Origin of the sequence: Pseudomonas sp. RW10S2 (genome assembly GCF_014268985.1) — a bacterium.
Classification (GTDB): domain Bacteria; phylum Pseudomonadota; class Gammaproteobacteria; order Pseudomonadales; family Pseudomonadaceae; genus Aquipseudomonas; species Aquipseudomonas wayambapalatensis.
Genome location: NZ_JABWRO010000001.1, coordinates 109,926 through 159,813, shown reverse-complemented (window position 1 = coordinate 159,813; position 49,888 = coordinate 109,926). Strand labels below are relative to the sequence as shown.

The window sequence follows — 49,888 nt, the reverse complement described above, 5'->3', positions numbered from 1 at the left end:
TTTTTTTCATTTGCGGCGCACCACGGTCAGCCAGTCGGTGTAGTGGGCAATCTTGATCGGCAAGCTGGCCTGCAGGTCATCGAGGGCCTGGTCGGTGTCGTCCAGGGCCAGGTCGTCGGCGACCTTCAGGTCGGCCAGCGACGGGGCATCGAACAACAGCAGGCCGCGGTGGTGTCGGGCCAGACGCTCGAGCGTTTCGTTCAGCGGTTGACCGTCGCCTGGCAGGCGCTCCAGGTACCAGGCTGCCTGGGTATCGCCGGTATCGACCTGGGTCACGGTTGCGGGCGTGATGCCATCGAAGCGCAACTGCTGGCCGCGGTTGAGCGACAGTTGGCGACCGTTGACAGACAGTTCGACCCGCCCCTCCAGCACGGTGACTTCGCTGCTGTCCTGCAGCCGCTCGACGATCAGTTTCGCGTCCAGCGGACGCAGGCTGCCCTGTGGGGTGACGATGAACAGCGGGCGGGTATCGCCCCGGGCCACTTCCAGCAGCAACTGGCCCTTGAGCAGGTCGATCCGTCGCTGAGTCCTATCGAACGCCAGGTCCACGGCCGACCCGCTGTCCAGGGTCAGCAGGCTGCCGTCCTCCAGTTGCCGGGTCAGGCGGTTCTGGCTGTCGGTGGACAGGTCGGACAGCTCGAAGCCCTGACCCATCCAGGGCGAGGCGAGCAGGATGGAGGCGCCGATCAACGCAAGGATGGCCAGGGGCAGGGCGAGACGCGGGTAGGGGAAGGCATTCATGGCGAGCGACGTATGGAGGTTATGCGGATGACCTCCAGCATAGGCTGTCAGTTCCTGTTTTCGTTCAGGCGAAGCGGATCGGTCAGACCGATACCCCGAACGTTCGGCAAAAGGCATATGCTAGCGCTTCCAACTGCCGAAGGAGTCGCCCATGGCCTGGTCCGCCACCCAGTATTCGCTCTTCGAAAACGAACGCACCCGTGCCGTGCGCGATCTGCTCGCGGCTGTGCCAGCGCGACCGGTACGCCACGCCACGGACCTTGGCTGCGGCCCTGGCAACTCCACCGAGGTCCTGCTGCAACAGCATGGCGACGCCCAGGTGCTGGCCTTGGACAGCGACCAGGACATGATCGACAAGGCGCGCGAGCGACCACGCCTGAAGGTGCCACGGGTGCGTTGCGAGGTAGCCGATATCGCCACCTGGAAAGCTGCCGAACCCCAGGACCTGATCCTCGCCAACGCCTCGTTGCAATGGGTGCCGAATCATCGCGAGCTGTACCCGCACCTGATCCGCCAGCTTTCCGAGGGGGGCAGCCTGGCGGTGCAGACCCCCGACAACCTCGATGAGCCTGCCCACAAGCGCATGCGCGAGATTGCCAGCCAAGGCCCGTGGAAAGACAAGTTCAGCGATTTTTCCTTGCCACCGCGACACAGCGGCGCGTTCTACTACGACCTGCTCAGCCCACTGTGCACACGCGTGGATGTGTGGCGCACCACCTATCACCATGTCCTCGAGGGCGGCGCGAGCGCTGTGGTGGAGTGGTTCAAGGGCTCGGGCCTGCGGCCGTACCTGGCTCGGCTGGACGAGGCCGAGCGCGAAAGCTTCCTGCAACTCTACCTGCAGGCCATGGAGCAGGATTACCCGAAAGCCACCGATGGCAAGGTGCTGCTGCCGTTCCCCCGGTTGTTCGTGATCGCTACCCGCTAGCACGCCTCCCGCGCCAGAGCACATAGCCGTAGATGCCGAGGTTGACCAGCAACACGATTAACCCGAGCAGCACCTGGACCTGTGGCGTTAGCCCGGCCGGGTAGATCAGCGGCCAGACATAGTGCTCGACGAACCCTCCCTGGTAGCCGGCCTGGCCGGCTGCCAGGCGCATGCGGTTTTCCCAGTCGGTCAGAGGGCACTGCAGGTGCAGGCATTCCACCGCCAGGCCCCAGGCCAGGGCCGGCAGATGCAGGAGCAGGGCGCGGCGCCAGCGCAGCACCAGCAGGCCGCCGAACAGCACCAGCAGGATGAAGGCCAGGTGCAGCAGAACCAGAGTGTCGGCGCTGAGGCGGTAGAGCATGGGCGGGGTCCGCTGTGGGGCGAGTCATCAGCATAGGGCAGATCACGGGGGGCCGGCATGGTCGCGGGGTGGCACCGCTGAACTCACAACGCTTCTTGCACCATCTGCAGAAACGTCGCCACCACGCGCCGCGTGCGTTGTTCGCTCAGGCACACCAGCGTCTCGGTCAGGTGGCGTTGGCAATCGACGATGGGGAGTGCACACACCCGTGAGTCGGCGCCGAACTCCGCCGCCGACACCACGCCCACGCCGATCCCCACCACCACCGCTTCACGCGCCGCTTCGCGTCCCTCGACCTGGATGGCCGGGCGGATGCGCAGGCCCGCGCGCTGCATCTCTTCTTCCAGGGTCTGGCGTGTCACCGAGCCGGGCTCACGCAAGACCAGCGGCGTGTCGTCCAGGTCGGCCAGGCTGATCGAGGCGCGGCTGGCCCAGGGGTGGTCCTGGGAGACGAAGGCCACCATCGGGTCACGCCGCATCGGCACGCAGAACAGCCGCTCGTCATCGACGTCGCGCCCGAGCAGAGCCAGGTCAGCCTGGTAGCTGAACAGGCGCGCCAGCGACTCATCGGTGTTGCCCGTCTCGATCTTGACCTGAATCCCCGGATAGCGCTGACAGAAGCGCGCAACCTGCGGCAGTACGTGCACGGGGGCATCCACTGCCAGCACCAGGCTGCCGGTGTGCAGGGCACGCGAATCCTGCAGCAGCTCCAGTGCTTCGGCCTCACAGGCGAACAGGCGTTGGCTGATGCCCAGCAGGCGCTCGCCCAGGTCGGTGAGCTGCACCGAACGCTTGTTGCGCTGGAACAGCAGCACGCCGAAGCGTTCCTCCAGCTTGCGCACCTGGTCGGACACCGCTGGCTGGGTGAGGAAGAGTTTCTCGGCGGCCCGGGTGAAGCTGCCGTGTTCGGCCACCGCGTGAAAGGCCTTCAGCTGCGCTTGCGAGACGGACATGGAGCACCTCGGAACAGGTTCTTTTAAAAGCTGGGCTTATGTGTGAAATACGATAAATCGATTTTATTTATCAGTCACCAGCTGTTTCCATGTCGCTCAACCCGGGGCAGCTTCACACGCCCTTGCACCGGGCCATGGTCCAGCCAGATGACGTCCCTCCGTCATGCAGTGCGCAACACAACAACAAGACAGGCGTTTCTTCACATTCTGCCGGCACACTCAGCAAGAGGTCAGAGTCAAATGAACCAGTCTTTCGGTGCCATCAAGCGGTGGCGCATGCAGATCTTCGCCATCACCTGGCTGGCCTACGCCGCCTTCTACTTCACCCGCAAAGCCTTCTCGGTCGCCAAGCTTGGCATTGCTGAAGATCCAGGTTTCATGCTCGACAAAGCCGCCATGGCCAACCTCGATGCGATCTACCTGGCGGCCTACGCCGTAGGCCAGTTCACCTGGGGCATGCTCGCCGACCGCTTCGGCCCGCGCGTGGTGGTACTCGGCGGGCTGCTGATCTCGGCCGCAGCAGCGGTGGTGATGGGCAGTTACGCGACCTTCCCGATCTTTGCCTCCTGCATGCTGATCCAGGGCCTGGCGCAGTCGACCGGCTGGGCAGGGCTGTGCAAGAACATCGGCAGTTTCTTCCCCGCCTCCCAGCGTGGCCGGGTACTGGGCCTGTGGAGTTCGTGCTACGCCTTTGGCGGCCTGGTGGCCTCGCCCTTTGCCGGGTGGTGGGCGTACACCCTGGTCGGCAGTTGGCACGCAGCGTTTTTCTCCAGTGCCGTGGTGGTGGCGGTGGTGGCGCTGCTGTTCTTCCTCTTTCAGCGCAACAAGCCCGAAGACGTCGGCCTGCCAGCGGTAGAGCCGGAGCCACAGAGCATGGCGCCAGGCGCGAACCTGTGCAGCGTCTGGGCGCCGCTGCGCGAAATCCTGCGCAACCGCACGGTCCTAACGCTCGGGCTGGCCTACTTCATGCTCAAGCCGGCGCGTTACGCGATCCTGCTCTGGGGGCCGGTGATCGTTTTCGAGCAGATGCCTTCGGTGGGCAAGGTTGGCGCAGCGATCATTCCCACGGCCTTCGAGCTGGCCGGGTTGCTTGGGCCGATCCTGATCGGCCTGGCCTCGGACAAGCTGTTCGGTGCACGGCGCATGCCTGCCTGCGTGATCAGTCTGCTGCTGCTGACCGTCACTCTGGCCGGCTTCATGGCGGCCATGCACAGCGGCAGCGTGCTGCTGGTGGTGGCGCTGCTGTTCGTCATGGGCCTGACCCTGTACGGCCCGGACTCGATGATCAGCGGCGCGGCCGCCATCGACTTCGGCACCGCCAAGGCCGGCGCTACCGCAGCCGGGTTCGTCAATGGCTGCGGCTCGGTAGGCGCGGTGCTGGGTGGGCTGCTGCCGGGCTACTTCGACAGCGTCACCGTGTTCATCGTGTTCGCCGGCACTGCGCTGTTCTCCGCCCTGGTGCTGCTGCCGCACTGGAACAGCCGCCCGGTCAGTGCAGACGCGGTACATGACGTGGCACCCAATACCGGCATGGCGATCAAGCCGGTACGTACCTGAAGGAAAGTGAAACGATGAGACCGTTCTGGCTGCAACAGGCCCTGGACCCGCAAAACGAAGCCGTGTGCCCGCCGCTGCAAGGCGATGTGCGCTGTGATGTCTGTATCGTCGGCGGCGGCTACACCGGCTTGTGGACCGCACTGCTGCTCAAGGAGGCGGTGCCGGCGCTGGATGTGCTGTTGATCGAGGCGGATATCTGCGGCGCCGGTGCCAGCGGGCGCAATGGGGGCTGCGCGCTGTCGTGGTCGGCCAAGTACTTCACCCTGGAGCGCTTGTTCGGTGTGGCCGAGGCGGTGCGCCTGGTCCGTGAGTCGGAGCGCAGTATCGCGGCCATCGGCACGTTCTGCGCCGAACATCACATCGACTGCGACTACCGCATGGACGGCACCTTGTACACCGCCACCAATGCCGCGCAGGTCGGCAGTACCGATGCGGTGATCGCGGCGCTGCAGCGCCAGGGCATCAACTCGTTCCAGCGTCTGGCGCTGGATGAAGTGCAGCGCCGGGCCGGCTCTGACCGCCACCGGGAAGGCTGGTTCTCGCCAGCGGCCGCCACGGTGCAGCCGGGCAAGCTGGTGCGTGGCCTGCGTCGGGTGGCCTTGCAGCGCGGCGTGCGCATCCACGAAGGCACGGCGATGACCAGTCTTGAGCACGGCACCCCGGTGCAGGTGCGCACTGCCCACGGCACCGTGCGTGCCGACCGGGTGGTGCTGGGCCTCAATGCCTGGATGGCGCGGCAGTTTGCGCAGTTCGAGCGCAGCGTGGCGATCGTCTCCAGCGACATGGTGATCACCGAGCCGTGCCCCGAGTTGTTGCGCCAGACGGGCCTGGAGACCGGCATCAGCGTGCTTGATTCGCGCATCTTCGTGCACTACTACCACAACACCCCCGACGGGCGCCTGATGCTCGGCAAGGGCGGCAACACCTTTGCCTATGGCGGGCGCATGCTGCCGGTCTTCGATCAGCCGTCGCCTTACCGAGCGCTGCTGCAACGAACCTTGGGCGAGTTCTTCCCGGCGTTGGCCGAGGTGCCGCTGGCTGCGAGCTGGAACGGGCCATCGGATCGCTCGGTGACCGGCTTGCCGTTCTTCGGCCGCCTGGACGGGCAGGGCAACGTGTTCTATGGCTTCGGTTATTCCGGCAGCGGCGTAGGGCCTTGTCACATGGGTGGGCAGATCCTTTCGTCGCTGGCCCTGGGGATGGACAACGCCTGGACGCGCTCGCCCCTGGTCAAGGGGCCGCTGGGGCAGTTTCCGCCGGAGCCGATCCGCTACCTGGGGTCGCTGATGGTGCGCGATGCCGTGCGGCGCAAGGAACGCGCCGAAGACCGAGGGCAGCGCCCGCGGCGGCTGGATGTGCGGCTGGCGAAGTTCGCGGCGGCGGCGGGGAAGGCGGACAAGGGTTGAGTCGGTGTGGGCTTTTTCGCGGGCAAGTCGGGTCGCCGCACCGCCGCTCCCACAGGTAGCCACCGCTTGCAGGAGCGGCGGTTCGCCGCTGCGGGTTGCCGGCGAATGGCTGCCACGCGATTTCTTGTCGATCCCACCCGCGAGGGCGTATAAACTCTCCCCACTTTTGGCCGGTCGCTTCCTGAACCGGCCGCTGAGACAAAGAGAGTCGAAATGGGCGCACAGTGGAAAGCCAAGCATAGAGAAACCGCCGCCAACGCCAAGGGCAAGATCATGGGCAAGTTGGCCAAGGAGATTCAGATCGCTGCCAAGTCTGGCGCCGACCCGGACATGAACCCGCGCCTGCGCTTGGCCATCGTCCAGGCCAAGAAAGCGTCGATGACCCGCGAAACCCTCGAGCGTGCGATCAAGAAAGGCGCTGGCCTGGATGGCGAGGCGGTGCAGTACCATGCCGTCAGCTACGAGGGCTTTGCACCTCACCAGGTGCCGCTGATCGTCGAATGCCTGACCGACAACGTGAACCGTACCGTCGCCCAGATCCGGGTGTTGTTCCGCAAGGGCCAGCTTGGCGCAAGCGGCTCGGTGGCCTGGGACTTCAACCATGTCGGCCTGATCGAGGCCACCCCGGAAGGTGATGCCGACCCGGAAATGGCCGCCATCGAAGCCGGCGCCCAGGATTTCGAAGACGGCGAGGAAGAGGGCTCGACCCTGTTCATCACCGACACCACCGACCTGGACGCGGTGCAGAAGGCCCTGCCCGAGCATGGTTTCACCGTCACCTCGGCGAAAATCGGCTACACCCCGAAAAACCCGGTGAGCGCCGCCAGCCTGAGTGCTGAAGCCCTGGCCGAGGTCGAAGCCTTCCTCGAGGCGATCGACGAGAACGAAGACGTGCAGAACGTCTATGTCGGTCTGACGGACTGACTTCCTGCCGGGCTGCCTCGCGGCCCGATGGGCCCCTTCATGGGGCCCTCCACCTCACCCGCGCAGGTCACCTCATGACCCCCACTTTCGCCTCACTGAGCCTGGCCCACCTGCGCACCCTCGATTGCCTCCTGCAATTGAAGAACCTCAGCCACGCCGCCGAGCGCCTGGGTTGCAGCCAGTCGGCCTTGAGCCGTCAGCTTGCCCATCTGCGCGATGCCTTCGGCGACCCGCTGCTGGTCCGCCAGGGCCGCGGCTATGTGCTCAGCGAACATGCCGAAACCTTGGTCGAACCCTTGCGCCAGGTGCTCGATGAGCTCAGCGCCCTGCGCCAGCCTGCCGCCTTCGACCCGGCACGTTGCGAGCGGCGTTTCTGCATCGCCGCCTCCGACTATGTGGCCGAGCACATCCTTCCGGACCTGGTGACGGCACTGGAGCATGAGGCGCCTGGAGTGTCCCTCGAGTACCGCACCTGGCAGGCTGGCCAATACGCCTCGCTGGCCAGTGGTGAGGTCGATCTGGCTACCACGCTGTTCGATGAGTCCCCGCCGAACCTGCATGGCCGGCTGCTCGGTGAAGACCGGGCCGTGTGCCTGATGGCGGGCGAGCATCCGCTGACTGCCTGTGCCACGATCAGCCAGGACGACTACCTTGCCTATCGCCATGTGCGGGTTTCCGGCGGCGGCGACAAGGACAGCTTCATCGACCGTCACCTGCGTGCCCAGGGGCTGCAGCGGCGCATGCAGCTCCAGGTGCCGTTCTTCAGTGCCATGGTGCGGGTGATCGGCAATGGCCAGGCGTTGGCCACGGTGCCGGAGCATATCGCCCGCCAGCTCTGCCGTTTGCATGGCCTGGCCTGGCGGCCGCTGGGTTTCATCGAGCACAGTCAGCGCTACTGGGTGGTCTGGCATCAGCGCTTGCAGGCCTCGGCCGAGCACCGCTGGTTGCGTAACCGGGTATTCGAGCTGTGGCGCCAGTCGTCGTTCGGCGTGCAGGGCGCAGATGCGCGGTTGCGATAGCAGCTATGCGCGAAACGGGGTTATTGCGCGGGGACGGGTTGCCTAGACTGGGCTGATTGCGGGGTGTCGGTGCTGACACCTCATCCCTTCGCCCAGGAGCCCGCCCAGTGACCCCCGAACAATTTCGCCAATACGGCCACCAGCTCATCGACCTGATCGCCGACTACCGCCAGACCGTCGGCGAGCGCCCGGTGATGGCCCAGGTCGAGCCCGGCTACCTCAAGGCCGCGCTGCCCGAGGCTGCGCCGCAGCAGGGCGAGCCGTTCGCCGCCATCCTCGATGATGTCTCCAGGCTGGTGATGCCCGGCCTGTCGCACTGGCAGCATCCGGACTTCTACGGCTACTTCCCCTCCAACGGCACGCTGTCGTCGGTGCTCGGCGACTTCCTCAGCACAGGGCTTGGCGTGCTCGGCCTGTCCTGGCAGTCCAGCCCGGCCCTGAGCGAGCTGGAGGAAACCACCCTCGACTGGCTGCGCCAACTGCTGGGGCTGTCGGCGCAGTGGAGCGGGGTGATCCAGGACACGGCCTCCACCAGCACCCTGGTCGCGCTGATCAGCGCACGTGAGCGCAGCACCGACTATGCCCTGGCTCGCGGCGGCCTGCAGGCCCAGGACAAGCCGCTGATCGTCTACGTCAGTGCCCATGCCCACAGCTCGGTGGACAAGGCTGCGCTGCTGGCCGGGTTTGGTCGCGACAACATTCGCCAGATCCCCACCGACGAGCGCTTCGCCATGATTCCCGAAGCGCTGCAGGCGGCCATCGAGCAGGACCTGGCGGCAGGCAACCAGCCCTGTGCGGTGGTCGCTACTACCGGCACCACCGCTACCACGGCGCTGGACCCGTTGCGCCCGGTCGGTGATATCGCCCAGGCGGCGGGGTTGTGGCTGCATGTCGATTCGGCGATGGCAGGCTCGGCGATGATCCTCCCTGAATGCCGCTGGATGTGGGACGGCATCGAGATGGCCGATTCGGTGGTGGTCAATGCGCACAAGTGGCTGGGCGTGGCCTTCGACTGTTCGATCTATTACGTGCGCGACCCGCAGCACCTGATCCGGGTGATGAGTACCAACCCCAGCTACCTGCAGTCGTCGGTGGATGGCGAGGTGAAGAACCTGCGCGACTGGGGCATACCGCTGGGGCGGCGGTTCCGTGCGCTGAAACTGTGGTTCATGCTGCGCAGCGAAGGGGTCGAGGCCTTGCAGCAGCGCCTGCGCCGAGACCTGGAAAATGCCCGCTGGCTGGCCGAGCAGGTCGAGGCTGCGCCGGGCTGGAAACTGCTGGCGCCGGTGCAGTTGCAGACCCTGTGCATTCGGCATGAACCCGAGGGGCTGGAGGGTGAGGCGCTGGATGATCACACCCGTGGCTGGGCAGATCGGCTCAATGCTTCCGGCGACGCCTACGTGACCCCGGCAACCCTGCAAGGCCGCTGGATGGTTCGGGTGTCGGTCGGCGCGCTGCCGACCGAACGGGCGGATGTGGAGCGGCTGTGGGGGAATCTGCAGGCGGTGGTCAAGGCTTGAGATTGCCGAGGCCGCTGCGCGGCCCCGACTGCCTTACTGGCTCACCACCTCGAAGCTGCTTTTGCGGCTGGCTTCATAGGCGTCCTTTTCCAGCGGTTTGGCCTGCGGGTTACCCAGGTCTTCCATGGCCAGCCGGTAGGTTTCAGGCGCCACATAGGCTGCCAGTGCGCACACGCAGGTGATGGCGAAGGCCAGGGCACCGACCACCAGCCAGATATGCTCTGAGCCAGGTGGGGCGACGGCCGCGAACAGCGCCGGCAGCATCGCAGTGAGCATGGTGCCGATGTTCTGTGCGATGGCCATGGCCGACACCCGGTAGCGGGTCTGGAACAGCTCCGGGTAGAAGCTTGGGAACACGGCGTTGTAGCCCTGGTAGACCATGCCCCACATCAGGATCGAGCCGACGAAGGCAAGTGGCACGTTCTGGATGCTAATCGCATACAGGTAGACGAACGCCAGCACACCCGATCCCAGGCACCCGGCAATCATGGTCGGACGTCGGCCGATGCGGTCCGACAGGTTGCCCACGAACGGAATCACCAGCACCGCGACGACATTGCCCACCACCGGGATCCACAGGTACACGCTCTTGTCGAAACCGATGCCATAGGCCGGCTGTACCGCATAGGCCGCGCCGAAGATGGTGGCGACCACCGGGATCACGTTCATCAGTGCCATGAACATCACCAGCACCATGTGTTTCCAGCTGTGGCGGAACGCTTCGCCGATCGGCGACTTGGCCACCTTGTCCTGTTTTTCTTCCTGAACGAATGCCGGGGTTTCATGCACCTCCTTACGGATGATGAAGCCTGCGATCAGCACCACCGCGCTCATCAGGAACGGAATACGCCAGCCCCATTCGTTGAACGCTTCGCTGGGCATGAAGTAGGCCAGTGGCAGGAACACCGCGGCGGCCATCACCTGGCCGGCCTGCACGCCTTGCAGGGTGTAGCTGGCGTAGTAGCCGCGACGCCCGAAGGGCGCGTGCTCCATGATCATGGAACTGGCGCCGGAGATCTCTCCGGCCACGGCGAAGCCTTGGACCAGGCGCAGGATCACCAGCAGGGCAGGGGCGAGGAGGCCGATGTCGTGGTAGGTGGGCAGCAGGCCTACCGCCATGGTCGAGATGCCCATCAGGAACATGCACAGCAGCAGCACGTTCTTGCGTCCTCGCGTGTCGCCCCAATGGCCGAGCACGAAGGCGCCGACCGGACGGGCCAGGTAGCCGACGCCATAGGTGGCCAGGGAGGCGATGATGGCCATCTTCGGGTCGCTGGACGGGAAGAAGATCTGCGGGAAGATCAGCGCTGCCGCCTGGGCATAGATGAAGAAGTCGTAGTACTCGAGGGCCGAGCCGATCCACCCGCTGGCGGTGGCTTTCTTGGCCTGTGAAGAGTGGGCCATGGTGTCTCCGTTGTTCTTGTTGGTTGTCGGATGGCGGTCGCACTCGGGCAGGCATGAGCCCGGATGGCGGCGACTGAATCCATGGTCGTCCAGGGTTCTGCGCTGAATCAATTCGTCTTGCTGGCTTCTGTTCGGTTATCGAACACAAACTAACCATTTCGTACAAAGTGCATTGCCGCCACGACTTTACCTGCGAATAATCGATCCTGCCATCGTCGAGAACAAGCAGGTTCACAGGTCAGACGAACCTGCCCCTGTACAAACAACAAGGAACTCCACATGCAGCGTTCGATCGCCACCGTCTCACTCAGCGGTACTCTGCCCGAAAAGCTCGAGGCCATCGCCGCCGCAGGCTTTGATGGCGTCGAGATCTTCGAGAACGACCTGCTCCATTACGCCGGCGCCCCGCGTGAGATTCGTCAGCGGTGTGCGGACCTGGGGCTGGCCATCACGTTGTTCCAGCCGTTTCGCGACTTCGAGGGCTGCCGCCGTGATCGTCTGCACAAGAACCTCGATCGCGCGGCGCGCAAGTTCGACCTGATGCAAGAGCTGGGCACCGACCTGGTGCTGGTGTGCAGCAATGTGCAGCCCGATGCGCTGGGCGATGAGCAACTGCTGGTCGATGACCTGCGCCTGTTGGCCAAGCATGCCGGTGACCGAGGCCTGCGCATCGGTTACGAAGCGTTGGCCTGGGGGCGTCACGTCAACACTTGGCAGCAGGTGTGGCACCTGGTGCGTGAGGCTGATCATCCGGCGCTGGGGGTGATTCTCGACAGCTTCCACACGCTTTCGCTCAAGGGGGATCCCCGTGGGATCCGCGATATTCCCGGCGAGAAGATTTTCTTCGTGCAGATGGCCGATGCGCCGATCCTGGCCATGGATGTGCTGGAGTGGAGCCGGCATTTTCGCTGCTTCCCCGGCCAGGGTGAGATGGACCTCGCAGGTTTCCTGGCGCCGATCATCGCCAGTGGGTATCGCGGCCCACTGTCGCTGGAAGTCTTCAACGATGGTTTTCGCGCCGCGCCTTCGCGTCAGAATGCCGCCGATGGCCTGCGCTCGTTGCTGTACCTGGAGGAAAAGGCCCGTGTGCGCCTGGCCGAGCAGTCGGTCGCGGTGGAACCCGGCGTGCTGTTCACACCGCCTGCGGCGAGCCGCTATGACGGGGTGGAGTTCGTCGAGTTCGCCGTGGATGACGCGGTCGGTGCGCGGCTGGGTGGGTGGTTGAAGCGCCTGGGGTTCGCCGAGGCTGGGCGGCACCGCAGCAAGGCGGTCAGGCTGCTGCGCCAGGGAGATATCAATATCGTGCTCAACGCCGAACCCTATTCCTTTGCCCACAACTTCTTCGAGGCCCATGGTCCATCGCTGTGCGCTGCAGCCTTGCGTGTGGATGACGCCCAGGCCGCGCTGCAACGAGCCGTGGCCTATCGCGGTCAGCCATTCCGTGGTCTGGTCGGCCCCAACGAGCGGGAAGTCCCGGCGGTGCGCGCGCCGGATGGCAGCCTGATCTACCTGGTGGAGCGGGCTGGGGCAGGGCAGAGCATCTACGACAGCGACTTCTGCCTTGATCCGTCGGCTTCTACCGATGGCGGGCTGCAGCGCATCGACCACATGGCCTTGGCCTTGCCGGCCGAGGGTCTGGACAGTTGGGTGCTGTTCTACAAGAGCCTGTTCGACTTCACCGCCGACGACGAAGTGGTGCTGCCTGACCCTTATGGCCTGGTCAAGAGCCGCGCCCTGCGCAGCCAGTGCGCAACGTTGCGCCTGCCGCTGAACATCTCCGAGAACCGCAACACCGCCATCGCCCACGCCCTGTCGAGCTACCGTGGTTCGGGCGTGCACCATATCGCCTTCGACTGTGCCGACATCTTTGCCGAGGTCACGCGGGCCAAGGAGGCTGGCGTGCCGTTGCTGGAGATCCCGTTGAACTACTACGACGATCTGGCGGCACGCTTCGAGTTCGACGATGAGTTCCTCAGCGAGCTTGCGTACTACAACGTGCTGTACGACCGCGATGCGCAGGGCGGCGAGCTGTTCCATGTGTACACCGAGCCGTTCGAGGGGCGTTTCTTCTTCGAGATCCTCCAGCGCAAGGGGGACTACGCGGGGTATGGCGCGGCGAACATGGCCGTGCGCCTGGCGGCGATGGCCAAGCTGCGCGCGAGCCCGGGCAGCTAGCACGTTCCACATCCACCCTTGCGCTTCCCTGCACCGCCCGGCTCACGGATAATCCCCGCACATTCCAAACAACAGCCTGTGAGTCGGTATGAGTGATCCGCAAGTCAGCCTCGGTCAGTCCGAGGCCGGGGCGCGCAAGTCGCGCAAGAACAACCCGGAGAAAACCCGCGAGGACATCCTCCAGGCTGCGATCCACGAATTCGTCCAGCAAGGCCTGGCTGGCGCGCGGGTCGATGCGATCGCCGAACGCACCGCCACCTCCAAGCGCATGATCTACTACTACTTCGGCAGCAAGGAACAGCTGTACCTGGAATGCCTGGTCAAGCTCTATGGCGACATCCGCAAGACCGAGCACAGCCTGGACCTGGAGTCGTTGCCGGTCGAGCAGGCGATCCGCCGGCTGGTGGAGTTCACTTTCGATCACCACGACCACAATGTCGACTTCGTACGCATCGTCTGTACCGAAAACATCCATTACGGTGAGTTCGTCAAGCAGGCGCCGGTGATCCGCGAAATGAGCAGCCTGGTGCTCGAGTCACTGGCGCGCACCCTGCAGCGCGGGGTCGAGGAAGGCATGTTCCGTGCGGGCATCGAGGTCATCGACCTGCATATGCTGATGAGTTCGTTCTGCTTCTATCGGGTCTCGAACCGGCACACCTTCGGCGAAATCTTCCAGATCGACCTGGCGGACGAGGCGATCAAGCTGCGGCACAAGCAGATGATCTGCGAGGCCGTGCTCAGCTACATCCGCGCCTGATCGCCAGGCGCAGCATCACTCGCCGAGCCGCTGCTCGCGTGAGGGCGGGTAGCCGAAATACGCTGCGTAGCACTTGCTGAAGTGCGACACCGAAACGAACCCGCAAGCCACCGCCACTTCCATTACCGACAGGTCCGAGTACTGCAGCAGCCGCCGGCTCTTGGTGATGCGCAGCTCCATGTAGTAGCGCCGCGGCGAGGTGCCGAGCTGGGCCTGGAACAAGCGGTCGATCTGCCGACGCGAGCGGCCGCTGTAGGCGGCCAGCTGATCGAGGCTGAGGGTCTCCTCCAGGTTGTTTTCCATCAGCTCGACAATGGTGCGCAGTTGCAGGCTCATGGACTTCTTCGCCCCTGGCCCGACCTGGCGATAACGGGCACCTGAGAACGACAGGATCTCTTCGACACCTTCGGCCAAGGCATCGCCATACAGCCGGCGTACCAGGCCCAGCATCAGTTCCATGGCGCCATTGGGGCTGGCGGCGGTCAGGCGATCTCGATCGAGGGTGAAGCTGGCCGGCGTGATGCGCGTCTGCGGGCTGCGTTCGGCGAGGCTGGCGCGCTGTTCGGGGTGGATGCTGCAACCGTAGTCGCCCAGCACCCCGGCGCGGCCGAGGAACCATGCACCGCTCCACAAGCCCCCCAGGGCCATGCCGTGGACCGCGCAGTCGCCCAGCAGGCGGTCGAGTTCGGGATATTTGAGCGGGGTGCGCAGGCCGGCGCAGATGACCAGGAGGTCGGGCTCCTTGAGCTTGCGCGGGTCCAGCTCGCTGGCCACCAGTTCCAGGCCCAGGTCACTGAGCACCCGGTCACCTTCGAGTGACAGCGGAGTGAAGCGGAAACTCTCGGCTCGCAGCAGGTTGGCGGTGACCAGCACGTCCATCGCCACGGTGAAACTTGCCATGGAAAAATGCTCGAGCAGAACGAAGTCGACGCGGTACGGCACCTGTTCGTCGCTGGCGCCGGATTTGAGCCGCAACATGTTACTGGTGCTAGTCTTCTTGCTGAACTGGCGAGGCGTGGGCACAGCGGACTCCGTTTCCTTCGAGGGCGCAGGAAGTGTGCTGGGAGTTGCGGGGAAAGACAATCACTGGCCGGATAATGCCGCGAGCCCTGGCACTGGCGGTAGGCGGATTGGAATGAACCCTTGGCGCCTGGCGTGAACAAATGCAGTACATGCTCACAGGAGAACGCTCATGGAAATCGGAACGGTCTGGATCCTCGTCGCAGTGCTGGTGATTCTTCTGCAGACCTGGGCGATATGGCACATCATCGGCAGCGAGCGCCGTGCCGAGCGCAAGATGTTGTGGGTCGTGTTCGTGGTCTGGGCGCCGTTCCCCGGCCTGTTGTTCTGGGCCTGGCGCGGGCCGCGGGCGGTGAAGGGCAGGGCCGTGCTGGAAGAGAAATGAGCCTTGCCTGGCGCCTGTCGCAAGGACAGGCGCCACGGACTTGGATCGAGGTGCCGATCCCTGGAAAAACCTGTCTGGGCGGGTAGAATTGGCGCTCCTGCCTTCAGCGAGTCCGCCCCATGTCAGCGCCGACATTCGAGCTGTTCCCAACCGGCGCTGAACACGCCGACGTCATCCGCAATCTGTACCAGTTCTATGCCTACGAGTCCTCCGATTGGGAGCAGGAGGACGTCGAGGCGGACGGGCGTTTCTACCTGCATGAGGCGCATATGGCGCGCTACTGGCAATCGCCTGGGTGGTGCGCCAGCCTGGTGCTGGTCGACGGTTTCATCGCCGGTTTCGTGCTGGTCGAGCGCAGCGAACTGCCAGGCGTCGAGGCCCTGGAACTGGCCGACCTGTTCATCCTCAAGCGCTACCGTCGCCAGGGCATCGGCCGGGCGGTAGCGTCCCAGGTGCTTTGCAGTGGCGCCCACGACTGGCTGCTGCGCTGCTTTCGGCAGGATGAAGTGTCCATGGCTTTTTGCACCCGCATCGTTGCCGAGTTGCCGCGCGCCGTGCAGGTGATCGCGCTGGAAGATGATCCGCAACTGCATTCCTGGCGCGTCATGGCGGTGCGCCACTGAAGTGCCGCACGCGCGAATTTTTGTGAACCACTTCACAAAATCCTGTCGCTCAGCGGCATAATGCCAGTATCTTGAAAAACGGCCCCGCAGGTTCAGGAAGAATGCCATGTCGCTAGTCGCGAGCCCCGACGTCATGTACCGGTTGTTGATCCAGAGTGTGGTGGACTATGCCATCTACCTGCTGACCCCGGAGGGGATTGTCGCCAACTGGAACCCGGGGGCGCAGCGCGCCAAGGGCTATGAGGCCAGCGAGATCGTCGGGCAGCACTACTCGCTGTTCTACAGCGAGGCGGACCGCGCTGCCGGACTGCCGCAAGCCAACCTCGAGCAGGCACGCCGCAGCGGTCGTTTCGAGGAGCATGGCTGGCGCCTGCGCAAGGATGGCAGCCTGCTGCGCGCCCATGTGGTGATCGAGGCGGTGCATGACGACGACGGGCAACTGGTAGGATTCGCCAAGATCACCCGTGACTGCACCGAGCAGTACCATGCACAGATGGCCCAACGCGAGCAGGAGCGACATTTCCGCCTGCTGGTGCAGGGCGTGCGTGACTATGCCATCTACATGCTCGACAGCGCCGGTCATGTGATCAACTGGAACGCCGGTGCCGAGCGAGCCAAGGGCTACAGGGCCGATGAGATCGTCGGCCAGCATTTCTCGGTGTTCTACACCCACGAAGACCGCGTCCGCGGCCTGCCCGAGCATGGGCTGGAGACGGCACGGCGGGAAGGGCGCTTCCAGGCCGAAGGTGTCCGTCAGCGCAAGGACGGCTCGCATTTCTGGACCAGCGTGGTGATCGAGGCCATCCATGACGAGGACAGCGGCCAACTGATCGGTTTCGCCAAGGTGACCCGTGACATCTCCGAGCGTCGCCGCTACGAGCTGGAGCTTCTGCAGGCCAAGGAACTGGCCGAGCAGTACAGCCAGGAGATGAGCACCCTGTCGCAGTTTCTCGATTCGGTGATCGCCAATATTCCGGCCTGTGTCATCGTCCAGGACCTGGCCAGCCAGCGCATCCTGTTGGCCAACCAGCAGGCTGAGCGTTTGTTTGGTGGCCAGGGGGCGAGCCTGATCGGTACGCTGCCCGCCGAGTGCGTGGTGCCGGCTGCCGCCGAGTTTCTCGAGCAGCAGTTGGCGCGCGGCGCACGCAGTGCCAAGGGCTACGCCGCTGAAACCCGTGTCGAAACCCTCGCAGGTGCCCGCACCTTGCGCAGCCGCGCGCTGCTCAGCCAGAACCGCGACAACCAGGCCGATTACGTGCTGTTCATCGCCGAGGACGCCACTGAGGAGCTGGCAGCCCACGCGCAGATCCACCACATGGCCCATCACGATGCACTGACCGGCCTGCCCAATCGCACGCTGTTCCACGAGCGTCTCAAGCAGGCGCTGGCGCGCGGCGAGGACAGTGGCAAGCTGACCGCCACCTTGTGCCTGGACCTGGACAACTTCAAGAACATCAACGACTCCCTCGGCCATGCCTTCGGCGACAAACTGCTGCGTGCCCTGGGCAAGCGCCTGCGTCGAGAGCTGCGCGAGCACGACACCCTGGCCCGGCTAGGCGGCGATGAGTTCGCCGTGGTTCTAGCCGGGCTGGACAACCGCGAGGCGGCCTGCAATACCGCCCGGCGCCTGATCGATGCGATCTGCCCGCCATTCCAGATCGAAGGGCACCAGTTCACTGTCGGCGTAAGCATCGGGATTGCCTTTGCGCCTGAGGACCAGGACAACGCCGAGCTGCTGCTGGGTTACGCCGACATGGCCCTGTACGAAGCCAAGCGCAATGGCCGCAACCGCTACGAATGCTTCCATGTCGAACTTGACGTTGCCGCACGCCAGCGCCGCCTGGTGGAGACCGACCTGCGCACGGCCCTGCACCTGGGGCAACTGCAATTGCACTACCAGCCGGTGGTGGACCAGCAGAGCAACAGCGTCACCGGCTACGAGGCGCTGCTGCGCTGGGAACACCCCAGTCGTGGCATGATCATGCCCATGGACTTCATCCCCATAGCCGAGGAAACCGGGCTGATCCACGAGATTGGTGCCCGCGTGCTGAACCTCGCCTGCCAGGAGGCGGCAACCTGGGAAGGGCAGGAGGTGGTGTCGGTCAACCTGTCGCCGGTGCAGTTCAAGAATACCGGGCTGGTGCATACCGTTTCCCTGGCACTGTCGGACTCAGGGCTTGACCCGCAGCGCCTGGAGCTGGAGATCACCGAGTCGGTGCTGCTGGGCAACAGCGAGGAGAACGTGCGCATCCTGCGGGAGCTGAAAGACCTGGGCGTGTCGATCTCGCTGGATGATTTCGGCACAGGTTATTCGTCGCTGGGTTACCTGCGCTCGTTCCCGTTCGACCGGATCAAGATCGACAAGTCTTTCGTCCACGACATGTGCGACAGCCGCGAGGCGATGTCGATCATCCGCGCGATTACCGAGCTGTCCAACAGCCTGATGATCAAGACCACGGCCGAGGGCGTGGAGTCGGTCGAGCAGATGGAGCGTCTGGCCGCAGAAGGGTGTTCGCACTTCCAGGGCTACTTCTATGGACGACCGGCACCGGCCAGCGAGCGCTTGAAGCAGATTGTCAGGGATTGACGGGCTGGCAAAAACACTTGCCACCCGACGCCCCATCTCTTCTAAACTCGCAGGGTTCGCCTCACCCAGAGATCCGCATGACCACCCGTACCCCGCTGTCCGGCGTCAACCACCCCTTGCGCGGCATCGCCCTGGTGGTGGCCGCGACGTTCCTGTTCGCCAGCCACGACGGGCTGTCGAAGTTCCTCGGTGGGATCTACCCGGTGATCATGGTGGTCTGGGCCCGCTATGTGGTGCATACGCTGCTGATGGCCGGCATCTTCATGCCCCAGGCTGGGCTGAGCGTGCTGCGCACCCGACGCCCGTTGCTGCAGACCTTGCGTGCCTTGAGCCTGCTCAGCACCAGCCTGCTGTTCACGGCGGGGCTTCAGTACTTGCCGCTGGCCGAGGCCACGTCGGTCAACTTTCTCGCCCCGGTGCTGGTCACTGCGCTGTCGGCTCCGCTGCTCAAGGAGCGGGTCACGCCGGGCCAGTGGCTGGCGGTGGTGATGGGCTTCATCGGGGTGCTGGTGGTGGTGCATCCGGGCGGGGCGATGTTCACCCCGGCGATTCTGTTTCCCTTCGGTTCTGCCCTGGGCTTCTGCTTCTATCAGCTGCTGACGCGGATTCTGGCCGCCCACGACAGCCCAACCACCAGCAATTTCTACGCAGGGCTGTGCAACACCCTGATCATGAGTGTGCTGGTGCCGTTCTTCTGGCAGACGCCGCAATGGCAGCACGTGCTGCTGATGCTCGCGCTCGGCGGTTGCGGCATGACTGCTCACCTGCTGCTGACCAAGGCCTTCCGCCACGCAGCGCCGGCGCTGCTGGCGCCGTTCAGTTACTGCCAGATCGTCTTTGCGGGGGTGCTGGGCCTGGTGGTGTTCGGCCAGGTGCCGGACACCACCAGCATCGTGGGCATCGCCATCATCTGCTTGAGCGGCCTTGGCGCCGCCTGGATGCAGCGGCGCAAGTGACCGTCAGCCGTTGACCAGCGCCTTGAGCGAGGCGTCGAAGCTGCGCAGGGCATCGGCCTGCACGTTCTGCTCGACCTGCAACTGGTGGGCAAGATTCGTCATGTCACTGGGCAACGCTTCACGGGCCTGACCTTCGGCGCGGCCGATGTAGGTCAGTTGGTCATCGTAGAAGCGTGCGACCACCTGGGTTTCGATGTCTGGGCTGGTGGCGCTGGCGAGGCGGCTCTGGGCATCGAGCAGCACGATCACGTCGGGGTGGTCGGCGAGCAGGGTATCCAGATCGTCGTAGAAGGTGACCTCGGCGAAGGTCTGTGCCAGCGACTGGGCCAGCCAGCTGTAGGCCTGGCTGCCACCGTTGAGCGTGGCCACTTGCACGGCACGCGAGGCGCCAGGCACTGAAGGCGGGGCTTCGCGATGGCGCTGCAGGTAGTCCAGGGTGGCGCAGGCATTGCGGCCCAACAGCACGGCGACATGCTGGCCCGGTGTCAGCGACATGCTGGACAGCTCGGTGGCCGAATAGAAGTGGCCGTAGGGTTGCGCCACCTGCGAGGTGGCCGAGGCGGCACAGCCACCCAGGGCGGCCAGCAGGGCCAGGATCGCGGCGAGCATGCCGCCTTTGCTGATCGATGCCATGATCGTTGCCTCATCGAAGGTTCAATGAAGCCATCTTCCGCCTCCGGTTCTCGCGGTGGAACTTGAAGATATTCATGGTCGCTATCGACGATGTCGATGGGCGGCGCTGCCAAAGCCCGGCCTGACAGACCCAGCCTATCGCCTTTCAATAGTCGCTCTATTAGACCTCTGCCCATGCTGGGCTAGTCTTTCCCGTGGCCTCCCGATTTGCGCGTGCAGCGCCGCGGCCCCGCGTCGGCAAAAGACCGACCACCACCTGATGAAGAGAAGGCCCGAGCCTTGCGGCTCGGGCTGCAGAACACCTGGCATAGACCGGAAATCTGGACAACCGACCCATAAGGTACCCGCAGATGTCGAACGAATCGAAATGCCCGTTCCATCAAACCGCAGGCGGCGGCACCACCAACCGTGACTGGTGGCCCGACCAGCTCAACCTCAGGATTCTCCACCAGCATGGCAGCCAGTCCGATCCGATGGACCCGGCATTCGACTATGCCAAGGCGTTCAAGAGCCTTGATTTCCAAGCCCTGAAAAAAGACCTCACAGCGCTGATGACCGACTCCCAGGATTGGTGGCCTGCGGACTTCGGCCACTATGGACCGTTGTTCATCCGCATGGCCTGGCACAGCGCAGGCACTTACCGCATCGCCGACGGCCGTGGTGGCGCGGGCTCCGGCCAGCAGCGCTTCGCCCCGCTCAACAGCTGGCCGGACAACGTCAGCCTGGATAAGGCCCGGCGGCTGCTGTGGCCGATCAAGCAGAAATACGGCAACAAGATTTCCTGGGCCGACCTGATCGTGCTCACCGGCAATGTCGCGCTGGAGTCGATGGGCTTCAAGACCTTCGGCTTCTCCGGTGGCCGCGCCGATGTCTGGGAGCCGGACGAAGATGTGTACTGGGGCTCGGAGAAGGTCTGGCTGGGTGGCGACACCCGCTACGGCAAGGCCCAGCCACCTGGCAAGGGTGATCTGGTGGCCGAGCCTGGCAAGCATGCGCAGGAGCAAAGCCGCACCGAGCCTGCGGGACGCAATCTGGAGAACCCGCTGGCTGCCGTGCAGATGGGCCTGATCTACGTGAACCCCGAAGGCCCGGAGGGCAATCCTGACCCGGTCGCTTCGGGCAAGGATATTCGCGAGACCTTCGGCCGCATGGCGATGAATGATGAAGAGACCGTGGCCCTGATCGCCGGCGGCCACGCCTTCGGCAAGACCCACGGTGCAGGCCCTGCGGACAACGTCGGCCCCGAACCTGAAGCCGCCGGGCTCGAGCTGCAAGGGCTGGGCTGGGCCAACAAGCTCGGCAGCGGCAAGGGTGGCGATACCATCACCAGCGGCCTGGAAGTGACCTGGACCTCGACCCCGACCCGCTGGAGCAACGAGTACCTGAACAACCTGTTCAACTTCGAGTGGGAACTGACCAAGAGCCCGGCGGGCGCCCATCAATGGCGTCCCAAGGATGGCAAGGGTGCCGACAGCGTGCCCGATGCCCACGACCCGGCCAAACGCCATTCACCGATGATGCTCACCTCCGACCTGGCCTTGCGCTTCGACCCGATCTACGAGCCGATCGCCCGGCGTTTCAAAGAACATCCCGAGCAACTGGCCGACGCCTTCGCCCGTGCCTGGTACAAGCTGATCCACCGTGACATGGGCCCGCTGGCCCGTTATCTGGGCCCGGAAAACCCACAGGAAGAACTGCTCTGGCAGGACCCGATCCCCAAGGTCGATCACCCGCTGGTCGGCGAGCAGGACATCGCGGCGCTCAAGGCCAAGGTGCTGGCATCGGGTCTGAGCGTTGCCGAACTGGTGTCCACCGCCTGGGCGGCAGCCTCGACCTTCCGTGGCTCGGACAAGCGCGGGGGGGCCAACGGCGGGCGTCTGCGCCTGGAGCCTCAGCGTTCCTGGGCTGCTAACCAGCCTCAGCAGTTGGACAAGGTGCTCAAGGCGCTGGAGAACATCCAGGGCGAGTTCAACAGCGGCGGCAAGAAGATTTCGCTGGCCGACCTGATCGTGCTGGCTGGCTCCGCTGCGGTCGAGAAGGCTGCCAAGGACGCTGGGCACACGGTCAGCGTGCCGTTCCGGCCGGGTCGTACCGACGCCTCCCAGGCGCAGACGGATGTCGAGTCGTTCGCCGTGCTGGAGCCGCTGGCCGACGGCCTGCGCAACTTCACCAAGGCCAGGTACAGCGTCAAGGCCGAGAAGCTGCTGCTGGACAAGGCCCAGTTGCTGACCCTCACCGCGCCGGAACTGACCGTGCTGGTCGGCGGCCTGCGGGTGTTGGGCGCCAACCATGGCGGCAGCCAGCATGGGGTGTTCACCGACAAGCCTGGCACCTTGAGCAACGATTTCTTCCGCAACCTGCTGGACATGGGCGTGGAATGGAAGCCGACCTCGGCCGACAACGAGACCTTCGAAGGCCGTGATCGCAAGACCGGGCAGGTGAAATGGACTGGCACCCGGGTCGACCTGGTGTTTGGTTCTCACGCCCAGTTGCGGGCGTTGAGCGAGGTTTACGGCAGCAGCGATGCCGAGGAGAAATTCGTCAAGGACTTCGTGGCGGCCTGGGTGAAGGTGATGGAGCTGGATCGGTTCGATTTGTAGAAGCGGGACCGTGGGGCGCTTTTTCGCGGGTAAACCACTCCCTCAGGTGTTGCGCAAGCCTTGAAGGTTTGCCGAGACCTGTTGGAGTGGTTTATCCGCGAAAACAGCACCGCAGTGGTCAAGACTCAGGCGACAGCCTTCTGCACCTCGGCCACCTTGGGTTTGGCCGGCTTGAGCCGCGATACCCCCAGCAACACCAGCACCAGACCGGCAATCTGATACCCCGAGATCGCCTCGCTGAGGATGGCCCAGGACGCCAGCATGGTCAGCACCGGCCCCAGGTTGCCGACCGCCGCAGTGTGCGTCGGCCCCAGGCGCTGGATCGCCAGGGCTACCCAGTAGATCGGCAATACCGTGGAAAACAGCGCCATCATCGCTGCATTGGCCCACACCGCAGCGGGCAATTGCGCCAACTGGGTGACATCCGCCACCAGCAGGTAGTGCGCCAGCACCATCAGCGACGATGCCGAACCACACAGCCCGGCCATGCGCATCGAGTCCATGCGCTTGAGCATCATCCCGGTACCGGAGTAATACAGCGCGTAGGTCACTGCGCTGGCGAACACCCACAGCGACCCCACCAGCACTGCGTGCCCGCCGCCGGCGGCGCCCAGGTCGTGCACGAAGGCGATGCCCAGCCCCAGGTAGCACAAGCCCATCGCCAGCAGGGTGCGCGGGGTAGGGCGCTCACGCATCGCGATGGCCTGGAATACCAGCACCAGGGTCGGGTAGGTGAACAGGATCAGGCGCTCCAGCCCCGCGCTGATGAACTGCAAACCATAGAAATCGAACAGGCTCGACAGGTAGTAGCCCAACAGGCCGAGCACTGCCACGCGAAACCCGTCGCCCAGGGTCAGCGGGATGCTCGCCGGGCGACGGCTGGCCCACACCAGCCAGGCGAACAGCGGCAGCGACAGGCCCATGCGCAGCGCCAGCAAGGTCACTGCATCCACAGCCCCCGCAGCGTAGGCAAGCTTGACGAAGATCGCCTTGAAGCTGAAACCCAGGGCGGCCAGGACTGCATAGAGGCTGCCGTTTTGCAGGTGTCGTTCAAGAGAGGTACGCAGGCTGCTCATGCTGAATCCGCAACAAAATAAGTCAGAGGCTTATTCTGAATAGAAGGCCCGAAAGCTAGAATCGCTTTTTCTGGAACATGGCGTTCGCTTTTGGAGAAACCCCATGCACTTCGATCTTCAAGACCTGCGCTTGTTGGCTGCCATCGCTGCGACCGGTAGCCTGAGCAAGGCCGCAGCCGGTTTTCCGGTGGCGGTGTCGGCGGCAAGCACGCGCTTGCGCCTGTTCGAGGAGCGTAGCGGTCTGACCCTGTTCACCCGCAAGGCCGACGGTATGCAGTTGACCCCTGCCGGGCGGCTGGTGCTGGAGTCGGCCCGTGGGGTGCTGGGCGAGGCGCAGAAACTGCAGGACACGCTCAAGGAGCTGGCGGGCCAGCGGCGCATCAACTTGCGCCTGGCGGCTTCGACGGTCACCAACAGCACCTTGCTGCCAGCGGTACTCGGGCCTTTCCTGGCCGACTACCCCGAAGTCGACCTGCTGCTGGTCGAGCACAAGAGTGTCGATGTACTGCGCGTGGTGCTGGCCGGGGAGTGCGAGATCGGCGTGTTCGACGGCAACCTGGTCAACGATGGCCTGGTATCGCTGCCGTTTCGCACCGAGCGCCTGGTGCTGCTGGTGCCCGCCGATCACGAGCTGGCCGGGCGTGAGCAATTGCGGCTGATCGATGCGCTGGATCATGCCTTCGTCTGCCTGCCGGCAGAGCGCGCCATGCAGCGATTCGTCGAGGAGTTGGCGATGAACCTGGCCATGCCGCTGAAGATCCGCGTGCGTGCGCCCAGTTTCGAGGCCATTGCCCAGTTGGTCGCCCAGCGTGCCGGGCTGGCGATTGTCCCGGAGATCGCTGCCGTGCGTGCCGAGCAGGAGCTCGCAGTGCGCCGGGTGGCACTGGAGGAGCGTTGGGCCACCCTTGAGCTGCGCATCTGTTTTCGCAGTTGGGAAGGTCTCAGCTCCCATGCCAGGCAACTGGTCACCTTCCTTTCCGGGCAGTAATCCGATGAGGTGGCACTCTGCAATCCTGCCGGGAGCGCTTACAATCACCGCCTTTGCACTCCAAGACAGGCACGCCGGTCAATGACGCTCGACCCCCCAACCCTCCTGGCCCTGACCGTTGCCCTCGCGGCAGCGGCGGCGCTTTACCTGACGATCGAATGGCGCAGTGTGCGCGAGTCGTCGTTGCTCTACTGGAGTGCCGGTTTCGCCACCATCACCGTTGGCTCCACCCTCGCGCTGCTGCGCATGAACGGTTTCCTGCTGATTGGTATCTGGTTCGCCAACGGTCTGCTGGTGTTCGCGCATTTCTGCTTCCTGCTGGGCGTTGCCCGTTTCACCGAAGTGCGATTGTCACGGGGCTGGCTGCTGGTCGTGCTGCTGTGGGTGAGCCTGCTGCTGCTGCCGGAAGGGCCGTCGTGGTCCAAGATCATGCTGGTGGTCAATTCGCTGCTGGTGGCGCTGGTGTCGCTGCGTGCCAGTTTCCTGCTGCGGCCGCACGGTGCGTCGCTGAGTGTGGGGGCGGTGCAACTGCGCTACGTGATGCTGATCCACGGGCTGTTCTACGTGATCAAGGCCCTGACCGTGGTGATTCCGGGAGCCTTGCTCGATCTTGCGGCCTTTCGCGGGGAAATCATCCAGATCTCGCTGATCGAAGGGGCGATGGCGATCATGCTGATCGCCCTGTCGATGACTGGCACCGAGCGTTACCGTCGCGAGGAACGCATCGCGCTTCTGGCCGCGCGTGATCCGCTCACGGCGTTGTTCAACCGCCGCGCCCTGGAAGTGCGCGCGCCGGTGCTGCTGCAGGCGACCAGCCACGAGCGCCCTGGCGCCGTGCTGTTGATCGATATCGACAACTTCAAGCTGGTCAATGACCTGTACGGTCACACCGCCGGTGACCGGCTGCTGGTGGCGCTGAGCGAAACCATTCGCGGCCTGCTGCCGGCCAATGCCCTGGCCGCGCGACTGGGTGGCGATGAGTTCGTCATTCTGCTGGGCAATGCGCGCCGCGACGAAGTCGAGGTGCTGGGCGCGATACTTCGTGAGCGCTTCCAGGACATCGCCGCACAATCCTTCGTCACCCCGATGGCGGTGACCTTGAGCATCGGTGCCAACCTGTTCGATCATCCGCCGGCCAGCCTCACGGCGCTGATCGAACACAGCGATGCCGCGCTGTATCAGTCCAAGCGCAGTGGACGCGACAGCATGCGCCTGGTGGACGTGACCTTGACGGGCAATTGAGCCTGTGTCGGGTTTTCACTTGTTGTTGATGCATTCGGACTGCACCGAATAACGCACGGTACGCAAGGTGCCCTGGCTGTCCTCGAAGGTCATCAGGCGCGGTACCACCTCGCAGGTGCGCGGGTCGCCCGACTGGCGCACCAGGCGCGCAACATCCAGTGGCATGCCGTAGCGGTAGTCGACGATCTCCGGCATGGGTTTGTCGCGCTTGATGGCGTAGGCGGCCACGGCTTGCTGGTGGGCCTGCAGCAACTGCTCGCTGCGCTGAGCGGAAAAGCCGGTGGCCTGGACGCCGAAGGCCAGCAGGAACAGGGCGATCGCTGTGCTCAGTCGTTTCATGAGGTGTCTCCGGACGGGCTGTGGTTTCCGGATCACGCTAGCGAGCAGCAGCCAACAGGGACATGACGACAGCCTTACAGTTGTGAAAGGTCCGCACGCATGACGCGATTGTAATGTGCCGATCACCTTCCCGTTATCCACCTGCGGCGAGCATCGATGCTGGCCGCGAACGCACCTGCGCAACGGCCTGACAAGAACAACAGCCGTTATCGAAGGAGCATCGCATGAGATACCGTCCAGGACTTTCCCTGGCCGCGCTGGTGGCGCTGGCCGGTCCTTCGGCGTGGGCCGAGGACGCTGCGAAGGAAGGGTTCATAGAGGGCAGCCGCCTGAGCGTGCTGAACCGCAACTTCTACTTCAACCGTGACAACCGCGACGGGGTGGCGCCGACCTACAACCGGGCCAAGGCGCCCGACAATGGCTATTCCGAAGCCTGGGCGCATGCCGTCATCACCCGCTTCGAGTCCGGCTTCACCGAGGGAACCGTGGGGGTAGGGGTCGATGCCTTTGCCATGCTCGGGCTCAAGCTCGACAGCGGAGGTGGACGCAACGGTGGACGCAGCTCGTTCGATGTACTGCCGGTGGATCGCGACGGCCAGGCGCGTGACGAATACAGCAAGCTCGGCGGCGCGGCCAAGGTGCGAATGTTCGACACGGTGCTGCGGGTGGGCGATGTGTTTCCGGCCAACCCGGTGGTCGCCGCAGGGGATTCGCGCCTGTTGCCGGAGAGCTTTCGCGGCGTGACCGTCGAAAACACCAGCCTGGCGGGCCTGAACCTGCAGGCCGGGCGCCTGCATGCCATGAGCCAGCCGATGTCCAGCGACATGCGCGAGTCTTTCGCGACCTTCTACGGCGGGCCTGTGGACTCGCCATGGATCGCCTATGGCGGCGGCGACTATGCCGTCAACGAACAGGTCAGCGTCAGCCTGTTCGGCAGCCGCCTGAAGGATGTGTGGAACCAGTACTACGCCGGTACCAGCGTTACCTGGCCGTTGAGCGATGAGCTGGCGCTGATCGGTGGCTTCAACTTCTACAACGCCAAGGACGAAGGGCGCAAACGCCTGGGCACCTTCGACAACGACATCTGGAGCGCCAAGGTGGGTGTGCGTTACGGCGCCCACACCCTCGCGTTGACCCACCAACGCAACAATGGCGACGACGATTTCGATTATCTGCGCCAGTCCGACTCGATCTTTCTCGACAACTCCATCCAGTACAGCGACTTCAACTCGCCCAAGGAGCGCTCATGGATGCTGCGCTATGACCTGAACATGGCCGGGTACGGGATTCCCGGGCTGTCGTTCATGACCCGTTATGGGCGCGGCAGTGATGCGGATTACTCGAACGCCAACGCCTACTACATGCGTCGCGACGGCAATGGCGATCCGCTGACCGACCAGAAGCGCTGGGAGCGCGACATCGAGGTCAAGTACGTGGTGCAGACCGGCGCGGCCAAGGATCTCTCGCTGCGCGTGCGCCAGGCGACCACCCGGGCGACGGCGTTCGAGTCCGACCTGGATGAGGTGCGGGTGATCGTCGAGTATCCGTTGTCGATTCTTTGAGCTTGAGCCCATTCACCTTCAGAAGCCTTGCGCTCCTTTGGTTGCAGGTGAATGTCTTGGCGCCTCGATGAGGCGCCTTTTTTACGCCTGCCATTTCGGCAGCGCACATCACCCTTTGTCGGCGGACGGCAGGATGCGATTGATGACCGTGCTGCCGTTGTCGTTACGGGTCAGGTAGATCGGCAGGACCTTGGGCAGGTTGTCCACCAGGCGGCTGACCTCACGGGTGTCGTAGATGCCGCTGATGCGGATGTTACCGACACTGCTGTCGGCCAGCAGCAGGGGTTTGTCCAGGTAGCGGTTGATCACCGGCAATGCCTGGGAGAGGCTGAGGTTGTCGAGTACCAGGCGACCGCTGCGCCAGGCCAGGCTGTTGGCATAGTCGTCGCTCTGTGCCAGTTGCGGCTCGAAGTCACCGATGCGGTAGCTGGCCTGCATGCCGGGGCCGAGGCGGTAGCCGCCTTCGCCACCATTGCTGGAAACCAGCACTGAGCCTTCGACCAGCGTCACCTTGGCCTGGTCTTCGTACTTCCACACGTTGAACTGCGTGCCGGTGACCCGCGTCTGGCCGTGACCGGCGCGCACGATGAAGGGGTGCTCGCTGTCGTGGGTCACCTTGAAGAAGGCTTCGCCCTGGATCAGGTCGACCTGGCGCCGGTCCTTGTAGTTGAGGTAGCGCAGCTCGCTGTTCAGGTTGAGTTCGACCTGGCTGCCGTCGTGCAATTGCACTGTACGCACCTGCTGGTCGCTGTCGAAATGCTGGTAGCGATTGGGTAGCCAGCCTTGCTCCCAGCCAATCCAGCCGGCCAGGGGTAGGGCGAGCAGGGTGATCACCGCGGCTGACGCCAGTGGGCGCCAGTTGCGTTGGCGGGGTCTGGCCGCAGGCAGTTCGATCACGTTGGCGGCACGCGGCAGCATGTCGGCGGTCTGCCAGATCTCCAGCATCGCCTGGTATTCCTCGGCATGCCGGGTGTCGGCGGCCAGCCACTGAGCAAACGCCTCACGCTCGTCGGCCGAGCAGTCCTCGGCGTGCAGGCGCATGCACCAATGCGCAGCGGCATCGGTGATGGCATCGTCGTCGAGGGGGGTGAAGCGGTCTTGGTTCATTGCGGCTCCCGGTTTTGCGCATTCTACCTTCCAGAAGGGCTCCGCGAGAACCGAGATAATGGCGAATGACTATCAGTTGCGATTTTTTTCGTCGGTTTTCCGGCGCAAGCGCATGGAGACAACCGAGAGGGCTGGCGGAACAATGACTTAGATAGCCTGCTAATAAAAGCTTTGACATTAACTGCCTAGGCAGTAATATTTTCTAACATCTTTGTTGAGCGATGCCGATGGCCCATTTCACCCCGGAAAATTTCCAGACCTGCGCCATTGGCATGTTGCTCGGCCGCGCCTCGTTATTGAAGGACCGCATTCTCGACTGGCACCTGGAAGCTGATGGCGTTACCGCTGCGCAGTTCAAGGTGCTGATCATCGTGACCCAGTACCAGGTGGATACCCCGGCCGAGCTGTGCCGCTGCCTGGGGCTGGACAGCGGTTCGATGACGCGCATGCTCGACCGCCTCGAGCAGAAGGGCCTGATCCTGCGCAACCGCTGCCCCGACGACCGTCGCCAGGTGCGGCTGGTGCTGACCGAAGACGGTCAACGCTTGGCTGACCGCCTGCCGGAGATCGGGGCAATGGCGATGAACGAGCTGGTCGGTTCACTCGAAGCCGACGAGCTCAAGACCCTCGAGACGCTGCTGGCAAAGATTCTCTTGGCCGCCAGCGACCCGTTGACGATTGCCCGTTTCGGCGATCGCACCCCTGATCCGACTTGATTCAAAGGTACTCTCATGGCCACACCCTCGGATGCACCCACTCCCGCTGAAGCGCCCGACGCCACGCGCAAGCGCAAGACCTGGCTGCTGGCCCTGCTGCTGGTATTGATATTGGCCGGCGCTGCCGGCTGGGCCTGGTACACGTTGATCGGGCGCTGGCACGAAAGCACCGACGATGCCTACGTCAACGGTAATGTGGTGGAGATCACGCCGCTGGTGACGGGAACCGTCACCAGCATCGGCGCCGACGATGGCGACCTGGTGCATGCCGGCCAGGTGCTGTTGCGCTTCGACCCCAGTGACAGCGAGGTGGCCCTGCAGGCCAGCGAGGCCAAGCTTGCGCGCACGGTGCGCCAGGTGCGCGGCTTGTACAGCAACGTCGATGCGCTCAAGGCCCAGGTGCAGACGCGCCAGGCCGAACTGAAGAAGGCCCGCGAGAACTACGACCGCCGTAAGGTCCTGGCTGACAGCGGGGCGATCGCCGCAGAAGAACTGTCGCACTCACGCGACGACCTGACCGCCGCGCAGAGCGCCCTGGACAACGCCCGCCAGCAACTCAACACCAGCACTGCGCTGATCGACGACACCGTGGTGTCCTCGCACCCGGAGGTGATGGCGGCCGCTTCCGACCTGCGCCAGGCCTACCTGGACAACGCTCGCACGACGTTGGTGGCGCCGGTGACCGGCTACGTCGCCAAGCGCACCGTGCAATTGGGGCAGCGCCTGCAACCAGGCACCGCGACCATGGCGGTGATTCCGCTCGACCAGGTCTGGATCGACGCCAACTTCAAGGAAACCCAACTGCGTGACATGCGTATCGGCCAGCCGGTGGAGATCACCGCAGACCTGTACGGCAGCGAAGTCAAGTACAGCGGCACGGTCGACAGCCTGGGCGCGGGCACCGGCAGTGCCTTCGCTCTGCTGCCCGCGCAGAACGCCACGGGCAACTGGATCAAGATCGTCCAGCGTGTGCCGGTGCGCGTGCACCTGAACCCCGAGCAGCTCAAGGATCATCCGCTGCGCATCGGCCTGTCCACCGTGGTCGAGGTCGACCTGCACGACCAGAGTGGCCCGGCCCTGGCCCAACAGCCACCGCAGCAGGCCAGCTACACCACCCAGGTGTATGACCGCCAACTGGCCGAGGCCGATCGTCTGATCGCCCAGCTGATCCATGACAACAGCGCCGCCAGTGGCAAGACGGCGCAGCGATGAGCAACGGCGCATCCGCCCAGTTCACCCCGCCGAGCCTGCTGCTGACCACCATCGGGTTGTCGCTGGCAACCTTCATGCAGGTGCTTGACACCACCATCGCCAACGTGGCGTTGCCAACCATTTCCGGCAATCTGGGGGTGAGCTACGAGCAGGGCACCTGGGTCATCACCTCGTTTGCGGTAAGCAATGCCATTGCCCTGCCGCTGACGGGCTGGCTGAGCCGCCGCTTTGGCGAGGTGAAGCTGTTCATCTGGGCCACCTTGCTGTTCGTGCTGGCGTCGTTCCTCTGTGGTATCGCCCAGTCGATGCCCGAGCTTGTGGGCTTTCGCGTGCTCCAGGGCGTTGTTGCCGGCCCGTTGTACCCGATGACCCAGACCTTGCTGATTGCTGTCTACCCGCCTGCCAAACGGGGGATGGCCTTGGCGTTGCTGGCAATGGTGACGGTGGTGGCGCCGATTGCCGGGCCCATCCTCGGCGGCTGGATAACCGACAGCTACAGCTGGCCGTGGATTTTCTTCATCAACGTACCGATCGGTCTGTTCGCGGCCGCCGTGGTGCGCCAGCAGATGCGCACACGTCCGGTGACCACCAGCCGCCAGCCCATGGATTACATCGGCCTGCTGACGCTGATCGTCGGTGTCGGCGCGTTGCAGGTGGTGCTCGACAAGGGTAACGACCTGGATTGGTTCGAGTCCTCGTTCATCGTGGTGGGTAGCCTGATTTCCGCGGTCTTCCTGGCCATCTTCGTGATCTGGGAGCTCACCGATCGGCACCCGGTGGTGAACCTGCGGCTGTTCGTGCACCGTAATTTCCGCATCGGCACCCTGGTGTTGGTGGGCGGGTATGCGGGCTTTTTCGGCATCAACCTGATCCTGCCCCAGTGGCTGCAGACGCAGATGGGCTATACGGCGACCTGGGCGGGGCTTGCGGTAGCACCGATCGGCCTGCTGCCGGTGATCATGTCGCCCTTCGTCGGCAAGTATGCGCATCGCTTCGACCTGCGCCTGCTGGCAGGGATCGCCTTCCTGGCCATTGGTGCAAGCTGCTACATGCGTGCGGGCTTCACCAGCGAGGTCGACTTCCTGCACATCGCCCTGGTGCAGTTGTTCATGGGGATCGGGGTGGCGCTGTTCTTCATGCCGACCCTGACCATCCTGCTCTCGGACCTGCCGCCGCATCAGATTGCCGACGGCTCGGGCCTGGCCACGTTCCTGCGGACACTGGGCGGCAGTTTCGCCGCCTCGCTGACCACCTGGATCTGGATCCGCCGGGCCGACCAGCACCATGCCTACCTGAGCGAGCACATCAGTCAGTACGACCCGGCAACGCGTCACACCCTAGAGCAACTCGGTGGGGCGAGTCCGCAGAGCTATGCGCAGCTTGAGCAGATCCTCAACAGCCAGGCCTACATGATGTCGACGGTGGACTACTTCACCTTGCTGACCTGGGTGTTCGGCGCCTTGATTTTGCTGGTGTGGCTGGCTCGCCCGCCCTTCACGGCCAAGGCAGGGCCGGCTTCGGCGGGGCACTGAGGTGTACTTGCGGCACGGCTGCGTGCAGCCGTTGCTGCGATCGGGGCTTTTCCCCTAACCTTGTAGGTCTATTCCCTCGACAGTGGCAGTTTCATGGACAAGGTCATTCTCATCACTGGCGCCAGCCGCGGTATCGGTGCCGCGACCGCGCGGTTGGCGGCGCAACAGGGCTATCGCATCTGCATCAATTACCACGCCGACGATCACGCTGCCGAACGCATCCTGGACGAGGTTCGGGCGCTGGGCGCCCAGGCCATCGCCGTGCGAGCCGATGCCAGCGTCGAGGATGAGGTGATCCAGGTGTTCCAGCGGATCGACCAGGAGCTCGGCACTGTCACGGCGTTGGTCAATAACGCCGGGACCATCGCGACCCAAAGCCGGGTCGACGAGATGTCCGAGTTCCGCCTGCTCAAGCTGATGAAAACCAACGTGGTCGGCCCGATGCTCTGCGCCAAGCATGCCTTGCTGCGCATGTCGCGCCGCCATGGCGGGCAGGGTGGTGCGATCGTCAACGTGTCGTCGGTGGCTGCACGCCTGGGTTCGCCCAACGAGTACGTAGACTATGCCGCCTCCAAGGGCGCGCTGGATACCTTCACCCTTGGGCTCGCCAAGGAAGTGGCGGGCGAGGGTGTGCGGGTCAACGGCGTGCGTCCTGGCTACATCCATACCGACTTTCACGCCCTGAGCGGTGATGCCCAGCGGGTCAGCAAGCTCGAACCTGGCCTGCCCATGGGACGTGGCGGGCAGCCGGAGGAGGTGGCGGAGGCTATCCTCTGGTTGCTGTCGGACAAGGCGTCCTATTCCACCGGCAGTTTCCTTGATCTGGGGGGCGGGCGCTGAGCCTCAAGCCAGGATGTTCGTCACCCGTTCGAGCAGTGTTTTCAACTCGAACGGGTTGGAAATGACTTCGGTGTTCGCGGGCAGACCGTCATGGGCTGCCTGTGTTTGCGTGGCATAGCCGTTGATGAGCAAGGTCGTGCAGCCAGGCGTCAAGGCCACATTCATTTCTATCAGTTGCTGGCCCTTCGGGCTGTCCGACAAGGCGGTGCCACCGACCAGCAGGTGCGGGCGCAGCCCCTTGCGCAGGGCGGCAAGCGCTCGATCGGGGCTGGCAAAGGCGTGTACGTCATAGCCTGCCTCGCTCAACAGCTCGCTGATGACCAGCCTCATCGCCGCTTGATCTTCGACCAGCAGGATCGACTGCGCATTTGGCGGGGGCGACAGGCGCTGCGGTTCGTGGGCTTGCAGGGTTTCAGCCCTGGGCAGGTAAAGGTGGACGCAGGTGCCGCTGCCCGGGATCGAATCGAGGTGCATCTGCCCACCTGACTGACGCACGAATCCGTACACCATGGACAGCCCAAGGCCGGTGCCCTGGCCCAGTGGCTTGGTGGTGTAGAAGGGTTCGATGGCCCGTTGCGCGACATCCGCAGGCATGCCCTGGCCGTCGTCCTCGACACGCAAGTGCAGGTATTGGCCCGCAGCGAGCCCCAGGCGCTGCGCTTGCGCCGGGGCCATCTCCAGGTTTTCGCAATGGATCTGCAGGGTGCCACCGTGGGGCATGGCTTCGCGGGCGTTGAGGCACAGGTTCAGCAGCGCGCTTTCCAGTTGCGAGGGGTCGATGCAGGTTGGCCACAACTGTGAGGCTGTGCGGTCGATGAGCTGGATGTCCGAGCGCAGCGAGCTCTGCAGCAGCGCAAGCATGTCGCCGACCAGTTGCTGGATGTCGGTGGCGCGGGGCAGCAGTGTCTGTCGGCGCGAGAAGGCCAGCAGACGCTGCACCAATGACGCGGCCTTGGATGCATTTTGTTCGATGATGTCGAACAGGCGGCTCACCTCATCGTTATGCGGCCCGCCCAAGCGTGGCTTGGCGAGCTCCAGAGCACCGAAAATGCCGCCCAGCAGGTTATTGAAGTCGTGGGCGATGCCGCCGGTGAGCTGGCCAACCGCTTCCATTTTCTGCGCCTGGCGCAACGCCTGCTCGGCTTCGTACAGGCGCTCCTGTTCGAGCGTGCGCTCGGTGATGTCGTAGGCGAACAGACAGGCGCACAGTAGTGGGTTGTCGTCGCTGCGTAGCGGGGTGATCCGTAGCTCGTAGTAGCGCCGATAGGGTGGCCCGTCGAAGGCGACGCTCTCGATCAGGGTTTCACCCGCCAGCGCTCGGGTAACCAGCGGCAGCAGGCAGTGGAGCGGTTGTTCCAGGCCTGCGAGTGACTCGTCGATGCGATCGCCAATCCTCGGGCAGAAGCCATGCAGGCGTTGGAATGTCTGGCGGGCGGTACGGTTGATCGCTTGCAGGCGCAGGTCCGGAGCGATGACGAAGACATTGGCCAGGCTGTGATCGACCAGCTCGATGAACAGCCGGCGTTCGGCCAGGGTCTGGTCGAAGCGCTGCTCCAGTTGCTCGTGCACCCGGCGCATCAGGACGTTGTTCAAGGGCGACATTTCGGCTTGCTGCGCCAGCCTGTTTTCCAGCTCGCCGTTGCGCTGCTGCAAGGCCAGGATCTGTTGGCGCAGTTGGGTGGGATCGTCCATCGCATGCTCATCCTTGGGCAGATTAGCCTCACTATAGCGGCTGATCGTTCAAAACGAGCGTACGATACGCCCCAGTGTCTCCATTGCAGTCTCCGTGGCGTCGTTCCACGGGCTGCCGTAGTTCAGCCTGATGCAGTTACCGAAGCGCCGGGTCGGCGAGAAGATAGGCCCTGGTGCGATGCTGATGCCTTGCGCCAGGGCCATGTGGAAGAGCTTGAGCGCATCCATCTGCTCGGGCAGTTCCAGCCACAGGAAGTAGCCGCCGGCGGGCTGGCTGACCCGTGTCTGCGCCGGGAAGTGGCGGGCGATGGCGGCGAGCATGCTGGCCTGCTGGCCTTCCAGGGCATAGCGCAGCTTGCGCAGGTGGCGGTCGTAGCCGCCATGTTGCAGGTAGTCGGCGATGGCGGCCTGGGCCGGCATCGAGGCGCACAGCGATGTCATCAGCTTGAGCCGCTCGATCTTCTGCGCAAAACGCCCGGCGGCGACCCAGCCCACTCGGTAGCCGGGCGCCAGGCTCTTGGAGAACGAGCCGCAGTGCATTACCAGCCCGTCGCGGTCGAAGGCCTTGGCCGGCTTGGGCGCTTGCTGGGCGTAATACAGCTCGGCGTAGACGTCGTCCTCGATCAGTGGCACCTGGTGGCGGTGCAAGAGTTCGACCAGTGCCTGCTTTTTCGCCTCGGGCATGCTCGCACCGACCGGGTTCTGGAAGTTGGTCATCGACCATACGGCCTTGACCGGGTGCTTCTCCAGGGTTTGTGCTAGTACCCCCAGGTCCATGCCTTCACGTGGGTGCACGGGAATTTCCACGGCCTTGAGCTTCAGGCGTTCGAGTACCTGCAGGCACACATAGAAGGCCGGGGCTTCGATGGCAACCAGGTCGCCAGGCTCCGTGACGGCCTGCAGGCACAGGTTGAGGGCCTCCAGCGCGCCATTGGTGATCAGCAGCTCTTCCATCGGCAGCATCAGGCCGCCAACCATGTAGCGCAGGGCGATCTGGCGGCGCAACTGCGGGTTGCCCGGTGACAGGTCGGTGACCACCACGCGTGGGTCCATGGCGCGGCTGGCGCTGGCCAGCGAGCGGGCCAGGCGCTGCAGCGGGAACAGGGTGGGGCTGGGGAAGGCCGAGCCGAAGGGGACGGTATGGGGGTCCTTGATCGAATCAAGGATGGAAAACACCAGGGCACTGACGTCGACATCGGTGGATTCACTGACCGGTGCCTGTGCCTGTGGTTCGCTGAACTGGCGAGGTGCGTGGATATTGACGAAGTAACCCGAACGCGGCCGGGCACGAATCAGCCCGCGGCGCTCGAGCAGGTAGTAGGCCTGGAACACCGTGGAGGGGCTGACCCCGTGGGTCTGGCTGGCGTAGCGTACCGAGGGTACACGCTGTCCGGGGCCAAGCACCCCGGAGCGGATCAGTTCGGCGATATCGTCGGCGAATCGTTCGTAACGTTTCATCGTTGTGCTTTTTTCGGCCTGGCAGGCAAGGTTGAAGGCAGTGTAAGGGATCAGCGGTTCAGTGGCGCGACGAAACGGCTGCGTGCACGGCTATACACCTGCGGCTGGTCGCTGTCCTGTACTTCGAACGTGAGGTCTACCGAGCTGCTCGTCGGGCGATCGGCGAGCATCGCCACCGATACCGGCAGCTCGCTCATTTCTCCGGCGGGAATGAACACCGCTTGCTTGCCGTGCAGCACGAAGCCTTCGGCGTCGACCAGACGCAGTTGATAGTGCTGGGGCTGCTGGGTCTTGTTGATGATCTTTAGCAGGTAGATGTTCTCGATCTGGCCCTGGGCGTTCTCGCGGAACAGGCCGCGGTCCTTGATGACGTCCAGCGACACCATGGGGCGCATCTGCAAGGCAATCACCAAGGCACCGATCATGACCACCAAGGCCGTGGCGTAACCCAGCAGGCGCGGTCTCAGCCAGTGGGTGCGGCCGCCTTGCAGGTTGTGTTCGGACTTGTAGCCGATCAGCCCGCGGGGGTAGCCCATCTTGTCCATGACCCCGTCGCAGGCGTCGATGCACGCGGCGCAGCCGATACATTCGATCTGCAGGCCGTCGCGGATGTCGATGCCGGTGGGGCAGACCTGCACGCACAGGGTGCAGTCGATGCAGTCGCCCAGGTGCTGTGCCTGGCGATCGCTGCCTTTCTTGCGTGGGCCACGGGTTTCACCACGACGTGGATCGTAGGCCACGGCCAGGGTGTCCTTGTCGAACATCACGCTCTGAAAGCGCGCATAGGGGCACATGTGCATGCACACCGCTTCGCGCAGCCAACCGGCGTTCAGGTAGGTGGCGACAGTGAAGAAAACCACCCAGAACAACGCGACGCCGCCCAATTGCAGGGTCAGCAACTCCTGGGCCAGCGGGCGGATGGGGGTGAAGTAGCCGACGAAGGTGAGGCCGGTGATCACGCCGATGGCCAGCCACAACCCGTGCTTGAGGCTGCGGCGGACGAGCTTGTCGAGGCTCCAGGGCGCGGCGGCCAGGCGGATGCGCTGGTTGCGGTCGCCTTCGGTGACTTTTTCGCACCACATGAACAGCCAGGTCCAGACGCTCTGCGGGCAACTGTAGCCGCACCACACCCGCCCGGCGAAGACGGTGATGGCGAACAAGCCGAACGCGCAGATGATCAGCAGTGCCGACAACAGGATGAAGTCTTGCGGCCAGAAGGTCGCGGCAAAGATATGGAACCTGCTGTCGGCAAGGTCCCAGAGCACGGCCTGGCGGCCGTTCCAGTTCAGCCAGGCCGTGCCGAAGAACAATACGAACAGCAGGCCGGCGAAGCCAATTCGCAGATTGCGGTACAGGCCTGTGAAGCTGCGGGTGTGGATGCGCCCGTTTGCTTGGCGCTTGGGGCTGTTGGCCGCAGGCTCGATCTGGATGATTCGGAAGGGGATTCTCTCGCTCATGGTGGTTCGCTCATCAGGCCTCGATCAGGCCCGGGCACTATGGCCCCCGATCTGTTTACAGCACAGGCTCAGGTGGAGTGATAAAAACCATATCAGATGAGCGAGAGATCCCTTGCAGGCCTCAGATTACAGAGCCTGGGGCACTGCTCTTGAGATGTCTGCGACTATCCACCGCACCGATCACGGTCAGGGCGTCGGCTTCGGCTTCGGTGATCGGTATGCGTTCTCCAGCAAGCACCGCCACCGACATGCGCAAGTGCTCATCGGTGAAGATCTCGATCTCCGGCCCCAGGCCTTCGATGCGCAATGTGTCGCCGATCAGTGTGCAGCGTTGGTTGCTTTCGTCGATTTCTACCGGCATGGCGGGACCCTCCGCAGGTGGTTACTGGTGGGACCACAGCGGTCATCGGGTTGCTGCATCGTTCCGCCGGGCGGATGCCGCCGCACTCCGGGCAACTGTCGCGGTCCACCTTTCAATACGCCACGAGGCGCTGGTGTGGAGAAGCCCATGGATTCCTGGTGGCAGAACGTCTGGCAAGCGATACGGGTAGAGTTCACCGACATCACCGATGAAGGCGAGGTGACGCGGATTCTTGTGCGTCTGCTGATGGCGGCGGTGCTTGGCGCGGTGTTGGGTTTCGAGCGCGAGCACAAGGGCAAGTCGGCCGGGGTGCGGACACACATGCTGGTGTCCATGGGTGCAGCCCTGTTTGTGCTGGCACCGAGCATGGCCGGTGCCGATGCACAGGCGCTGGGCCGGGTGATACAGGGGATCGTCGCTGGGATCGGTTTTCTCGGCGCGGGCACCATTCTCAAGGGCCATGCCCAGGACACCAATCACGTCAAGGGGCTGACGACGGCGGCAGGCCTGTGGATGACGGCGGCGATCGGCACGGCGGCGGGCATGGGGCGCGAGGCGACGGCGTTGGTCAGCACGGTGCTGGCGTTGCTGGTGTTGAGCAGCATGCCGGTGCTGGTGGAGAAGGTCGAGGGGGAGGGTGGTGAGGCGAATAATGAGGAAAACACAAAGCACTGAGGGGAGCCGAAGCTCCCCTCAAAGCGTTGTTGCCTGCTCTTTTTATTATTGAAAACCGGCCTGTTGTTGTTTTTGTCAGCCTGTTTCGGTGTAACCGGGCCCCTATCCGGGGCCAAGAGCAAACGTATTTTTTTGGGCGCTGACCTGCCTTCATCATTGCTGATCCGATCCTGACAGTCGCTACCTCAAGGTAGTTTTGTTGTTCTGCGTCAGGTCGCGGGGACGAACCCCGGAACGCGTGTCTACTCCAAAAAAATCTGCTTGCTGCGCCTCTGCCGTGTTGTTCTTGTTATGTCAGAGCCGGTGCATGTTGTTTTTATTGGGGTGTCACGTTTTTTTATTTTTGTTGTGCCAGAGATAAAGCAGATGCCGTGCCAACTTTTCAATATCCATTAAAATCAATGGCTTAGAGATTTGAGGCGATTTTTCACGACCTGAAAATCTCTCGAATTGTTTCCGTGTTACCCGACTTTTTGCTGGGTGGACGGGGCCGGGTAACACTTTTGACACAGTCGTGTGGTCGGGCGCGGCTTACCCCTGTGCGAATGCCTTCAGGCGCTCGCCATCCAGGCGATAACGTACCCATTCATCTTGCGCTTCTGCGCCCAGCGCCTGGTAAAAACCGATAGCCGGTTCATTCCAGTCCAGTACGCTCCATTCCAGGCGCCCGCACCCTCTGGCTACGGCCTCGCGAGCGATGTGCCGCAGTACCTGGCGACCAGCACCGCCGCCGCGTTGTTCGGGGGTGATGTACAGGTCTTCGAGGTAAATGCCGTTGCGGCCCAGCCAGGTTGAGTAGCTATAGAAGTACACGGCAAAGCCGATGGCCGTGCCGTCGCGCTCGCACATCAGGCTGTGCACGGTGCTGCCTTCATCGAACAGGCTGTGCTCGATATCAGCCAGGGTCGCTACCACTTCGTGGCGGGCGCGCTCGTAGTCGGCAAGCTCGGTGATGAAGGCGAGGATCTGGGCGGCGTCGGTGCGGCGGGCAGGGCGAATGGTCAGACTCATGAAGGCTTCCTTGTGGTTGGCGGGCACCATGGTAATGGGCCAGGGCCGGCTTGCCGAGATGTAAAGCAAGCTTGACATTGTGCGCGGCCTCGCCCTCAATGTAAAACACACTTTACATCCGAGGCTGTTGGCATGCTGCACAAACGTCATGTGATTTCATTCGTCCTGTTCCTCGTCGCCTATATGGCCTGTGTGCTGGTCAGCAGCCATTTCCTCGCGTCCATGGCGCCAGGGGTTGCCAAGACCCTGGTGGCGCTGGTGCCGGTGCCGGCCATGATCGGTATGGCCTGGGCTGTGGTGCAGCAACTGCGCAGCCTCGATGAAATGGTCCGGCGCATCCAACTGGAGGCGTTGGGGCTGGCATTCGTCGCGACGGCGCTGTTGACCTTCAGCTACGGTTTTCTGGAGACCGCAGGCTTCCCACGTTTGTCGATGTTCATGGTCTGGAGCCTGATGGGGCCGTTGTGGGCGCTGGGGACCTTCATCGGGGTGAGGCGTTACCGTTGAACAACCGCATCCGTGAATTGCGAAGTGGGCGTGGCTGGTCGCAGGCCGAACTGGCCGAGCGACTCGGTGTTTCGCGCCAGACTGTCAATGCCATCGAGACCGGCCGCTACGATCCCAGCCTGCCGCTGGCCTTCAGCATTGCCGGCGTTTTCGAGTTGAGTATCGAAGAGATCTTCGATCCCTCTGCGGCGGTACAGTGATGTGTATAGGTGTAATTTAAGGTAACTGTACCGGTCTGCGCGAGAGGGGTTCCGCTAGTGTGGCAGGACACGATAATCAGTACCTTACGGAAGTCCCTGCCATGCTCGGCTCATACGATCTGCTCACCGCATTCATCCTGTTTGCCTTCGTTTCTTCGATCACCCCAGGGCCGAACAACACCATGTTGCTAGCGTCCGGCGTCAACTTCGGTGTGCGCCGTTCGATCCCCCATGCGATGGGCATCAGCATCGGCTTCATGCTGATGGTGCTGGGCGTGGGGTTCGGGCTGGGCGAACTGTTCAAGGCCTGGCCGCCGCTGTACAGCATCCTGCGCTACGTGGGGGCTGCCTACCTGCTGTACCTGGCATGGAAGATCGCCACTTCCGGGCCGGTCTCCGGGGACGCCGCAGGGACGCGCAAGCCCCTGAGCTTCTGGGGCGCGGCTGCTTTCCAGTGGGTCAATCCGAAGGCCTGGGTCATGGCGGTCGGTGCGATCACGACCTACACCCCAGCCCAGGGCTATGTGCTCAACGTCATCGTCATCGCCGCGCTGTTCGCCCTGGTCAACCTGCCGAGCGTGGGGATCTGGGTCATGTTTGGCAGCGCCTTGCGCAACCTTCTGCAAAATCCTCGCTGGCTGATGCTGTTCAATGTCCTGATGGCCTTGCTGCTGGTGATTTCGTTGTATCCGCTGCTGTTTGTAGAATCGTCGTTTTCCTAGTTCGATGAGTGCGGTACACGATGCAGCTGATTCCCTGGTCCCATGATTGCTCGGAAGGTTTCACGCTACGCGGCTGGCATTCCGAGCCGAGCGGCAAGCCGTTGCTGCATTTCTTGCACGGCAACGGTTTCTGCTGCCTGGCGTACGAGCCCATGCTGATGCGCCTGGGGGAGCACTTCGACCTGTGGTTGTGCGACGTCCAGGGGCACGGCGACAGCGATCACGGCGGCGCCTTTCGTGGCTGGAACCGCACTGCGGAGTTGGTCTTGGAAGCATTCGAGGCGGGACGCCAGGTGTTTGGCGATGTGCCGCGCCATGCGCTCGGACACAGTTTTGGTGGGGTGCTGACCGGGCTGATTCTCGCCAGCAGGCCTGGGTTGTTCGAGCGTGCAGTACTGCTCGACCCGGTGTTGTTCAGTCGCCGCATGATCGGGGTGATGGGCGCAGCGGCACTGGTGGGCCTGCACCAGCGCCATGCCCTGGCGCGCAAGGCCGCAACCCGGCGCAGCTATTGGCCGGACCGCGAGGCGGCGCTGGCGTCGCTGCAGGGGCGGGGCATCTTCAAGGGGTGGAGTGATGCGGCGCTTCACGCATATATCGGCCATGCCATCGGCGATTGCGGCGAAGGTTTGGTGCTCAAGTGCCGGCCCAGCCGCGAGGTGGAGATCTTCAGTTCGTTCCCGGCGCGGATGTGGCCAAGCCTGCAGCGCATCACCACCCCGACGCTGATCCTGCATGGTGAAACCACCTACCCGTTCGTGCCGCATTCGGTGCGGCGCCTGGTGGGGCTCAATGCCAATGTCAGCGAGCGGCAGGTGGCGGGTGGGCATTGCTTCATGCAGGAAGACCCGGTGAGCGCCGCGCAGGCGGTCGAGGCGTTCCTGCGCGGTTGAGCCTGGTCAGGCCAGTTCCAGCCAGATGGGGGCGTGGTCCGAAGGTTTCTCCATCGCCCGCAGTTCGTAGTCCACGCCTGCCGCCTTCAGGCGTGGAAGCAGTGCCTGCGACGCCATGATCAGGTCGATGCGCAGGCCGCGCTTGGGTTCGTCCTCGAAACCGCGGCTGCGGTAGTCGAACCAGCTGAAACGGTCTGCCACTTCCGGGTGCAGGTGACGGAAGCTGTCCACCAGGCCCCAGCCCTTGAGGCGTTCCATCCACTCACGCTCTTCGGGCAGGAAGCTGCACTTGCCGGTCTTGAGCCAGCGCTTGGCGTTGTCGGCGCCGATGCCGATGTCGCAATCCTGGGGCGAGATGTTCACATCGCCCATCACCACCAATGGCTGGTCATTGCGGAACTGGTCTTCGAGCAGGGCCTGCAGGTCGCTGTAGAAGCGTTGCTTGGCCGGGAACTTGGTAGGGTGGTCGCGGCTTTCGCCCTGGGGAAAGTAGCCGTTCATGATGGTGATCGGCGTGCCGTCGGCATCGGCGAAGGTGCCCCAGATGAAGCGGCGTTGGGCGTCCTCTTCATCGGTACTGAAGCCCTTGACCAGCGACAGTGGCGCCTGGCGCGAGAGCAGGGCAACCCCGTAGTGACCCTTCTGGCCATGGAAATGTACGTGATAGCCCAAGGCCTGTACTTCGGCCAGCGGGAACTGATCGTCACTGACCTTGGTTTCCTGCAGGCCGATAACGTCTGGCTGGTGCTTCTCGATCAGCGCAGCCAGCTGGTGCGGGCGGGCGCGCAGGCCATTGATGTTGAACGAGACGATCTTCATGGAAAGCCGATCCTGGTAAAAGCTTCGGATGCTAGCTGACATCGGCCGTCATCACCAGCGTGGCAGCGCGGGGGGCGCGCTGCTAACGTGCTGGTGGGGGAACGATGTGCGGCAGGACACCTCCAAGGCTCTGATACGTACATTCCAGGAGGATCATCGCAATGTCCGACGCCCCGGCGCATATCAGCCTGCTCGACGATGGCTACAGCCGCGAAGTGCGTTCGCTGCTCTACCATGCCTATCGCCACGAGCCGACCTTTGCCTACCTGTTCGATGCACAGCGCAGGGGTTATGAGCGACGCTTGCGAGTGATGGTGCGCGAATGGGTGCGCCAGCATTTCTACCTGCAGTTGCCGGCAATCGGTGTGCTGGTCGACGATCGCCTGGTCGGTGCGGCGCTGATCGTGCCGCCGCAACGTCGCCTGGGGGTGGCCGACAGTTGGGCCTGGCGCCTGCGCATGCTGTTGGGCGCGGGCAGGCGCTGCACGCGTCGTTACCTCGAGTACCAAGCGGCACTGGCCGCGTGCATGCCGAGCCAGCAGGTCCACGTGCTGCCTCTGCTGGGGGTGCACCCGCAGTTCCAGGGGCGGCATTATGGTGAGCAATTGTTACAGGCAGTACACGACTGGTGCGCCGACGATCCGGATACCCAGGGCGTGATACTGGACACTGGCAATGTCCATTACCTAGCGTTTTACGAGCGCCAGGGCTATCAGGAGATTGGCGAGGTCGCGATCGGACCAATCCGCGAGAGGGTATTCTTTCATCCGAATCCGCTGTCCTCTAATCCAGCAATTGCTTGATCGCAACTACCCGCAGCTTACGCTGCCGCTTCGCTCTGGTAGCATGCCCCGCATGACGTATTCAGGAAGACTCGGTTGGGGCGTGCTGTTGCTCGCCGCCAGCTGCACAGCATGGGGCCAGAGCGAACTGCTGGTACGGGTCAAACCGTCCAACAAGGCGCTGCAGGCCAATATCGAAGGCTACATCGGCAGCCTGGGCGATCGCGACGAGGAGGCCTTGCTGCGGTTCAGCCGGGGCGCCGAGGAGCAGGCGCGCAAGGCGGCCCAGGCGCTGGGCTACTACCAGGCGCAGATCGACACGCAGGTCAAGCCGCCGAGCAAGGCCGATCAACCCGTACAACTGATCATTCGGGTCGACCCGGGCGAGCCGGTGCGCCTGCGCAATGTGACCGTGCGCATCGAAGGCCCGGCGAGCGAGATGAAGGCCTTTCGCATTCCCGACAGCAAGGCATTGCGCCAGGGCGAACAGCTCAACCATGGTGTCTACGAGGACGCCAAGCGGCTGATCCAGAACCAGGCTTCGCGCTATGGCTTTTTCGACGGGCGTTTTTCCCGTCAGCGCCTGGCGGTAGACCCGCAAGCGGGCGTCGCGGATATCGAACTGGTGTACCAGAGTGGTCCGCGTTATCGCCTGGGCAAGGTGACCTTCGGCGGCGACGCACCACTGGACGACGACCTGCTGCAACGCATGGTCGGCTTCAAGCCAGGAACGCCCTACGACTCCGAGCTGGTGGCCGAGCTGAACAACGACCTGCAGTCCAGCGGCTATTTCGACGGGGTACGGGTCGATGCGGCGCCGACCGCGGCGGTCGATGACGTCGTGCCAGTGGACGTGCGCCTGGACACCCGCAAGCCGCGAACGCTGGGGCTGGGCCTGGGCTTCTCGACCGACGTGGGGCCACGGGGCAAGGCCAACTGGACGCGGCACTGGGTCAACCCCCAGGGCCACAGTTATGGTTGGGAGACCGAGCTCTCGGCGCCTCGGCAGAACGTCGGCCTGTGGTATGACATCCCCCTGGACCCTCCGCTGACCGACAAGCTGCGTTTTGCCGGTGGTTACCAGAACGAAGAGATCTCCGGCACCGACACCCTCAGCAAACTGCTGACCGTCGGCCCCGAATGGCACAGCAAATTGCCCAGCGGCTGGCAGCGGGTGATCTCGCTGAAGTACCAGCGCGAGGAGTACCGCCTGGGTGACGATTCCGGGCTGAGCAACCTGCTGATGCCTGGCGTGAGTTTTTCCTACTTGCGCAGTGACAACCGCATCGACCCGCACAATGGCTATCGCCTGCAGTTCGACCTGCAGGCAGCCAAGGAAGGGCTGGGCTCGGACACCAACCTGGTGCATGGCAATGTCCTGCTCAAGGGCCTCACCACCCTGGGGCAAAACCATCGCTTCCTCGGGCGCGTGCAGTTCGGTGGCAGCGCTACCAACGGCTACCAGCAGAACGTCCCGCCCTCACTACGCTTCTTCGCCGGTGGCGACCAGAGCGTAAGGGGCTATGACTACCAGACGCTGTCGCCGAAGAACAACAAGGGCGACCGTATCGGTGGCCGCTACCTGGTGGCCGGCAGTGCCGAGTACCAGTATTCGCTCACGGAGAAATGGCGCGTGGCGACCTTCATCGACCAGGGCAACTCGTTCAATTCGCTGGAACTGCCCAGCCTCAAGACTGGCGTCGGCATCGGCGTGCGCTGGGTTTCGCCGGTCGGGCCGCTGCGCGTGGACCTGGCGCGCGCGCTGGATGATGACGGTGGTATCCGGCTGCATTTCTCCATGGGGCCTGAACTGTGATGCGTCTGCTCAAACCTGCGTTGTCGATCGTATTGGGCTTGTTGCTGCTGGTGGGGCTTTGCGCAACGCTGGTACTGGGAACGCAAGCGGGCAGCCGCTGGGTTCTGGGCCTGGTACCGGGGCTTGAGGTCGAGGACTTCCAGGGCCGACTGGGAGGCCAGTGGCAGGCTGCTCACCTGGTCTGGGCCCAGGATGGCAGTCGGGTCGAGCTGCAGGCACCGCAACTGCAATGGTCGCCGTCGTGCCTGTTGCGCGCCACGCTGTGCGTGCAGCGGTTGCAGGCCGAACGTATCGACATGGCGTTCGCTGCGAGTGAGTCGCAGCCGGACACCGGGCCGTTGCAACTGCCTGAGTTGCGTTTGCCGATCGCCATCGAGCTGGGTGAGGTCAAGGTCGGTCAATTACGCCTGGATGGCAGCGACCTGCTCGGCGACCTGCAACTGGCCGCCCACTGGACGACCGAAGGCCTGCGTATCGACGCCCTGCAATTGCAGCGTGACGACCTGCACCTGAGCCTGCAGGGCAGCCTGCTGCCCCAGGGAGATTGGCCGCTTCAGGCCGATGCCACGCTGCAGTTGCCGGCAGTGGATGGTCAGGCCTGGCAATTGGTGCTCAATGCCAAAGGCGACCTGCAGAAGACCTTGACCCTCGAGGGCACCAGCACGGGTTACCTTGAGGCTCAGCTCGAGGGTGAGCTGCAGGCGCTGGCCGATCACCTGCCCGCGACACTGCAGATCCGCGCGCAAGCGTTCCGTCCATCTGCCTCGTTACCTGATCCGCTGCAACTGAACCAGGTCAACCTTCAGGCCAAGGGTGACCTGCTCAAGGGATACCTGCTCAAGGGCACGGCCAGCCTTCCGGCCGAGCAGGGGCCAATTGCCCTGGCCCTGAATGGCAAGGTCGATGCCAAGGGTGCCCGGCTCGAGACACTGGATCTCACGGCCAGTGAGACACAGCGACTCGCGCTGCAGGCCAGTGCCGACTGGCAGCAAGGGCTGACGGCCGATGCCAGGATCGACTGGCTCGACTTTCCCTGGCTGCGCCTGTACCCGATGGACGAAGCACCGCAAGTTACGCTCAAGCGTTTCAATGCCCAGGTGCACTATCGTGACGGCACCTACAACGGTGATTTCAAGGGAGATCTCGATGGCCCGGCCGGTGCGTTCAGCCTGGCCAGTCCGTTCGCTGGCGACCTGACCCAGGTGCGCCTGCCACAGCTGGCACTGCTTGCTGGCCAGGGCAAGGCGTCGGGAGCCGTGACGCTGGGCTTTGCCGACGCGATTACCTGGGATGTCGATCTGCAATTGTCGGCGCTCGACCCCGCCTATTGGCTGGCGGAGCTGCCGGGCACTTTGGCAGGTCCCTTGCGCAGCAAGGGCGAATTGAAGCGCGAGCGTCTGCAGCTCGAGGCCCAACTTGACCTCAAGGGGCGCCTGCGTGGCCAGCCGGCGGTGCTTAAGGCTGATGCCAAAGGTGCAGGTGAGGCGTGGACGCTCGGTGCGCTGGCGATCCAGTTGGGCGACAACCGGATCAACGGCAGTGGCAGCCTGCAGCAGCGCCTGGCCGGTCGCATCGACCTCGACCTGCCGCGCCTCGGCCAGCTCTGGCCGCGTTTGCAGGGGCAGGTCAAAGGCCGCCTCGACCTTGCTGGCACGCTGGCCGCGCCGCAGGGTGTCTTTAGTCTTCAGGGGCAACAGCTGGCCCAGGCTGACAACCGCATACAGCGTCTGGATCTCGACGCACGCCTGGACAGCGCTCAGCGTGGGCTGATCACCCTCAAGGTGGGCAATATCCGCCTGGGTGAAACCGCCTTGGGCAATCTTGATGCCACGGGCAAAGGTGATATCCGTCAGCAGGCGCTGACAGTGGCGCTGAATGGACCCCAGCTCAAGCTCGACCTTGCACTGGATGGCACGCTCGGTAAAGGTGATTGGCGTGGCCGCCTGGCCAGCGGGCGTATCCAGGCGGGCGGTCAGGACTGGCAATTGCAAGCCCCCGCACGCCTGCAACGCCTGGCCAACGGCCAGCTCGACTTCGGTGCACATTGCTGGCGCTCTGGCGCTGCCAGCCTGTGTGGCGAGGATCAGCGCCTGGCGCCGGATCCACGCTTGCGCTACCACCTCAAGCAGTTCCCGATCGACAGCCTGGCCCAGTGGCTGCCGAAGGATTTCGCCTGGCAAGGCATGCTCAATGCCGACATCAACCTGGATATGCCGGCCAGCGGCCCCAAAGGCACGGTGCGCATCGACGCCAGCGGCGGCACGCTGCGGGTCCGCGATAAAGGGCGCTGGATCGACTTCCCCTACCAGACGCTCCGCCTGGACAGTACCTTGGCTCCGCGGCGGGTTGACACGTCGCTGGCGTTTCGTGGCGACCGGTTGGGTGAGTTGAACCTGTCGACACGCATCGATCCCTTGGGCCGGGACAAACCGCTTTCTGGCGAGTTTCGCCTTTCCGGGCTGGATCTGTCGATCGCCCGGCCTTTCGTGCCAATGGTCGAGCGCCTGGCTGGGCAACTCAACGGAGACGGGCGCTTGTCAGGTACCTTGCTGGCGCCACAGATCAACGGCAACCTGGTGCTTAGCGGCGGGCATGTCAGTGGCGCCGAGTTGCCGGTCAGCCTGGAAGACCTGTCGCTGCGTGCGCTCGTCGCCGGGGAGCAGGTACGGATCAGCGGTGATTGGCGAAGTGGCGAGGTCGGTCGCGGGCAATTGACCGGCGAGTTGGCCTGGGGGCAGGCGTTGGCTGTCGACTTGCGTTTGCAGGGCCAGCAGCTTCCGGTCAACGTTGAACCCTATGCCGCTCTGGAGATTGCGCCGGATCTCAACATTCGTCTGTCCGGCGACAAGCTGGCAGTGACCGGCAAGGTGCAGGTACCCAAGGGCAAGATCACCGTCCGCGAGCTGCCGCCTTCGACGGTGAAGGTCTCCGACGACACGGTAATTGTCGGCCACCAGACCGAACAGGGCACGCCGCCGATGGCGGTCGCGATGGACATCGATGTCGAAGTCGGTCGTGACAAGTTGTCGTTCAGCGGCTTCGGCCTGACCGCCAATCTGCTGGGCCATGTGCACATCGGTGACAACCTGGATACGCGTGGTGAGCTGAGCCTGGCCGACGGTCGCTATCGGGCCTATGGCCAGCGCCTGACCATTCGCCGTGCGCGCCTGCTGTTCGCAGGCCCCCTCGATCAGCCATACCTGGACATCGAAGCGATTCGCAAGGTCGACGACGTCATCGCGGGTATTCGCCTGAGCGGCAGTGCCGAGCAGCCGACCACCCAAGTGTTCTCGGAGCCGGCCATGAGCCAGGAGCAGGCGTTGTCGTATCTCGTGCTGGGACGTCCCCTGGGCAACTCGGGCGAGGATAACAACATGCTGGCTGAAGCGGCCTTGGGCCTGGGCCTTGCCGGGAGCGCCGGGATTACCGGCAGCCTGGCCTCGAGCCTGGGGATCGATGATTTCCAACTCGATACCGAAGGTTCGGGCAACAAGACCAACGTGGTGGCCAGCGGCAACCTGACCGAGCGCCTCAGCCTGCGTTATGGGGTCGGTGTGTTCGAGCCGGCCAACACCATTGCACTGCGGTACAAACTGAGCAAGAAGGTCTATCTGGAGGCCGCCAGCGGGCTGGCGAGCTCGCTGGACATCTTCTACAAACGCGACTTCTGACCCGCTCGGCGGACAGTGGCGGCTTCTATGAACTGGTTGCTGTCCGCGCCCGGCTCCGGGGTGGGTTTGGGCGGTGTGCGCAGAGGCAGGATCAGGTTGGTGTACTCCTCGATCAGCCGGTTGATCGCTTCGGGCGGCTCGCAGGCCTGGAACTGCATGCGGATCTGTACTTCGTCGGGGTCGCGTCCTTCGCCACGGCGCGCCTGGGCGCCCACGGTGACTTTGAAGTGCGAGCACGAAGTGGTCTCGTTCGCCTGCTGCAGCACTTCCTGGCGGGCCTGTGCGTTCTTCACGTGAACCGACAGGTCGACCTGCATGCGCTCCAGGGCCAGGCCCTTGGCAGACACCAGGGCAATCAGTGGGATGCGCAGGGTGTGCGTGTCGTCCATCGCCACTTCGACCATCTTGGCACGCATCGGCATGCCGGGCTGCTCGGCGTCCACGTCGAAGAACTGATCGAAGAGTCTGAGGTACTGTTGGGCAATCAGAGTATTGGTTGCCGCGGCGGCTTCCTGGAGTCCGCGCGTGATGTCGCGCAGGTCGGTGGAAGTCATGGGCGTCGGTTGAGGGTGTTCGCAGGGCTGATCCAATCATCGGTCTCCAGTGCTGATGCCGCAGGTGTCCGGGCGGAGACCTGCGGCAGGTGGGGACGGGGCACGGC

General features: G+C 64.0%; 44 protein-coding genes. 28 read left to right on the top strand and 16 right to left on the bottom strand.

Annotated elements, in window-relative coordinates; translation table 11 throughout:
* Positions 1–6: 6 nt before the first annotated feature.
* Positions 7–741: a FecR domain-containing protein gene (locus HU729_RS00795; RefSeq protein WP_186707879.1), complete on the bottom strand. Its 735-nt coding sequence runs from the start codon at positions 739–741 to the stop codon at positions 7–9.
* A gap of 151 nt (positions 742–892) precedes the next feature.
* Here HU729_RS00795 and tam point away from each other — a divergent pair, with 151 nt between their 5' ends.
* Positions 893–1,669, top strand: coding sequence for a trans-aconitate 2-methyltransferase (gene tam / locus HU729_RS00790; RefSeq protein ID WP_186663905.1), 777 nt, complete (start codon positions 893–895; stop codon positions 1,667–1,669).
* Here the strand turns inward: tam and HU729_RS00785 are convergent.
* Together HU729_RS00785 and HU729_RS00780 are read right to left on the bottom strand one after the other, a co-directional pair.
* Complete coding sequence (locus HU729_RS00785) at positions 1,659–2,030, bottom strand: DUF2784 domain-containing protein (RefSeq protein ID WP_186707877.1); 372 nt, start codon at positions 2,028–2,030, stop codon at positions 1,659–1,661. The genes tam and HU729_RS00785 overlap by 11 nt on opposite strands.
* Positions 2,031–2,113: 83 nt before the next feature.
* A complete protein-coding gene (locus HU729_RS00780) occupies positions 2,114–2,983 on the bottom strand; it encodes a LysR substrate-binding domain-containing protein (protein WP_186707875.1) in 870 nt (289 codons plus the stop codon).
* 240 nt (positions 2,984–3,223) lie between these two features.
* Between HU729_RS00780 and HU729_RS00775 the strand changes: the two genes are divergently transcribed.
* The 5 genes from HU729_RS00775 to HU729_RS00755 all read left to right on the top strand — a co-directional run bounded on the left by HU729_RS00775 (position 3,224) and on the right by HU729_RS00755 (position 9,409).
* Entirely contained in the window at positions 3,224–4,540 is a 1,317-nt protein-coding gene (locus HU729_RS00775; RefSeq protein ID WP_186707872.1) for an MFS transporter, read from the top strand.
* A gap of 14 nt (positions 4,541–4,554) precedes the next feature.
* On the top strand, positions 4,555–5,946 hold the full coding sequence (locus tag HU729_RS00770) for an FAD-dependent oxidoreductase (protein WP_186663913.1): 1,392 nt from the start codon (positions 4,555–4,557) through the stop codon (positions 5,944–5,946).
* A gap of 213 nt (positions 5,947–6,159) precedes the next feature.
* Positions 6,160–6,870 (top strand): YebC/PmpR family DNA-binding transcriptional regulator, encoded by a 711-nt coding sequence (locus HU729_RS00765; RefSeq protein ID WP_023631852.1) that lies wholly within the window; start codon positions 6,160–6,162, stop codon positions 6,868–6,870.
* A 74-nt stretch (positions 6,871–6,944) separates the two neighbouring features.
* Complete coding sequence (locus tag HU729_RS00760; protein ID WP_186663914.1) at positions 6,945–7,889, top strand: LysR family transcriptional regulator; 945 nt, start codon at positions 6,945–6,947, stop codon at positions 7,887–7,889.
* A 107-nt stretch (positions 7,890–7,996) separates the two neighbouring features.
* Complete coding sequence (locus HU729_RS00755) at positions 7,997–9,409, top strand: DOPA decarboxylase (RefSeq protein WP_186707870.1); 1,413 nt, start codon at positions 7,997–7,999, stop codon at positions 9,407–9,409.
* A 33-nt stretch (positions 9,410–9,442) separates the two neighbouring features.
* Here the strand turns inward: HU729_RS00755 and HU729_RS00750 are convergent, their stop codons facing one another.
* A complete protein-coding gene (locus HU729_RS00750) occupies positions 9,443–10,813 on the bottom strand; it encodes an MFS transporter (protein WP_186707868.1) in 1,371 nt (456 codons plus the stop codon).
* A gap of 279 nt (positions 10,814–11,092) precedes the next feature.
* Between HU729_RS00750 and quiC the strand changes: the two genes are divergently transcribed.
* Positions 11,093–12,988, top strand: coding sequence for a 3-dehydroshikimate dehydratase QuiC (gene quiC, locus HU729_RS00745; RefSeq protein ID WP_186707866.1), 1,896 nt, complete (start codon positions 11,093–11,095; stop codon positions 12,986–12,988).
* An 88-nt stretch (positions 12,989–13,076) separates the two neighbouring features.
* A complete protein-coding gene (locus HU729_RS00740) occupies positions 13,077–13,745 on the top strand; it encodes a TetR/AcrR family transcriptional regulator (RefSeq protein ID WP_186663922.1) in 669 nt (222 codons plus the stop codon).
* A gap of 15 nt (positions 13,746–13,760) precedes the next feature.
* Here HU729_RS00740 and HU729_RS00735 read toward each other — a convergent pair whose 3' ends face one another.
* Positions 13,761–14,768 (bottom strand): GlxA family transcriptional regulator, encoded by a 1,008-nt coding sequence (locus HU729_RS00735; protein ID WP_186707864.1) that lies wholly within the window; start codon positions 14,766–14,768, stop codon positions 13,761–13,763.
* 169 nt (positions 14,769–14,937) lie between these two features.
* Between HU729_RS00735 and HU729_RS00730 the strand changes: the two genes are divergently transcribed.
* From HU729_RS00730 to HU729_RS00715, 4 genes are all read left to right on the top strand, one after another.
* Positions 14,938–15,150 (top strand): PLDc N-terminal domain-containing protein, encoded by a 213-nt coding sequence (locus HU729_RS00730; RefSeq protein ID WP_186707863.1) that lies wholly within the window; start codon positions 14,938–14,940, stop codon positions 15,148–15,150.
* Between the two features lie 119 nt (positions 15,151–15,269).
* Complete coding sequence (locus tag HU729_RS00725) at positions 15,270–15,773, top strand: GNAT family N-acetyltransferase (RefSeq protein ID WP_186707860.1); 504 nt, start codon at positions 15,270–15,272, stop codon at positions 15,771–15,773.
* Between the two features lie 106 nt (positions 15,774–15,879).
* The gene (locus HU729_RS00720; protein WP_186663928.1) at positions 15,880–18,360 is read left to right on the top strand and encodes an EAL domain-containing protein; all 2,481 of its coding nucleotides are present in this window, start codon (positions 15,880–15,882) and stop codon (positions 18,358–18,360) included.
* Positions 18,361–18,437: 77 nt separating this feature from the next.
* Complete coding sequence (locus tag HU729_RS00715; protein WP_186663930.1) at positions 18,438–19,316, top strand: DMT family transporter; 879 nt, start codon at positions 18,438–18,440, stop codon at positions 19,314–19,316.
* Positions 19,317–19,319: 3 nt separating this feature from the next.
* Here the strand turns inward: HU729_RS00715 and HU729_RS00710 are convergent, their stop codons facing one another.
* Positions 19,320–19,949, bottom strand: coding sequence for an ATPase (locus HU729_RS00710; RefSeq protein WP_186707858.1), 630 nt, complete (start codon positions 19,947–19,949; stop codon positions 19,320–19,322).
* 350 nt (positions 19,950–20,299) lie between these two features.
* Between HU729_RS00710 and katG the strand changes: the two genes are divergently transcribed.
* Positions 20,300–22,549 carry a catalase/peroxidase HPI gene (katG, locus tag HU729_RS00705; RefSeq protein ID WP_186707856.1) on the top strand — a complete coding sequence of 750 codons (2,250 nt, stop codon included), beginning with the start codon at positions 20,300–20,302 and terminating at the stop codon, positions 22,547–22,549.
* Between the two features lie 125 nt (positions 22,550–22,674).
* Here katG and HU729_RS00700 read toward each other — a convergent pair whose 3' ends face one another.
* Positions 22,675–23,625 carry a DMT family transporter gene (locus HU729_RS00700; RefSeq protein WP_186707854.1) on the bottom strand — a complete coding sequence of 317 codons (951 nt, stop codon included), beginning with the start codon at positions 23,623–23,625 and terminating at the stop codon, positions 22,675–22,677.
* Between the two features lie 103 nt (positions 23,626–23,728).
* Between HU729_RS00700 and HU729_RS00695 the strand changes: the two genes are divergently transcribed.
* Together HU729_RS00695 and HU729_RS00690 are read left to right on the top strand one after the other, a co-directional pair.
* Positions 23,729–24,613, top strand: coding sequence for a LysR substrate-binding domain-containing protein (locus HU729_RS00695; protein ID WP_186663942.1), 885 nt, complete (start codon positions 23,729–23,731; stop codon positions 24,611–24,613).
* Positions 24,614–24,694: 81 nt separating this feature from the next.
* Positions 24,695–25,855 carry a GGDEF domain-containing protein gene (locus tag HU729_RS00690; protein ID WP_186707852.1) on the top strand — a complete coding sequence of 387 codons (1,161 nt, stop codon included), beginning with the start codon at positions 24,695–24,697 and terminating at the stop codon, positions 25,853–25,855.
* A 15-nt stretch (positions 25,856–25,870) separates the two neighbouring features.
* Here HU729_RS00690 and HU729_RS00685 read toward each other — a convergent pair whose 3' ends face one another.
* A complete protein-coding gene (locus HU729_RS00685) occupies positions 25,871–26,194 on the bottom strand; it encodes a DUF2790 domain-containing protein (RefSeq protein ID WP_186707850.1) in 324 nt (107 codons plus the stop codon).
* Between the two features lie 224 nt (positions 26,195–26,418).
* Between HU729_RS00685 and HU729_RS00680 the strand changes: the two genes are divergently transcribed.
* Positions 26,419–27,756 (top strand): OprD family porin, encoded by a 1,338-nt coding sequence (locus HU729_RS00680; RefSeq protein ID WP_186663947.1) that lies wholly within the window; start codon positions 26,419–26,421, stop codon positions 27,754–27,756.
* A gap of 108 nt (positions 27,757–27,864) precedes the next feature.
* Here the strand turns inward: HU729_RS00680 and HU729_RS00675 are convergent, their stop codons facing one another.
* Positions 27,865–28,863 (bottom strand): FecR family protein, encoded by a 999-nt coding sequence (locus HU729_RS00675; RefSeq protein ID WP_186707848.1) that lies wholly within the window; start codon positions 28,861–28,863, stop codon positions 27,865–27,867.
* A 227-nt stretch (positions 28,864–29,090) separates the two neighbouring features.
* On the opposite strand from HU729_RS00675, the gene HU729_RS00670 reads away from it, so the two are divergent.
* The 4 genes from HU729_RS00670 to HU729_RS00655 all read left to right on the top strand — a co-directional run bounded on the left by HU729_RS00670 (position 29,091) and on the right by HU729_RS00655 (position 33,163).
* Positions 29,091–29,579: a MarR family transcriptional regulator gene (locus HU729_RS00670; protein ID WP_186707846.1), complete on the top strand. Its 489-nt coding sequence runs from the start codon at positions 29,091–29,093 to the stop codon at positions 29,577–29,579.
* Positions 29,580–29,594: 15 nt separating this feature from the next.
* Positions 29,595–30,791, top strand: a complete 1,197-nt coding sequence (locus tag HU729_RS00665) for an HlyD family efflux transporter periplasmic adaptor subunit (RefSeq protein ID WP_186707844.1) — start codon at positions 29,595–29,597, stop codon at positions 30,789–30,791.
* The gene (locus tag HU729_RS00660; RefSeq protein WP_054891541.1) at positions 30,788–32,323 is read left to right on the top strand and encodes a DHA2 family efflux MFS transporter permease subunit; all 1,536 of its coding nucleotides are present in this window, start codon (positions 30,788–30,790) and stop codon (positions 32,321–32,323) included. The genes HU729_RS00665 and HU729_RS00660 overlap by 4 nt, the downstream gene beginning before the upstream one ends.
* Before the next feature lie 93 nt (positions 32,324–32,416).
* On the top strand, positions 32,417–33,163 hold the full coding sequence (locus HU729_RS00655; protein ID WP_186707842.1) for an SDR family oxidoreductase: 747 nt from the start codon (positions 32,417–32,419) through the stop codon (positions 33,161–33,163).
* Positions 33,164–33,166: 3 nt separating this feature from the next.
* Here HU729_RS00655 and HU729_RS00650 read toward each other — a convergent pair whose 3' ends face one another.
* The 4 genes from HU729_RS00650 to HU729_RS00635 form a co-directional block, all read right to left on the bottom strand.
* A complete protein-coding gene (locus HU729_RS00650; RefSeq protein ID WP_186707840.1) occupies positions 33,167–34,855 on the bottom strand; it encodes an ATP-binding protein in 1,689 nt (562 codons plus the stop codon).
* Positions 34,856–34,903: 48 nt separating this feature from the next.
* Positions 34,904–36,313 carry a GntR family transcriptional regulator MpaR gene (gene mapR / locus HU729_RS00645; RefSeq protein ID WP_186707838.1) on the bottom strand — a complete coding sequence of 470 codons (1,410 nt, stop codon included), beginning with the start codon at positions 36,311–36,313 and terminating at the stop codon, positions 34,904–34,906.
* 50 nt (positions 36,314–36,363) lie between these two features.
* A complete protein-coding gene (gene ccoG / locus HU729_RS00640) occupies positions 36,364–37,770 on the bottom strand; it encodes a cytochrome c oxidase accessory protein CcoG (RefSeq protein WP_186707836.1) in 1,407 nt (468 codons plus the stop codon).
* Positions 37,771–37,891: 121 nt separating this feature from the next.
* On the bottom strand, positions 37,892–38,131 hold the full coding sequence (locus tag HU729_RS00635; protein WP_186707834.1) for a DUF3203 family protein: 240 nt from the start codon (positions 38,129–38,131) through the stop codon (positions 37,892–37,894).
* Positions 38,132–38,278: 147 nt separating this feature from the next.
* Between HU729_RS00635 and HU729_RS00630 the strand changes: the two genes are divergently transcribed.
* Positions 38,279–38,806 carry an MgtC/SapB family protein gene (locus HU729_RS00630; RefSeq protein WP_186707833.1) on the top strand — a complete coding sequence of 176 codons (528 nt, stop codon included), beginning with the start codon at positions 38,279–38,281 and terminating at the stop codon, positions 38,804–38,806.
* 531 nt (positions 38,807–39,337) lie between these two features.
* Here the strand turns inward: HU729_RS00630 and HU729_RS00625 are convergent.
* Positions 39,338–39,817 (bottom strand): GNAT family N-acetyltransferase, encoded by a 480-nt coding sequence (locus HU729_RS00625; RefSeq protein WP_186663981.1) that lies wholly within the window; start codon positions 39,815–39,817, stop codon positions 39,338–39,340.
* Between the two features lie 132 nt (positions 39,818–39,949).
* Here HU729_RS00625 and HU729_RS00620 point away from each other — a divergent pair, with 132 nt between their 5' ends.
* The 4 genes from HU729_RS00620 (at position 39,950) to HU729_RS00605 (ending at position 42,139) form a co-directional block, all read left to right on the top strand.
* A complete protein-coding gene (locus HU729_RS00620) occupies positions 39,950–40,324 on the top strand; it encodes a hypothetical protein (protein ID WP_153772723.1) in 375 nt (124 codons plus the stop codon).
* Positions 40,321–40,524 carry a helix-turn-helix transcriptional regulator gene (locus HU729_RS00615; protein ID WP_054891534.1) on the top strand — a complete coding sequence of 68 codons (204 nt, stop codon included), beginning with the start codon at positions 40,321–40,323 and terminating at the stop codon, positions 40,522–40,524. Before HU729_RS00620 ends, HU729_RS00615 begins: the two co-directional genes overlap by 4 nt.
* Before the next feature lie 101 nt (positions 40,525–40,625).
* Complete coding sequence (locus tag HU729_RS00610) at positions 40,626–41,246, top strand: LysE family translocator (protein ID WP_186663983.1); 621 nt, start codon at positions 40,626–40,628, stop codon at positions 41,244–41,246.
* A 20-nt stretch (positions 41,247–41,266) separates the two neighbouring features.
* Complete coding sequence (locus tag HU729_RS00605; protein ID WP_186707831.1) at positions 41,267–42,139, top strand: alpha/beta hydrolase; 873 nt, start codon at positions 41,267–41,269, stop codon at positions 42,137–42,139.
* Positions 42,140–42,145: 6 nt separating this feature from the next.
* Here HU729_RS00605 and xthA read toward each other — a convergent pair whose 3' ends face one another.
* Positions 42,146–42,958 (bottom strand): exodeoxyribonuclease III, encoded by an 813-nt coding sequence (gene xthA, locus HU729_RS00600; RefSeq protein WP_186663987.1) that lies wholly within the window; start codon positions 42,956–42,958, stop codon positions 42,146–42,148.
* 161 nt (positions 42,959–43,119) lie between these two features.
* Here xthA and HU729_RS00595 point away from each other — a divergent pair, with 161 nt between their 5' ends.
* Genes HU729_RS00595 through HU729_RS00585 form a run of 3 tightly spaced genes read left to right on the top strand, consistent with a single transcriptional unit; the run spans position 43,120 to position 49,227 of the window.
* Positions 43,120–43,761 carry a GNAT family N-acetyltransferase gene (locus HU729_RS00595; RefSeq protein WP_186663989.1) on the top strand — a complete coding sequence of 214 codons (642 nt, stop codon included), beginning with the start codon at positions 43,120–43,122 and terminating at the stop codon, positions 43,759–43,761.
* A 52-nt stretch (positions 43,762–43,813) separates the two neighbouring features.
* Positions 43,814–45,556 (top strand): autotransporter assembly complex family protein, encoded by a 1,743-nt coding sequence (locus HU729_RS00590; protein WP_186707829.1) that lies wholly within the window; start codon positions 43,814–43,816, stop codon positions 45,554–45,556.
* Complete coding sequence (locus HU729_RS00585) at positions 45,556–49,227, top strand: translocation/assembly module TamB domain-containing protein (protein ID WP_186707827.1); 3,672 nt, start codon at positions 45,556–45,558, stop codon at positions 49,225–49,227. The genes HU729_RS00590 and HU729_RS00585 overlap by 1 nt, the downstream gene beginning before the upstream one ends.
* Here HU729_RS00585 and HU729_RS00580 read toward each other — a convergent pair.
* Positions 49,209–49,781 (bottom strand): DUF2589 domain-containing protein, encoded by a 573-nt coding sequence (locus HU729_RS00580; RefSeq protein ID WP_186663995.1) that lies wholly within the window; start codon positions 49,779–49,781, stop codon positions 49,209–49,211. The genes HU729_RS00585 and HU729_RS00580 overlap by 19 nt on opposite strands.
* Positions 49,782–49,888: the final 107 nt, after the last annotated feature.

What these genes read in the sequence shown, in the direction of transcription:
- HU729_RS00795 (WP_186707879.1), bottom strand. Translation starts at nt 741, where the DNA reads ATGAATGCCTTCCCCTACCCGCGTCTCGCCCTGCCCCTGGCCATCCTT.
- tam (WP_186663905.1), top strand. Translation starts at nt 893, where the DNA reads ATGGCCTGGTCCGCCACCCAGTATTCGCTCTTCGAAAACGAACGCACC.
- HU729_RS00785 (WP_186707877.1), bottom strand. Translation starts at nt 2,030, where the DNA reads ATGCTCTACCGCCTCAGCGCCGACACTCTGGTTCTGCTGCACCTGGCC.
- HU729_RS00780 (WP_186707875.1), bottom strand. Translation starts at nt 2,983, where the DNA reads ATGTCCGTCTCGCAAGCGCAGCTGAAGGCCTTTCACGCGGTGGCCGAA.
- HU729_RS00775 (WP_186707872.1), top strand. Translation starts at nt 3,224, where the DNA reads ATGAACCAGTCTTTCGGTGCCATCAAGCGGTGGCGCATGCAGATCTTC.
- HU729_RS00770 (WP_186663913.1), top strand. Translation starts at nt 4,555, where the DNA reads ATGAGACCGTTCTGGCTGCAACAGGCCCTGGACCCGCAAAACGAAGCC.
- HU729_RS00765 (WP_023631852.1), top strand. Translation starts at nt 6,160, where the DNA reads ATGGGCGCACAGTGGAAAGCCAAGCATAGAGAAACCGCCGCCAACGCC.
- HU729_RS00760 (WP_186663914.1), top strand. Translation starts at nt 6,945, where the DNA reads ATGACCCCCACTTTCGCCTCACTGAGCCTGGCCCACCTGCGCACCCTC.
- HU729_RS00750 (WP_186707868.1), bottom strand. Translation starts at nt 10,813, where the DNA reads ATGGCCCACTCTTCACAGGCCAAGAAAGCCACCGCCAGCGGGTGGATC.
- quiC (WP_186707866.1), top strand. Translation starts at nt 11,093, where the DNA reads ATGCAGCGTTCGATCGCCACCGTCTCACTCAGCGGTACTCTGCCCGAA.
- HU729_RS00740 (WP_186663922.1), top strand. Translation starts at nt 13,077, where the DNA reads ATGAGTGATCCGCAAGTCAGCCTCGGTCAGTCCGAGGCCGGGGCGCGC.
- HU729_RS00730 (WP_186707863.1), top strand. Translation starts at nt 14,938, where the DNA reads ATGGAAATCGGAACGGTCTGGATCCTCGTCGCAGTGCTGGTGATTCTT.
- HU729_RS00725 (WP_186707860.1), top strand. Translation starts at nt 15,270, where the DNA reads ATGTCAGCGCCGACATTCGAGCTGTTCCCAACCGGCGCTGAACACGCC.
- HU729_RS00720 (WP_186663928.1), top strand. Translation starts at nt 15,880, where the DNA reads ATGTCGCTAGTCGCGAGCCCCGACGTCATGTACCGGTTGTTGATCCAG.
- HU729_RS00715 (WP_186663930.1), top strand. Translation starts at nt 18,438, where the DNA reads ATGACCACCCGTACCCCGCTGTCCGGCGTCAACCACCCCTTGCGCGGC.
- HU729_RS00710 (WP_186707858.1), bottom strand. Translation starts at nt 19,949, where the DNA reads ATGGCATCGATCAGCAAAGGCGGCATGCTCGCCGCGATCCTGGCCCTG.
- katG (WP_186707856.1), top strand. Translation starts at nt 20,300, where the DNA reads ATGTCGAACGAATCGAAATGCCCGTTCCATCAAACCGCAGGCGGCGGC.
- HU729_RS00700 (WP_186707854.1), bottom strand. Translation starts at nt 23,625, where the DNA reads ATGAGCAGCCTGCGTACCTCTCTTGAACGACACCTGCAAAACGGCAGC.
- HU729_RS00695 (WP_186663942.1), top strand. Translation starts at nt 23,729, where the DNA reads ATGCACTTCGATCTTCAAGACCTGCGCTTGTTGGCTGCCATCGCTGCG.
- HU729_RS00690 (WP_186707852.1), top strand. Translation starts at nt 24,695, where the DNA reads ATGACGCTCGACCCCCCAACCCTCCTGGCCCTGACCGTTGCCCTCGCG.
- HU729_RS00685 (WP_186707850.1), bottom strand. Translation starts at nt 26,194, where the DNA reads ATGAAACGACTGAGCACAGCGATCGCCCTGTTCCTGCTGGCCTTCGGC.
- HU729_RS00680 (WP_186663947.1), top strand. Translation starts at nt 26,419, where the DNA reads ATGAGATACCGTCCAGGACTTTCCCTGGCCGCGCTGGTGGCGCTGGCC.
- HU729_RS00675 (WP_186707848.1), bottom strand. Translation starts at nt 28,863, where the DNA reads ATGAACCAAGACCGCTTCACCCCCCTCGACGACGATGCCATCACCGAT.
- HU729_RS00670 (WP_186707846.1), top strand. Translation starts at nt 29,091, where the DNA reads ATGGCCCATTTCACCCCGGAAAATTTCCAGACCTGCGCCATTGGCATG.
- HU729_RS00665 (WP_186707844.1), top strand. Translation starts at nt 29,595, where the DNA reads ATGGCCACACCCTCGGATGCACCCACTCCCGCTGAAGCGCCCGACGCC.
- HU729_RS00660 (WP_054891541.1), top strand. Translation starts at nt 30,788, where the DNA reads ATGAGCAACGGCGCATCCGCCCAGTTCACCCCGCCGAGCCTGCTGCTG.
- HU729_RS00655 (WP_186707842.1), top strand. Translation starts at nt 32,417, where the DNA reads ATGGACAAGGTCATTCTCATCACTGGCGCCAGCCGCGGTATCGGTGCC.
- HU729_RS00650 (WP_186707840.1), bottom strand. Translation starts at nt 34,855, where the DNA reads ATGGACGATCCCACCCAACTGCGCCAACAGATCCTGGCCTTGCAGCAG.
- mapR (WP_186707838.1), bottom strand. Translation starts at nt 36,313, where the DNA reads ATGAAACGTTACGAACGATTCGCCGACGATATCGCCGAACTGATCCGC.
- ccoG (WP_186707836.1), bottom strand. Translation starts at nt 37,770, where the DNA reads ATGAGCGAGAGAATCCCCTTCCGAATCATCCAGATCGAGCCTGCGGCC.
- HU729_RS00635 (WP_186707834.1), bottom strand. Translation starts at nt 38,131, where the DNA reads ATGCCGGTAGAAATCGACGAAAGCAACCAACGCTGCACACTGATCGGC.
- HU729_RS00630 (WP_186707833.1), top strand. Translation starts at nt 38,279, where the DNA reads ATGGATTCCTGGTGGCAGAACGTCTGGCAAGCGATACGGGTAGAGTTC.
- HU729_RS00625 (WP_186663981.1), bottom strand. Translation starts at nt 39,817, where the DNA reads ATGAGTCTGACCATTCGCCCTGCCCGCCGCACCGACGCCGCCCAGATC.
- HU729_RS00620 (WP_153772723.1), top strand. Translation starts at nt 39,950, where the DNA reads ATGCTGCACAAACGTCATGTGATTTCATTCGTCCTGTTCCTCGTCGCC.
- HU729_RS00610 (WP_186663983.1), top strand. Translation starts at nt 40,626, where the DNA reads ATGCTCGGCTCATACGATCTGCTCACCGCATTCATCCTGTTTGCCTTC.
- HU729_RS00605 (WP_186707831.1), top strand. Translation starts at nt 41,267, where the DNA reads ATGCAGCTGATTCCCTGGTCCCATGATTGCTCGGAAGGTTTCACGCTA.
- xthA (WP_186663987.1), bottom strand. Translation starts at nt 42,958, where the DNA reads ATGAAGATCGTCTCGTTCAACATCAATGGCCTGCGCGCCCGCCCGCAC.
- HU729_RS00595 (WP_186663989.1), top strand. Translation starts at nt 43,120, where the DNA reads ATGTCCGACGCCCCGGCGCATATCAGCCTGCTCGACGATGGCTACAGC.
- HU729_RS00590 (WP_186707829.1), top strand. Translation starts at nt 43,814, where the DNA reads ATGACGTATTCAGGAAGACTCGGTTGGGGCGTGCTGTTGCTCGCCGCC.
- HU729_RS00585 (WP_186707827.1), top strand. Translation starts at nt 45,556, where the DNA reads ATGCGTCTGCTCAAACCTGCGTTGTCGATCGTATTGGGCTTGTTGCTG.
- HU729_RS00580 (WP_186663995.1), bottom strand. Translation starts at nt 49,781, where the DNA reads ATGACTTCCACCGACCTGCGCGACATCACGCGCGGACTCCAGGAAGCC.